The organism is Frankia casuarinae (assembly GCF_000013345.1).
Lineage (GTDB): Bacteria > Actinomycetota > Actinomycetes > Frankiales > Frankiaceae > Frankia > Frankia casuarinae.
The window spans coordinates 1,492,026-1,549,696 of the sequence record NC_007777.1; the positions used below are offsets into that span (position 1 = coordinate 1,492,026).

Annotated in this window: 50 protein-coding genes (2 of these 50 cut by a window edge); 33 read left to right on the forward strand and 17 right to left on the reverse strand. The window is 70.7% G+C overall.

The genetic code is table 11. From position 1 onward, the window contains the following. Positions 1–653: the 5' portion of a proteasome assembly chaperone family protein gene (locus FRANCCI3_RS06250; RefSeq protein WP_011435691.1), read on the reverse strand. It extends 286 nt beyond the left edge of the window; only the first 653 of its 939 coding nucleotides appear in the window; its start codon is at positions 651–653; its stop codon lies beyond the left edge, outside the window. 358 nt (positions 654–1,011) lie between these two features. Here FRANCCI3_RS06250 and FRANCCI3_RS06255 point away from each other — a divergent pair, with 358 nt between their 5' ends. Then, positions 1,012–1,836, forward strand: coding sequence for a hypothetical protein (locus FRANCCI3_RS06255; RefSeq protein WP_011435692.1), 825 nt, complete (start codon positions 1,012–1,014; stop codon positions 1,834–1,836). A gap of 71 nt (positions 1,837–1,907) precedes the next feature. Here FRANCCI3_RS06255 and FRANCCI3_RS06260 read toward each other — a convergent pair whose 3' ends face one another. Both FRANCCI3_RS06260 and FRANCCI3_RS06265 read right to left on the reverse strand, forming a co-directional pair. Further along, positions 1,908–2,810, reverse strand: a complete 903-nt coding sequence (locus FRANCCI3_RS06260; protein WP_011435693.1) for an AEC family transporter — start codon at positions 2,808–2,810, stop codon at positions 1,908–1,910. A 102-nt stretch (positions 2,811–2,912) separates the two neighbouring features. Then, positions 2,913–3,125: a hypothetical protein gene (locus FRANCCI3_RS06265; RefSeq protein ID WP_049760855.1), complete on the reverse strand. Its 213-nt coding sequence runs from the start codon at positions 3,123–3,125 to the stop codon at positions 2,913–2,915. A 204-nt stretch (positions 3,126–3,329) separates the two neighbouring features. Here FRANCCI3_RS06265 and FRANCCI3_RS06270 point away from each other — a divergent pair, with 204 nt between their 5' ends. Then, entirely contained in the window at positions 3,330–4,559 is a 1,230-nt protein-coding gene (locus FRANCCI3_RS06270; protein WP_011435695.1) for an alkane 1-monooxygenase, read from the forward strand. Between the two features lie 84 nt (positions 4,560–4,643). Here FRANCCI3_RS06270 and FRANCCI3_RS06275 read toward each other — a convergent pair whose 3' ends face one another. Further along, entirely contained in the window at positions 4,644–5,402 is a 759-nt protein-coding gene (locus tag FRANCCI3_RS06275) for a lysophospholipid acyltransferase family protein (RefSeq protein ID WP_023840554.1), read from the reverse strand. A 225-nt stretch (positions 5,403–5,627) separates the two neighbouring features. Between FRANCCI3_RS06275 and FRANCCI3_RS06280 the strand changes: the two genes are divergently transcribed. After that, positions 5,628–6,320: a M50 family metallopeptidase gene (locus FRANCCI3_RS06280; protein WP_011435697.1), complete on the forward strand. Its 693-nt coding sequence runs from the start codon at positions 5,628–5,630 to the stop codon at positions 6,318–6,320. Between the two features lie 66 nt (positions 6,321–6,386). Next, the gene (locus FRANCCI3_RS06285) at positions 6,387–7,403 is read left to right on the forward strand and encodes an SOS response-associated peptidase (protein WP_011435698.1); all 1,017 of its coding nucleotides are present in this window, start codon (positions 6,387–6,389) and stop codon (positions 7,401–7,403) included. Positions 7,404–7,472: 69 nt separating this feature from the next. Here FRANCCI3_RS06285 and FRANCCI3_RS06290 read toward each other — a convergent pair whose 3' ends face one another. The 3 genes from FRANCCI3_RS06290 to FRANCCI3_RS27865 all read right to left on the reverse strand — a co-directional run bounded on the left by FRANCCI3_RS06290 (position 7,473) and on the right by FRANCCI3_RS27865 (position 9,090). Further along, entirely contained in the window at positions 7,473–8,036 is a 564-nt protein-coding gene (locus FRANCCI3_RS06290; RefSeq protein ID WP_011435699.1) for an HdeD family acid-resistance protein, read from the reverse strand. 125 nt (positions 8,037–8,161) lie between these two features. Continuing rightward, positions 8,162–8,356: a ferredoxin gene (locus FRANCCI3_RS06295; RefSeq protein WP_011435700.1), complete on the reverse strand. Its 195-nt coding sequence runs from the start codon at positions 8,354–8,356 to the stop codon at positions 8,162–8,164. A 356-nt stretch (positions 8,357–8,712) separates the two neighbouring features. Further along, positions 8,713–9,090: a hypothetical protein gene (locus tag FRANCCI3_RS27865; RefSeq protein ID WP_035730063.1), complete on the reverse strand. Its 378-nt coding sequence runs from the start codon at positions 9,088–9,090 to the stop codon at positions 8,713–8,715. 6 nt (positions 9,091–9,096) lie between these two features. Here FRANCCI3_RS27865 and FRANCCI3_RS23235 point away from each other — a divergent pair, with 6 nt between their 5' ends. From FRANCCI3_RS23235 to FRANCCI3_RS23240, 4 genes are read left to right on the forward strand one after another with little or no spacing between them, the layout of a single operon-like run. Continuing rightward, positions 9,097–9,807, forward strand: a complete 711-nt coding sequence (locus FRANCCI3_RS23235) for a ComEA family DNA-binding protein (RefSeq protein WP_051569444.1) — start codon at positions 9,097–9,099, stop codon at positions 9,805–9,807. A 7-nt stretch (positions 9,808–9,814) separates the two neighbouring features. Then, a complete protein-coding gene (locus FRANCCI3_RS06305) occupies positions 9,815–12,448 on the forward strand; it encodes a ComEC/Rec2 family competence protein (RefSeq protein ID WP_201783439.1) in 2,634 nt (877 codons plus the stop codon). Position 12,449: 1 nt separating this feature from the next. Next, entirely contained in the window at positions 12,450–13,454 is a 1,005-nt protein-coding gene (holA, locus tag FRANCCI3_RS06310) for a DNA polymerase III subunit delta (RefSeq protein WP_011435703.1), read from the forward strand. Further along, on the forward strand, positions 13,451–13,822 hold the full coding sequence (locus tag FRANCCI3_RS23240) for a hypothetical protein (protein ID WP_011435704.1): 372 nt from the start codon (positions 13,451–13,453) through the stop codon (positions 13,820–13,822). The genes holA and FRANCCI3_RS23240 overlap by 4 nt, the downstream gene beginning before the upstream one ends. A 79-nt stretch (positions 13,823–13,901) precedes the next feature. Here the strand turns inward: FRANCCI3_RS23240 and rpsT are convergent, their stop codons facing one another. Beyond that, positions 13,902–14,171, reverse strand: a complete 270-nt coding sequence (gene rpsT, locus FRANCCI3_RS06320) for a 30S ribosomal protein S20 (protein ID WP_011435705.1) — start codon at positions 14,169–14,171, stop codon at positions 13,902–13,904. 372 nt (positions 14,172–14,543) lie between these two features. On the opposite strand from rpsT, the gene lepA reads away from it, so the two are divergent. Then, a complete protein-coding gene (gene lepA, locus FRANCCI3_RS06325; RefSeq protein WP_035730196.1) occupies positions 14,544–16,388 on the forward strand; it encodes a translation elongation factor 4 in 1,845 nt (614 codons plus the stop codon). A gap of 60 nt (positions 16,389–16,448) precedes the next feature. Here the strand turns inward: lepA and FRANCCI3_RS06330 are convergent, their stop codons facing one another. Further along, complete coding sequence (locus tag FRANCCI3_RS06330; RefSeq protein ID WP_232234895.1) at positions 16,449–16,613, reverse strand: hypothetical protein; 165 nt, start codon at positions 16,611–16,613, stop codon at positions 16,449–16,451. A 225-nt stretch (positions 16,614–16,838) separates the two neighbouring features. Here FRANCCI3_RS06330 and hemW point away from each other — a divergent pair, with 225 nt between their 5' ends. The 16 genes from hemW to FRANCCI3_RS06410 all read left to right on the forward strand — a co-directional run bounded on the left by hemW (position 16,839) and on the right by FRANCCI3_RS06410 (position 37,470). Further along, the gene (gene hemW, locus FRANCCI3_RS06335) at positions 16,839–18,074 is read left to right on the forward strand and encodes a radical SAM family heme chaperone HemW (protein WP_011435707.1); all 1,236 of its coding nucleotides are present in this window, start codon (positions 16,839–16,841) and stop codon (positions 18,072–18,074) included. A 254-nt stretch (positions 18,075–18,328) separates the two neighbouring features. Next, positions 18,329–19,348 (forward strand): heat-inducible transcriptional repressor HrcA, encoded by a 1,020-nt coding sequence (gene hrcA, locus FRANCCI3_RS06340; RefSeq protein ID WP_011435708.1) that lies wholly within the window; start codon positions 18,329–18,331, stop codon positions 19,346–19,348. Further along, the gene (gene dnaJ, locus FRANCCI3_RS06345; RefSeq protein WP_011435709.1) at positions 19,348–20,487 is read left to right on the forward strand and encodes a molecular chaperone DnaJ; all 1,140 of its coding nucleotides are present in this window, start codon (positions 19,348–19,350) and stop codon (positions 20,485–20,487) included. Before hrcA ends, dnaJ begins: the two co-directional genes overlap by 1 nt. Before the next feature lie 123 nt (positions 20,488–20,610). Continuing rightward, a complete protein-coding gene (locus tag FRANCCI3_RS06350) occupies positions 20,611–21,303 on the forward strand; it encodes a 16S rRNA (uracil(1498)-N(3))-methyltransferase (protein ID WP_011435710.1) in 693 nt (230 codons plus the stop codon). Positions 21,304–21,453: 150 nt separating this feature from the next. Next, entirely contained in the window at positions 21,454–22,491 is a 1,038-nt protein-coding gene (locus FRANCCI3_RS06355; protein WP_011435711.1) for a PhoH family protein, read from the forward strand. Positions 22,492–22,519: 28 nt separating this feature from the next. After that, positions 22,520–23,125 carry an rRNA maturation RNase YbeY gene (gene ybeY / locus FRANCCI3_RS06360; RefSeq protein WP_011435712.1) on the forward strand — a complete coding sequence of 202 codons (606 nt, stop codon included), beginning with the start codon at positions 22,520–22,522 and terminating at the stop codon, positions 23,123–23,125. A gap of 20 nt (positions 23,126–23,145) precedes the next feature. Beyond that, the gene (locus FRANCCI3_RS06365; protein ID WP_011435713.1) at positions 23,146–24,510 is read left to right on the forward strand and encodes a hemolysin family protein; all 1,365 of its coding nucleotides are present in this window, start codon (positions 23,146–23,148) and stop codon (positions 24,508–24,510) included. After that, entirely contained in the window at positions 24,507–24,932 is a 426-nt protein-coding gene (locus FRANCCI3_RS06370) for a hypothetical protein (protein ID WP_011435714.1), read from the forward strand. Before FRANCCI3_RS06365 ends, FRANCCI3_RS06370 begins: the two co-directional genes overlap by 4 nt. Position 24,933: 1 nt before the next feature. Continuing rightward, a complete protein-coding gene (era, locus tag FRANCCI3_RS06375) occupies positions 24,934–25,857 on the forward strand; it encodes a GTPase Era (protein ID WP_011435715.1) in 924 nt (307 codons plus the stop codon). A 203-nt stretch (positions 25,858–26,060) separates the two neighbouring features. Then, on the forward strand, positions 26,061–26,792 hold the full coding sequence (gene recO, locus FRANCCI3_RS06380; RefSeq protein WP_011435716.1) for a DNA repair protein RecO: 732 nt from the start codon (positions 26,061–26,063) through the stop codon (positions 26,790–26,792). A gap of 288 nt (positions 26,793–27,080) precedes the next feature. After that, positions 27,081–27,878: an isoprenyl transferase gene (locus FRANCCI3_RS06385; protein WP_011435717.1), complete on the forward strand. Its 798-nt coding sequence runs from the start codon at positions 27,081–27,083 to the stop codon at positions 27,876–27,878. Between the two features lie 23 nt (positions 27,879–27,901). Then, positions 27,902–28,450: an antibiotic biosynthesis monooxygenase gene (locus tag FRANCCI3_RS06390; protein WP_236701435.1), complete on the forward strand. Its 549-nt coding sequence runs from the start codon at positions 27,902–27,904 to the stop codon at positions 28,448–28,450. A gap of 273 nt (positions 28,451–28,723) precedes the next feature. Next, positions 28,724–31,777: a glycine--tRNA ligase gene (locus tag FRANCCI3_RS06395; RefSeq protein ID WP_011435719.1), complete on the forward strand. Its 3,054-nt coding sequence runs from the start codon at positions 28,724–28,726 to the stop codon at positions 31,775–31,777. A 76-nt stretch (positions 31,778–31,853) separates the two neighbouring features. Continuing rightward, the gene (ppdK, locus tag FRANCCI3_RS06400; RefSeq protein WP_011435720.1) at positions 31,854–34,547 is read left to right on the forward strand and encodes a pyruvate, phosphate dikinase; all 2,694 of its coding nucleotides are present in this window, start codon (positions 31,854–31,856) and stop codon (positions 34,545–34,547) included. A gap of 124 nt (positions 34,548–34,671) precedes the next feature. Next, positions 34,672–35,358 carry a YdcF family protein gene (locus FRANCCI3_RS06405; protein WP_035730080.1) on the forward strand — a complete coding sequence of 229 codons (687 nt, stop codon included), beginning with the start codon at positions 34,672–34,674 and terminating at the stop codon, positions 35,356–35,358. A gap of 237 nt (positions 35,359–35,595) precedes the next feature. Beyond that, positions 35,596–37,470: a transketolase gene (locus FRANCCI3_RS06410; protein WP_011435722.1), complete on the forward strand. Its 1,875-nt coding sequence runs from the start codon at positions 35,596–35,598 to the stop codon at positions 37,468–37,470. 95 nt (positions 37,471–37,565) lie between these two features. Here FRANCCI3_RS06410 and FRANCCI3_RS06415 read toward each other — a convergent pair whose 3' ends face one another. Further along, positions 37,566–38,105, reverse strand: a complete 540-nt coding sequence (locus tag FRANCCI3_RS06415; protein WP_011435723.1) for a PH domain-containing protein — start codon at positions 38,103–38,105, stop codon at positions 37,566–37,568. 40 nt (positions 38,106–38,145) lie between these two features. Continuing rightward, positions 38,146–38,301, reverse strand: a complete 156-nt coding sequence (locus FRANCCI3_RS26725; protein ID WP_011435724.1) for a hypothetical protein — start codon at positions 38,299–38,301, stop codon at positions 38,146–38,148. A gap of 95 nt (positions 38,302–38,396) precedes the next feature. Between FRANCCI3_RS26725 and FRANCCI3_RS06420 the strand changes: the two genes are divergently transcribed. The 3 genes from FRANCCI3_RS06420 to FRANCCI3_RS06430 all read left to right on the forward strand — a co-directional run bounded on the left by FRANCCI3_RS06420 (position 38,397) and on the right by FRANCCI3_RS06430 (position 43,264). Further along, positions 38,397–39,659, forward strand: a complete 1,263-nt coding sequence (locus FRANCCI3_RS06420; protein WP_011435725.1) for a deoxyguanosinetriphosphate triphosphohydrolase — start codon at positions 38,397–38,399, stop codon at positions 39,657–39,659. 496 nt (positions 39,660–40,155) lie between these two features. Next, positions 40,156–42,045, forward strand: a complete 1,890-nt coding sequence (gene dnaG / locus FRANCCI3_RS06425; protein WP_011435726.1) for a DNA primase — start codon at positions 40,156–40,158, stop codon at positions 42,043–42,045. A 40-nt stretch (positions 42,046–42,085) separates the two neighbouring features. After that, on the forward strand, positions 42,086–43,264 hold the full coding sequence (locus FRANCCI3_RS06430; protein WP_035730083.1) for an RNA polymerase sigma factor: 1,179 nt from the start codon (positions 42,086–42,088) through the stop codon (positions 43,262–43,264). Between the two features lie 92 nt (positions 43,265–43,356). On the opposite strand, the gene FRANCCI3_RS06435 is transcribed toward FRANCCI3_RS06430, so the two are convergent. Further along, entirely contained in the window at positions 43,357–44,565 is a 1,209-nt protein-coding gene (locus tag FRANCCI3_RS06435; protein WP_011435728.1) for a glycosyltransferase family 4 protein, read from the reverse strand. Between the two features lie 120 nt (positions 44,566–44,685). Between FRANCCI3_RS06435 and FRANCCI3_RS23245 the strand changes: the two genes are divergently transcribed. Continuing rightward, complete coding sequence (locus tag FRANCCI3_RS23245) at positions 44,686–45,435, forward strand: class I SAM-dependent methyltransferase (RefSeq protein WP_011435729.1); 750 nt, start codon at positions 44,686–44,688, stop codon at positions 45,433–45,435. Here FRANCCI3_RS23245 and FRANCCI3_RS06445 read toward each other — a convergent pair. Next, a complete protein-coding gene (locus FRANCCI3_RS06445) occupies positions 45,414–46,292 on the reverse strand; it encodes a glycosyltransferase family 2 protein (RefSeq protein WP_011435730.1) in 879 nt (292 codons plus the stop codon). The two genes, FRANCCI3_RS23245 and FRANCCI3_RS06445, sit on opposite strands and share 22 nt — an antisense overlap. Before the next feature lie 275 nt (positions 46,293–46,567). Here FRANCCI3_RS06445 and FRANCCI3_RS24245 point away from each other — a divergent pair, with 275 nt between their 5' ends. Continuing rightward, positions 46,568–46,957 carry a class E sortase gene (locus FRANCCI3_RS24245; protein WP_255361097.1) on the forward strand — a complete coding sequence of 130 codons (390 nt, stop codon included), beginning with the start codon at positions 46,568–46,570 and terminating at the stop codon, positions 46,955–46,957. Positions 46,958–47,390: 433 nt separating this feature from the next. Further along, positions 47,391–49,205, forward strand: coding sequence for a putative bifunctional diguanylate cyclase/phosphodiesterase (locus FRANCCI3_RS06450; RefSeq protein WP_011435731.1), 1,815 nt, complete (start codon positions 47,391–47,393; stop codon positions 49,203–49,205). Positions 49,206–49,318: 113 nt separating this feature from the next. Here the strand turns inward: FRANCCI3_RS06450 and FRANCCI3_RS06455 are convergent, their stop codons facing one another. From FRANCCI3_RS06455 to FRANCCI3_RS06475, 4 genes are all read right to left on the reverse strand, one after another. Further along, on the reverse strand, positions 49,319–50,941 hold the full coding sequence (locus FRANCCI3_RS06455; protein WP_011435732.1) for a Gfo/Idh/MocA family oxidoreductase: 1,623 nt from the start codon (positions 50,939–50,941) through the stop codon (positions 49,319–49,321). Beyond that, positions 50,938–51,729: a protein-tyrosine-phosphatase gene (locus tag FRANCCI3_RS06460; RefSeq protein ID WP_011435733.1), complete on the reverse strand. Its 792-nt coding sequence runs from the start codon at positions 51,727–51,729 to the stop codon at positions 50,938–50,940. Before FRANCCI3_RS06460 ends, FRANCCI3_RS06455 begins: the two co-directional genes overlap by 4 nt. 45 nt (positions 51,730–51,774) lie before the next feature. Then, positions 51,775–52,650 carry a TylF/MycF family methyltransferase gene (locus FRANCCI3_RS28980; protein ID WP_011435734.1) on the reverse strand — a complete coding sequence of 292 codons (876 nt, stop codon included), beginning with the start codon at positions 52,648–52,650 and terminating at the stop codon, positions 51,775–51,777. Positions 52,651–54,059: 1,409 nt separating this feature from the next. Further along, complete coding sequence (locus FRANCCI3_RS06475) at positions 54,060–55,292, reverse strand: glycosyltransferase family 4 protein (RefSeq protein WP_011435736.1); 1,233 nt, start codon at positions 55,290–55,292, stop codon at positions 54,060–54,062. Between the two features lie 470 nt (positions 55,293–55,762). On the opposite strand from FRANCCI3_RS06475, the gene FRANCCI3_RS06480 reads away from it, so the two are divergent. Further along, the gene (locus tag FRANCCI3_RS06480; protein ID WP_011435737.1) at positions 55,763–56,845 is read left to right on the forward strand and encodes a UDP-glucuronic acid decarboxylase family protein; all 1,083 of its coding nucleotides are present in this window, start codon (positions 55,763–55,765) and stop codon (positions 56,843–56,845) included. A gap of 44 nt (positions 56,846–56,889) precedes the next feature. Further along, positions 56,890–57,671 carry the 5' portion of a methyltransferase FkbM gene (locus FRANCCI3_RS06485; RefSeq protein WP_011435738.1) on the forward strand. The gene runs 109 nt beyond the window's last position, so the window shows 782 of its 891 coding nt (coding positions 1–782); the start codon lies at positions 56,890–56,892; the stop codon falls past the right edge of the window.

The following is a 57,671-nucleotide window of genomic DNA, read 5'->3' on the forward strand; positions in this document are numbered from 1 at the left end:
GAGGTCAGCAGGACCTCGGTGGCCGCCGGATAGGTCGTCTGCGCCAGGTAGTGCGGGACGTGAGCGGCGAAACCCATCGCATCCCGGCCTTCCCGCCCGAGCTCGAATTCCAGCAGGTGGCCGGCGCTGCCGGGGACCTGTAGCCGGCGCAGCCAGGGCTCGTACCCCACGATGAGGTCCTTACGGGTCGCGTGCGCGCTCACCACCAACGGGCGGGTGTGCGGCACCGCCATCGGAATCGCGTTCAGCCCGACCGTCAGACGGACGCCGAGCCGGGCCACGAGGCCTCGCAGCGCCACCGTGAACCGCTTCCACTGCAGATCTGGCTCAGGCCCGGCCAACAGCAGGAACGGAGTGCCTGCCTCGTCCCGCAACAGGTACAGCGCGAGGACGGGATCCTCGTAGCTCTCCCAGCGATCCTCGGAGAAGACCATGGTCGGCCGGCGGGACCGGTAGTCGAGCAACTGGTCGATGTCGAAGGTGGCGAGTAGCCGGTGGTCGAGCGCGGTCATCAGGTGCTCGCCGGCCAGGCTGACCGCGCTGCCAGCGTCAACCACCCCGGTCATCGCCTCCAGCATGACGGGACGGCCGAGATCGATCGAACCGCCGGCCAGGTCCTCGGCAAGATCGTAAAGTGCATCGGGATCAAGCACGGGTTGAGGTCCTCCTTACGCCACGGGTCGCGTCCGTCGTCAGGAAGAAGCGTGGCGCGCGCCTCCTCATTCCACCGGCTTATTCCACGGGCCTGTCGCGGCCCGGGGATGCCAGCGAGCCTCGTCACACAGGTGATGCGACAATTTTACCGGTAAGGAGCGATTCGCCGGTGGGTGGTGACGGGCTGTTATCTCAACCCCGCTAGGCTGCCAGGAACGCTCCAGGGCCGGATCTGCCGTGGTGGCCAGGCCCAGCGGCCTAAGGTGGCCTGACCCGACTGAGCAGGAACCCGACTGGACGAATCGGCGTGGTGTGTCCGGTCGTCATGCACATCCGCGCGGCGGAAGGTGGCACGGGATGATCGAAGCGCAGGGATTCACGGCCTCACCGGGGCATCCCGACCTCGGACGGCCTGGTAGCGGTCTGGACGTCGTCGACGTGCGCCGGATTGAGGCCGTGTGCGCGCCGCTGCGCGCGTTGCGCACCGAGGGTCTCCTCGCCGGCCTGTTCGACGGCCTTGACGAGGCGGCGGCCCTCGTCGATCTGGTGGCACGGTACTGCGTCTTGGACCACGCGGCGCTGCTGATCGCCGTGGACGACTTCGAGGCCGCGCTCGCGGCGTTGCCCGCTCTCGGCGTGCGGCCGAGCGCGCTGGTGCCCAGCGTCATCGTGAAGGCCCGGCTGGCCGAGCGCTACGCGGTGCGCGCGGAGCTGCTCGACGTGCGTCTCACCCACGCCGCGCTGCGGTCCGATGCGGGCGCGGACCGCACGTTGGAGATCTTCATGCTCCGGCGGACACCTGGACTACCGGCCGGGCTCATCGAGCAGGAACGCGTGTTCGAGCTCGAGCGGCACTTCGCGATGCGGTTGCCGGACCCAAATCCGATCATCATCGAGGGACTGCGCTGGGTGTTGCGGACCCGGGCCGAGTTCCACTGGGACGGTGGCGGCTACAACCCGCATGACCGGCCGGCTGCCGGAGGTACGAGCGTGCTGTACTTTCTGCGTCTCGCGCCGGACGGCAAGGGAGGTGTCTGTCGCGAGCGGCTGGAAATCAAGTTCTTCGGCGATTTCTCCGCCATCGCGGACACACATCTCGCCCCGTGCGCCGACGGCGCGCGCTCGTGGGAGGTGCCGCCCGGTGCGCCGCACGCATGGTCAACCCGCCCACGTGGGGTGTGATCAGCACGCCGGGCGCCCGCTACAGCGGTGACCCCACTGGAGGACGAGCACGACTCAGGCCCCCCACCTCCTCAGGCCCCGAGGAGCAGCGCCCAGACCACCAGGCTCACGAACGACAGCGGAACCCCGACTCCCACCAGCAGGCTCGGCAACGGTGTCGCGAGTTCGTGACGGGCGGCGATGAGTGCGCCGGCGACCATCGGGGGCATCGCCACCTCGAAGAGGGCCACCCGCACGTCGTGATCTCCGACGCTCCCCGTCAGCGCGTAGATCCCCACCACGAGCGCGGGCGCGGCGACCAGCTTGACGCCGAGGCCGAGGGCCAGCTCCCGCCACCACACCCGGACCGCACGCACCTGGAGTTGCAGACCGATGGAGAACAGGGCGAGCGGGGTGAGGGTGCCACCGAGCGACCCCAGCGCGGCGTTCAGCCAGCCCGGGAAGGTCACCGGCCGCAGGACGAGCGCAGCCACCAAGGCGATCAGCGCCGGAGCGGTGAGGACTCGACGGGCGAGCTCGGCGCGGGAAAGCGATGCGCCGGCACTGATCGTGACCGTCCCGAGGACCACCGTGTTTAGCAGTAGGAAGGAACCGAGCTGATCCACGAGCACGGCAACCGGGACCGACGACGCGCCGAAGAAGGCGGTCACCATCGGGATGCCGACGAAGCTCGTGTTCGCCACCGCGGTCGTGGCGATCAGGGCGACGACGACCTCCCGCGGCATCCGCAACGCTCGTCCGGCCAGCACGTAGCCGGCCGTCGTCAGGACGAAGAGCAGGTAGGGCGCGGCGATGACGAGCGCGAGGTTCGGCGGGAAGACGATGCCGTGCATGGCGCGCAGCGTCAGAGCGGGCAGGGCCACGTCCAGCAGCCAGAGGTTGATCACGTGGGCGGTGTCCGCAGGCAGTCGTCCGCGGTGCCGGACCCCGATGCCCGCCACCAGGCCGACCAAGAGCACGATCAGTGCGGACATTCGGCCATCGTGGCAGCCGGAGTTCCCGGAAGGCGCCGGGATGCGCCGGGCGTGGGACAGGCCACGTGGCCGGCCTGGGGCGGGGACCGGCGCGCGGATGGATCATGGCCGGTGGTTCCGGCGGCGCCGGTGCCATCGCAGGAGCCGGGGCAGCAGGATGTTGGCGGCGAACAGCACGGCGGCGAGGACGTAGTTGCCCGCACCCAGACGTTCCTGGCCGGGCAGGGGAAGCAGCGTATACGTGATCAGAACAACGGTGGACAGCAACAGAGTGCCGACCATCACCCCGCCGATCCAGGGGGGCGAGTCGGTCATCGAACGGGACCGCCGGCCCGCGGGCGACGGCGTCACGCCACCTGTTTGCACGGGTCCTGCTCCTCGATGTGACCGGCGTTCTGTTGTCACCGTATATGACACGTGGCAGGCTCACTGTCCAGTTATCGTGCGCCGTCAGGGGTTTTCGCCCCGCGGTGGCGGTCGGCGCCGGTCGGCGGTCCGGCCGGCAAATCGGAGGTACCGATGGCGGCACCTGTCCTCACCGCGCCCGGCGGCCTCGCCTGGCGGGACGGCAAGCGGTACATGTGGCTCACCGCGATCATCGTTCCGTTGCTGGCCATCGTGGGATACGGCCTGTGGCATCGGACGGGTGTCGAGCTGCACTGGTGGATCACCCCGCTCTTCGTCTTCGTCCTGGTTCCGCTGCTCGACATGACCACACCGCCGGATCCGGTCAATCCACCGGAGGAGATCCGGGCCGCGCTGGAGGCCGACCGTTACTACCGCCGGTGCACGTATCTCTACCCGCCGCTGGCGGGCGTCGGCCTGCTGCTGGGCGCCTCGGCCTGGACGAACGGCGACCTGTCGTGGTCCGCCCGGATCGGCGTGGTGGTGTCGGTCGGCACCGTGACCGGGGTGGGCATCACCACCGCGCACGAGCTCGGCCACAAGCGGGGGATTTTCGAGCGCTGGTTGGCGAGGTTGATGCTGGCGCCGGCCGCGTACGGTCACTTCTCCGTAGAGCACAACCGGGGCCATCACGTGCGGGTAGCGACGGCGGCGGACCCGGCGAGCGCCCGGTTGGGGGAGAGCTTCTGGCGGTTCTGGCCGCGGACCGTCGTCGGCAGCCTGCGTTCCGCCTGGTCGCTGGAGGCCGCCCGGCTACGGTTGCGCGGCCGACGGGTCTGGTCGGTGCGCAACGAGGTCGTGCTTGGCTGGTTGCTCACCGCGGTGTTGTTCCTGGCGCTGGCCGTCGAGTTCGGGCCGGCTGTACTCGTCTTCCTCGTCGCCCAGGCGGCCTTCGGGTTCACCTTGTTGGAGGGGGTCAACTACATCGAGCACTACGGCCTGGCCCGGGAGCTGACTCCGAGCGGGCGTTATGAGAAGGTCGACCCCCGGCACAGCTGGAACAGCGACGCCGTGATCAGCAATCTGGCGCTTTACCAGTTGCAGCGACACAGCGACCACCACGCCAACCCGACCCGGCGCTACCAGGCACTGCGGTCCTTCGAGGCCTCTCCCCAGCTACCGGCGGGGTACGCCACGCTCCTGCTCGCGGCGTATCTCCCGCCGGTGTGGTTTCGGGTGATGGACGACCGCGTCGTCGAGCATTACGGCGGGGACGTCAGCCGGGCGAACCTGCACCCCGCGCGCCGGGCCGCTTTGCTGACCCGGTACCGGTCGCCGTCCGGGCCGCCGCCGTCCGGTACCGAGGTCGACGGGTCTCCGTCCCGGGGCGGTGTTCGTGGGTGAGCACTTCCTTGAATAACGCACGGTAACAGCGCAGAGCCGTCCGCGAGATCGTCGGTCGGCAAGGATTCCGGCGGGGATGATCTGTCAGCTCTGGCCGGATTCCTCGGAGGTGCTCTGCTCGGCGGCGTCCTGATCGGCCGGCCGATCAGGAGCCGAGCCACCGAGATGCGCGGGCAGCCACCAGTCCGGCTCGCCCGGCGCGGGTCGCGGGTAGCGGCGCTGCGCGTCGTCGAGCAGCTCGTTCATCACCTTCTCCAGCAGCGCCGTGCCGTCGCGGCCCTTACCCAGTTCCGTGGGCTGGACGGGCCTGCCCACCGTGATCGAGACGCGGACACCGATCGCGTCCCGCAGTCTGAAGGGCCGCCCCTTGGTGAAAATGCGCTGGCTGCCCCAGAGGATCACCGGGATCACCGGCACCTTCGTGTGAGCGGCCATCCGGGCCGCCCCGGTCTTGAATGTCGCCAGACAGTAACTCGGACTGATTGTCGCCTCGGGGAAGACGCCCACGAGTTCCCCGGCGCGCAGTGCGTCGAGGGCGTGGCGCAGAGACGCTGCGCCGGCCTCCCGGTCGACCGGGATGTGGTGCATGCCGCGCATGAGCGGCCCGCTGATCCGGTGGTCGAAGACGGCCTTCTTGGCCATGAACCGGACCAGCCGACGCTCCGCGATCCAGAACGGCAGACCCGCGAGCGCGAAGTCCAGGTACGAGACGTGATTGATCAGGACGATGCCGCCACCCGATGCCGGGATGTTCTCCGTGCCCTGGATGTCGAGACGCAGGCGCAGTGCGCCGAAAAGTCCCCGCACCATGCTGACCACCGGCCGGTAGACGTACTCCGCCACGACGGGCCACTCCTCGATGTTCCTCGCGGTCTCCCCGGTGTGCCGAATGCGACACGACCTTACCCCCACCCCCTGACACCGGTCGTCGTGGATGTCCGGCGATACCGCGGTCCGGTTTCACCGGAAGGCAACGTCGCGTGGGGTGAGGGCAGGATCGATGATGTTCGTATCAGGCGTCTGTGGAGGAGCGGGACCAACCGCGCGGATGAGGGAGAGACGACGGAAATGGAGATTCTGCGCCGGAGCATTGCGGCGCAGCCGGCGGCGCCGCAGTGGGTGCTCGTCGTTGCCGCGATTCTGGCGGCCCTGACGGTACTCAGCGACCGCCTATGGCCGATATCCAGACATGTGATAACAATTGCACACGAAGGCGGCCATGCCCTGGCCGCGGTCGCGACGGGGCGCCGCCTGGCCGGCGTTCGGCTGCATTCGGACACCTCCGGAGTAACCGTGTCCTCCGGACGGCCGACCGGTGCGGGTGTCGTCGTGACCGTCGCCGCCGGCTACACGACACCGTCTCTGCTCGGTCTCGGAGCCGCGGGCCTGCTGGCCACCGGCCGGACGAGTCTGCTGCTGCAGCTGTGCGTGGCGCTGCTGCTGGCGATGCTGGTCGTGATCCGCAACGGTTTCGGGGCCCTGTCCGTGCTGGGGAGTACCGCGGGAATCCTGGCGGTCTCCTGGTTCGCGCCGCAGACCGTGCGCGCCGGATTCGCCGCGTACATCGCGTGCTTCCTGCTGCTGGGCGCGATCCGCCCGGTGATCGAGGTGCAGCGGGGGCGCCGTCGGCGCCGGGCCGGGGATTCCGACCCGGATCAGCTCGCGCGGTTGACCGGACTGCCCCCGACGCTCTGGGTCGGGTTCTTCGGCCTGGTCAACCTCGGTGCATTGGCCGGTGGCCTCGCCACGCTGTTCGGGTGACCTTCGCGTTCGGGTGACCTCCGCGCGGAACCTGGAACTGTCGGACCCGGGTGCCACACTGGCGCCATGTGCGGTCGGTACACCCAGAAGCTGAAGACCGACGACCTCGCCGCGGCGATGTCCGCTCGCGACGAGACTGCCGGCGGGGTGGCGGAGAACTACAACGTGGCGCCCACCTCGGCGATGCCGATCGTCATCGCCGAGCCGCGTGAGCTCCCGGACGGCGCTCTTCGGGGTGAGGCGCACCTCCCTCCGGCCGGCCGGCACCCGGCCGGGAAGCCGCCGGCTGCCGCCCGGACCGAGCGGGTCCTTCGCCTCGCGACCTGGGGGTTGGTGCCGTCCTGGGCCAAGGAGCGGACGATCGGGGCAAAGATGATCAATGCGCGGTCGGAGACGGCGGCGACCAAGCCGGCGTTCCGATCGGCCTTCGCCGCACGGCGCTGCCTCGTCCCGGCGACCGGTTTCTACGAGTGGTTTCATCCGGGTGGTGGCTCGCGGCGGGGGCAACCCTTCTACATCCGTCCCGCGGGCCATCCCGCGACCGGCGGGATCTTCGCGTTCGCGGGTCTCTACGAGGTCTGGCGCCGGGGTGAGGCCCCGCTGGTGACCTTCACGATCCTCACGACCGGGGCCGCCGCGGGGCTGGAGTTCCTGCACGACCGCTCGCCGGTGATCCTGCCCGAGGCCGCCTGGGATCGCTGGATGGATCCCTCGGTCCGCGATCCCGCCGCGTTCGCCTCGCTGCTGCGGCCGGCTCCGGCCGGGGTGGTCGCGGCGCATCCGGTCGCGGCCGAGGTGGGCAGTGTCCGGAACAAGGGTCGTCATCTCATCGATCCCGTCGAGATCGATCCGGTGGTCGCCGCGGCCGTCGCGCAGGCGGGCGGGCGGACGGCTCTCGCGGTGGACCCGGAGCGGTCCGGTGGTTCCGTCGGCGGTGGTACCGGTCCGTCCACGCGGGCGGGCGGCACCGTCGATCTGTCGTCGTTCGGCATCGACCCGGTCCATGACCCCGTCCATGACCCGGTCGATACCCCCGTCAATGCCCCGGGCAAAGGCACCGCCGCGGGGCCGGGAGGCGGGTGACTCGGCGGGCGCGCTCGGCAATCGCGGGTTGATCCGCCGGAAATCCGGAGAACGGATGGTCGCCGGAGGTCAGGAGTGACCGTGCGGGCGAAGCGCGAGCCCGAGCGCGATCTCGGTGACACCGGTGACGATCAGTTGGATTCCGAAGATCACCGCTAGTACCATGATCGTCGTTCCCGGCCAGGTCAGCGCCAGCACGCCGAGGACGACACTGAGCGCGGCCAAGGCGAGCGGACCGGCGATGCCGCGGCCGGTCCCGCGCGAGGATCTGCTCGCCCAGGTCACCAGGGCCCGGACGACCCCGGTGATGATCAGTATCGCGCCGACGAGCAGTGCGACGACTCGGAGGGTGACTCCCGGCCACAGCAGCACGATGACGCCGCCGAGCGCAAGCATGATCCCGAACAGGGCGGTCCCCGCAGTGTTCTCCGACCGGACCGCGGCGATCGTCTCGCTGATACCGGAGAGCACGAGTGCCACCCCGGCGAGGACCGCCAGCGTGCGGGCTGTCGCGAAGGGGTTCGTGATCAGCAGAAGTCCCAGCACGGTGACCGCCGCACCGAGCAGGAGCAACGCCGGCCACAGCGCGCTGGGGGCTTGCTGACGTCGGTGCTGCCGGTAGATCGTGGCCATCGAGGCACCTCCCCGGGTCGGGGCTCCGCCCGGATACGCGCGGGCCGCTCTCGCCAGAAGGTCTCTACCCGGTTCCGGCGAGTCGCTACCGCGACTCACTCTCCCGGCCGACCGCCACGTCGTGATCAGCTGTCGGAGATGCTGATCGCCTCGGTCGGGCAGGAGTCAACAGCCTCTTGGATGTCGTCCCACCTGGCGTCGTCGGGTTCCTCGTCGAGGAGGTAGAGGAAGCCGTCGTCGCGGATCTCGAACACGTTCGGGACGAGACGGACACAGGTTCCGCTGCTCGCGCAGCGGTCGTAGTCGACAGTCACGCGCATCGGCGCACCTCCCAGTGGTGCTCCCACAATCAGTGTCGAGCGGACCTTACCGCCGAGCCCGTGGCTGCGACAGAACCGGGACCCCGGCAGGCCACTGGGCGGGGGCTGTGGACGACGGGCGGCTGTCCACAGGACGGCGGCGAGCGGAGCGGGAGCCGCCGTGATCGATCTACGGTCCAGCCATGGTCGAATCCACCCCTGGTCCCGGGTACCCGCTGTCGGCCCCGTCGCCGCGTTTCCCCGTCCACGCATTTCCGCCTGAAACGTCCGTTTCGTCGCGATGGCCATCGCTGGACCTGCTGCCGTCGGACGACGCCACCGTGCCGCTGCGTCCGCCGGACCCCCCAGCGGACGGCTCAGCTGGTGGATCCCGCCGCGTTCGTGACGCCACGTTCACCGAGGACGAGCAGGAGATCGGTGGCGACGAGTCCGACCTGTTCGGGATTCGCGAGGGCGTGTTCCTTGATGAGGACCGGGCCGCCGGCGGATGGGTCGCGGACGAGCTCGCGGCGGAAGGGGCCGATCTTGGCCGGCTGGTCGCCGGCCGAACGGATCGGCGCCGTCCGGTCCACTCCCGTCTGGTCCACCCCCGTGCGGGGCGCGAGATGGACGATGGCGAGGACGAGGGCGGCCGGGGACCTGATCGCGGGCCATCGGCCGGCCGGCCGGCGCCGGGAGTTCCACGGGGCGATCTGGTCGGCGTCATCCGCAGGCGGCTTCCGGCTACGCTGCATGGCATCGTGGTGGCGCCGGCCGCCCGGGCCGCCCTCGTTCTCGCGTTGGTCGCCCTCGCCGCCGCGCTCATGACCGCCTGGTTCTCCTGGCAGCACCGCCCGGTGCCGCTCGCCTCCTCCGAGGTCGATACCCCCCGGACGGGGGAGTCGGCGGCGGCTGGCAACGCCCGGTCGGACCACTCGGACCACGGGGCCACCTCCGCCACGGATACGAGCGTGACTTCGGCACCGACGGCCAGGGCCGCCCGCACCGGGGCGAGCGGCGAGGTGGTGGTCGACGTCGCCGGCCGGGTGGCCCGGCCGGGGGTCGTCCGGCTCCCGGCGGGCGCGCGCGTGGTGGATGCGATCGAACGCGCCGGGGGAGTGCTCCCGGGCACCGACACGACCGGCCTCGCCCTGGCCCGGTTGCTGGTCGACGGAGAACAGGTCCTCGTCGACGGCAAGCCCGGCCCGGCGCGGCCCGGAACGGCGGCCGGGCAACCTGCGGGTACTGGCCTCGGGTCCGCCGGTTCCACCGCGGCGACCGGTCCGATCGACCTGAATGCCGCGACCGCCGAGGAGCTTGACGGTCTGCCCGGGGTGGGGCCTGTGCTGGCTCGCCGCATCGTCGAGTGGCGCACGGCGCACGGGCCCTTCCGGTCGCCCGAGCAGCTGGCGGAGGTGACCGGAGTCGGCGACAAGCGGCTGGCCGATCTGCTGCCATTGCTGAAGGTTTGACGTTCCAGTGGTCGACGTCGGGATGGAGACCGGACTCGCGCTGCCGGAACGGCCGTCCGGGGCTTCCCGTCCCATGGACGCCCGGCTGGTGGGCCCGGCGGTCATGGCCTGGGCTGGCGCGGCGGGTGCCGGCACCTGGCCGCCGTCCGTTCCGTTGCTGGGCGCCGCCGGTGCGGTGCTCGTCGCGGCTCCGATGTTCCTGCTGCTCCAGGTCCGTCCGCGGGGTGGTCGGCCGACTCGCCCGGGACCGGGCGGCGCTCGGGCCGAGGCGGCTACGGGCGCGTCTCGTCCGTCGCAGTCGCAGTCGCAGCCGCGCAGCGCGCCGCTCACCCGGGGCGTTGGGCGGTGCTCCGGCGGCACTGTCGTCGTGCTCACGGCCCTCGTCTTCCTGGCCGCCGGGTTTCTCGCGGGTGGACTGGCGGCTCGTCCGCGTGACAGCGGCCCGCTCGCCGATCTGGTCCGGCATGGCCGTCCGGTCACCGCCGAGGTCGTCGTCACCGACGATCCCCGCGCCACCTCCTCGTCCACCGCGGTCCGGACGGGAACCGGGCCCGGAGCCGGAGAGGGAAGAGGAGAGGGCGGCGGCGCCGATCGCGTGACCTTCGTGATCTCCGTCCGGGCGGAACGCCTTACCGCGTCACCGGCGGATCTGCGGGTCCGGGCCCCGATGGTCCTGCTCGCGCGGGGTGGCGGCTGGGGTGCTCTGCTGCCCAGCCAGCACCTGGTCGTCTCCGGCAGGCTCGCCGAACCCCGGGTCGGTGACACCGTGGCCGCCGTCCTGTTCGCCGACGGCCCACCGCGGACCCGCGGCGGACCCGCAATGATCCAACGAATCGCCGGGGGGCTGCGGGCCGGGCTGCGTCGAGCCGCTGGGGGACTGCCTGAACCGCGTCGCGGGCTGCTGCCCGGCCTCGTGGTCGGCGACGTCTCCGGGCTCGACGATGCGGTGCGCGCGGACTTCCGCGCCGCCGGAATGTCCCATCTAACGGCCGTGTCCGGTAGCAACGTCGCCATCGTGACGGCCTCGGCGCTCTACCTCATGGGATGGACCGGGCGTGGGTCACGGTCGCGCGCCGCGGTGGGAGCCCTCGCTCTCGTCGGGTTCGTCGTGCTCGCCCGGCCCTCGGCCAGCGTGCTGCGTGCCGGGGCGATGGGTCTGGTCGGCCTGCTCGGGCTCGCCGTTGGCCGTCCCAGGGCGGTGCTGCCCTCCCTGGCGGCGAGCGTGATCATCCTGATCCTGGCGGATCCCGCGCTCGCCCTCTCGGTCGGCTTCGCGCTGTCCGTCCTCGCCACGGCCGGAATGATCGTTCTCGCGCCGGGCTGGCGGGACGCGCTCGCTCGCCGGCTGCCGGCGCGAATCGCCGAGGTGCTCTCCGTCGCGGCCGCCGCCCAGCTGGCGTGCACCCCGGTGTTGGCCTGGACCGGCGGGGGGCTGAGCCTCGTGGCGGTGCCCGCGAACGTCCTGGCCGTGCCCGCCGTCGCACCGGCGACCGTGCTGGGAGTACTGACGCTGGTCGTGGCGGCGGTGTCGCCGTCAGCAGCCGGGCTGCTCGCGCACCTCGCCGATCTGCCGTGCTGGTGGCTGGTGACGGTCGCCGGCCGGTGCGCCGATCTTCCTGCCGCGACGCTGCCGTGGCCCACGGGGGTGATGGGAGCGGGCGTGGCCGCCGGTGTCGCCTGGCTCGTGGTGGCGACGCTGCGGCGGCGGGTGCCGCGGCGACTGGTCGCTGCGGCCCTGGTCGGCCTGCTCCTGGCGCGATGCGCCGTCGCCGGGCGGCTGGCGCCGTGGCCGCCGCCCGGCTGGCGCCTGGTCGCCTGCGACGTCGGTCAGGGCGACGCCCTCGTGCTGTCGGCGGGACCGGGCACCGCGGTGCTGGTCGACGCCGGCCCCGATCCGGCCCTGCTGACCCGCTGCCTCTCCGACCTCGGCGTGCGACGGATACCGGTGGTCATTCTCAGCCACTTCCACGCCGATCACGTCGAGGGGCTGCCGGCCGTGCTCGGCCGGCTTCCGGTGGGGGAGGTACTCGGCAGTCCGCTGGGGGAACCCGTTCTCCAGTGGCACCGGGTCCAACAGTGGACCCGGCGGGCCGGTGTGCCGCTGCGGACGGCCGTCATCGGCTCCCGGGCACAGGTGGGGGCGGTCTCTTGGACGGTCCTGGCTCCGCGCACCGTGTTGCACGGCACCGAGAGCGATCCCAACAACGCGAGCCTGGTGCTCTCCGCACGGGTGGGGGAGGTGACCATCCTGCTCACCGGGGATGTGGAGCCGCCGGCCCAGCGGGTGTTGACCGGCAGCCCGGAGGATCGGACGGCGCTACGAGCCGACGTGCTCAAGGTGCCCCATCACGGCGCCGCTGATCAGGACGCCACCTTCCTCGCGGCGACCGGGGCCCGATTCGCCCTGATCAGCGTCGGCACCGGGAACAGCTATGGTCATCCCGCGCCGTCCACCTTGCGGACGCTGCGCCGGTCCGGCATGGCCGTCGCCCGGACCGACCGCGACGGCGCGGTGGCGGTGGTCGCCACGGCGGCACCCGCCGGGTCCGCCGAGTCCGGGTCGCTGGCGGGAGCCGCCTCCGGGTCGGGGGCGGGAGTCCGCGTCTCGGTGGTGCTCCGCCGGCCCGGGGGCGGATCGTGACATGCTCACCTGCGTGTCCTCCTCCGCACTGCCGCCGCTCGTGCTCGTCACCGGCGACGAGGATCTACTCGTCGGTCGAGCGGTGCGCGGGGTTCTCGACGCGGCTCGGGCCCGTGATCCCGATGTCGAGATCGTCGACCGGCCGGCCGGTGAGCTCAGCGAGGCCGATCTGATCGACCTCGGCGCCACCTCGATGTTCGGAGGTGGCCGGGTGATGGTCGTCCGCGGCGCGCAGGACCTCGCCGAGGATCTGCGTGACGCGTTGTTGGAGTACATCGCTCGTCCGCTCGACGACGTCGTGCTCGTCGTCGTCCACAGCGGCGTGGTGAAGAACCGCAAACTCGCGGACGTGCTGAAGACCGCGGGCGCGCGGGTCGTGCCGGCAGCGAAGATCACCAAGCCGCGGGAGCGTCACGATTTCGTCGTCGCCGAGGTGCGGCATCTCGGCGGCCGGGTCAGCGACGGCGCGGTGCGCGCCCTGCTCGACGCGGTCGGTGGTGATCTGCGTGAGCTCGCCGCCGTTTGCGATCAACTCGTGGCCGACACCGACGGGCTGATCGACGAGGCCGCGGTGGCCCGTTTCCACCGGGGCCGGGCCGAGGCCAGCGGGTTCGCCGTCGCGGACGCGATCATCGGCGGCGACCTGCCGCAGGCGTTGACGCTGCTGCGTCAGTCCCTGGAGGGGGGTACCGCGGCCGTACTGGTCTCCAGCGCCGTTGCCGGTGGTCTGCGTGACCTCGCCCGGGTGGCGTCCGCGGGTCCCGGCTCGAAGTGGGATCTCGCCCGAGCCCTGGGTATGCCGGACTGGAAGGTCGAGAAGGCGCAGCGCTCCGCCCGAGCATGGTCGGACCGGGGTCTCGGCCAGGCCCTGCGGGCGGCCGCCGAGGCCGACGCCGGCGTCAAGGGCGCTGCGGTTGACGCCGGTTACGCCTTGGAGAAACTGTTGCGCGAGGTCGCCGTGGCCAGGTTGGTCGGGCGGGCCCGGGCGGCCGGGAGCCGTGGATGACCGACGGTCCGGGGACGGCTGACGGTCCGGGGACGGCTGACGGTCCGGGAGCCGGTGCCGGCATCGTCGTGGCTCCTCAGCCGGCAGCCGACCCCGAGGCCCCGCCGCCGGGCGGCTGGTTCGGCCTGCGGGTGCTACCGGCGGGCTGGATGCGGGGGCTGCTCATGATCGTGACTGGGCTGGTCACGGTGGTGATCGCACTCGGTGATCTCGCGAGCGCCTGGGTGGTCGGTGTCCTCCCGCTGACCGTCGGCGCGATGGTTGCCTATCACGAAGTGCTTGAGCGGCTGATCCGGCCGGACGAGGTCTCGGCGGAACCGGCTCCACAGCAGCCCGGAGCCCGTTCCACGCCGTGCGGCGGGCTCTGACCGGGCGAGAGGCCCGACCGACGGGTGGGCACGCGGAAAAGCCGGGACGCCTGCGGCGCCCCGGCTGGAGGAAGACGACTCAGCTGGCGGCCAGGTTGGCGTGCGTGCGAGCCAGTGCCGACTTCTTATTGGCGGCCTGGTTGGCGTGAATGACACCCTTGCTGACGGCCTTGTCCAGCTTGCGGGACGCGATCCGCAGCGTCTCGCCGGCGCGCTCGACGTCACCGGCATCCACGGCGTCGCGGAAGCGACGCACGTGCGTCTTGAGTTCCGACTTCACAGCCTTGTTGCGCAGCCGCCGCTTCTCGTTGGTGAGGTTGCGCTTGATCTGCGACTTGATGTTGGCCACGCGGGAGAACCTCTGATTTGTCGAGTCGGGGTGGTGCGGACACGTCATAGTACGGGTACCGGCCGTGCCCGGTGATCCGGCATATCTCGCTGGCTCCTGGGAGCAGCAGGTACCGCGGAGAACCGGCTGCCTCCGGCGACCGGCGCCGCACGGAATGGCGACCAGATCATGACCGGACAGGTCATGATCGACCAGATCATGACCGGACGACGACGCGGCCCGTCACGGTGGCACTCAGATTATCAAACCCCCGCGCGGCGGCGCACCGGCGCAACGTTGCGCGCGGCTCCTGGCACGATGAAGGTGGTCGACCCAGATATCGGCACGGGCGGCTCCACCGTGATCACCGCGAGCGAAACGAGAACTCTCCGCGTGTCCACAGCCCCGCACCTGGCGCCCGGCGCCGACCCGACGATGATCCGCAACTTCTGCATCATCGCCCACATCGACCATGGCAAGTCGACTCTTGCCGATCGGATGCTTGGTGTGACCGGTGTCGTGGAGGCGCGCAACATGCGCGCGCAGTACCTCGACCGCATGGACATCGAGCGCGAGCGCGGGATCACCATCAAGGCCCAGAACGTGCGCCTGCCGTGGCGGGCCGACGATGGTCGGGACTACATCCTGCATCTCATCGACACACCGGGCCACGTTGACTTCAGTTACGAGGTGAGCCGTTCGCTCGCGGCCTGCGAGGGCGCGGTGCTGCTGGTCGACGCGGCCCAGGGCATCGAAGCGCAGACCCTGGCGAACCTGTACCTGGCGATCGAGAACGACCTGACCATCGTTCCCGTACTCAACAAGATCGATCTTCCGGCGGCCCAGCCGGAGAAGTACGCCGAGGAGATCGCGGCGATCATCGGCTGCGAGCCGGGCGAGGTGCTCCGCGTGTCCGGCAAGACCGGCCAGGGAGTGCCGGAGCTGCTCAACGAGATCGTGCGCCGGGTGCCCGCCCCGGTCGGCGATCCGGACGGTCCGGCTCGTGCGATGATCTTCGACAGCGTCTACGACATCTACCGCGGCGTCATCACCTATGTGCGGGTGGTCGATGGCACGCTGACCACCCGCGACCGGTGTCTGATGATGTCGACCAGCGCGAGCCACGAGACCCTCGAGGTAGGTGTCATCTCGCCGGACCCCCATCCGACCGGGTCGCTGTCGGTCGGCGAGGTCGGCTACGTCATCCCCGGGGTCAAGGACGTCCGGCAGGCCCGGGTCGGCGACACCATCACCACTACCCGGCGGCCGGCGACGGAGATGCTCGGTGGCTATCGGGATCCGTTGCCGATGGTGTACTCCGGGTTGTACCCGATCGACGGCAGCGAGTATCCAGCGTTGCGCGAGGCTCTCGACAAGCTTCAGCTCAACGACGCCGCCCTGACCTACGAACCGGAAACCTCCGCGGCATTGGGGTTCGGATTCCGGTGCGGCTTCCTGGGCCTGCTGCATCTGGAGATCGTCCGGGAGCGGCTGGAGCGCGAGTTCAACCTCACTCTCATCTCCACGGCCCCGAACGTCGTCTACCGGGTGGTCATGGAGGACCATTCCGAGATCATAGTGACCAACCCCAGTGACTGGCCGGGCGGGAAGATCGCCGAGGTGTACGAGCCCGTCGTCGAGGCGATGCTGCTGCTGCCGACCGACTTCGTCGGGGCGGTGATGGAACTGTGCCAGGGCCGGCGCGGTGTCCTGAAGGGGATGGACTATCTGTCGACCGACCGGGTGGAACTCAAGTACACGCTGCCTCTCGGTGAGATCATCTTCGACTTCTTCGACGCCCTGAAGTCCAGGACCCGGGGCTATGCCAGCCTCGACTACGAGCCGGCCGGGGAGCAGTTGGCCGATCTGGTGAAGGTCGACATCCTGTTGCAGGGGGAGACTGTCGATGCCTTCTCGGCGATCGTGCACCGTGAGAAGGCCTACGCCTACGGCGTGTCCATGACGACCAAGCTGCGCGAGCTGATTCCGCGCCAGCAGTTCGAGGTGCCGATCCAGGCTGCGATCGGCAGCCGGATCATCGCGCGGGAGAACATCCGCGCCATCCGCAAGGACGTGCTCGCCAAGTGCTACGGCGGCGACATCACCCGCAAGCGCAAGCTGCTCGAGAAGCAGAAGGAGGGCAAGAAGCGGATGAAGACGATCGGTCGGGTCGAGGTGCCGCAGGAGGCCTTCATCGCGGCGCTGTCCACGGACACCGGCAAACCGGCGGTGAAGTGAGTCCGGTGCGGGGCCGACGCGGGACCGTGGTGCCATCCGCCTGTTCAGTGAGTCGGCCGTTCAGCGGGTCGGCAGGGGGCTGGCCGGGAGGCGGATCGGTTCGGTGGCCGGTTCGGGGAACGACAGGTCCGCGACAGGGGCGGCGGCGCTGGAACGGTACACGGTGGTTCGGGGCGGGAGCAGTTCGAAGATCTCGTCGAGAACGGCCCTGGCGTCGTCGTCCATGACCGGATCTTTTCGCACCGACGTCGATCGGTCCATGGTGAACCACCCATATTTTCCCTTCTGTGCCCAACGATGACAAAATGTCATTACACCCGGCCAACATCGCCGAAGTGGGTATTCCGGCCTTATCCCTAGGTGGTCCTCGTGTGGCCACCCCTGGCCCGCCCGCGTGGTTGGCAAACGTAGCGTTGCCGCGAGAGCACACGTTGGGGGCACACTGGGGGCATGCCACAAAAGCCTCCCGACGGCTCGCTTCCGCCGGACGACGGTGCCCTCCCGGCGGCCGCGCTGGCCGAGGTGACCCGGCGGCCGTTCGGGGTCTACGTGCATGTGCCCTATTGCGCGGCGCGCTGCGGCTACTGCGACTTCAACACCTACACGGCGGCCGACCTAGGCGGCGCCCTGGTGTCGTCGGTGGGCCTCACGACGTTCGTCGACATCGCGACCGGCGAGGTCCGGCTCGCGCGTACCGTGCTTGGTGAGCAGGAGCTGGTGGTCTCCACGGTCTTCGTCGGTGGCGGCACGCCGACCCTGTTGACCGCGGACGATCTCGGGCGGCTGTTGCGGATCCTGGACGACGGGTTCGGGCTGGCGTCCGACGCGGAGATCACCACCGAGGCGAATCCGGAGTCGGTGGATCCGGCGCAACTGGAGCAGCTGCGCGCCGCCGGTTACACCCGGATCTCCTTCGGGATGCAGAGTAGCCGTCCGCACGTCCTCGCCGCCCTGGACCGGCGGCACACCCCTGGCCGCGTGCCCGAGGTGATGCGCTGGGCCCGCAAGGCGGGCTTTGACCAGGTCAGCCTGGACCTCATCTACGGGGCTCCGGGCGAGTCGGAGGCGGACTGGGCGGCGAGCCTGGACGCGGCGATCCAGCTCGGCCCGGACCACGTCAGTGCCTACGCGCTGACGGTTGAGGAGGGCACGAAACTGTCCCGCCGGGTCCGCCGGGGCGAGCTGCTCGAACCCGACGACGACCTGCTTGCCGACCGCTACCTGCAGGCCGATGACGCTCTGTGCGCGGCCGGCCTGACCAGCTACGAGGTCAGCAACTGGTCGCGGGGGACCGATACCCGGTGTCGGCACAATCTGGGGTACTGGCGCGGAGATCACTGGTGGGGGATCGGTCCGGGCGCGCACAGCCACGTCGGCGGGGTGCGATGGTGGAACGTGCGTCATCCGGCGGAGTACGCGGCCCGGCTGGGGGCCGGGCGCAGTCCCGCGGCCGCCCGGGAGGAGCTCGACGCGCAGGCCCGCCGGGTCGAGCGGGTCATGCTGGGCGTCCGGTTGGCCGAGGGACTGGCCGTCGGTGAGCTGGACGGGCCCGGCCGGGAGGCCACCGCCGGGCTCGCGAAGTCCGGCCTGGTGGAACCCGGTGCCCTGGAGTTCGGCCGGGTGCGTCTCACTCGTCGCGGTCGTCTGCTCACCGACACGGTCGTGCGAGCCCTGCTGCCCGACTGACGCCGCTGCCCGACCGGCGGCCGTCCGGTGGCCCGATCGGGCGGGACCGGAACCTGGGTACCGGCATGCTCGTTTCGTTACGAGGACGTCGCCGGGCCCTTACCGGTCATTCGCGGGGTGGCTCATGTTCTGTGCTTCGACCTGAGCAGGCGGCTACACTTGGCACTCACTGCGGCCGAGTGCCAAGCTGGGTGTCCGCCGCTGCACACACCGTGGCCCGGCCACGTCCCGCCTGGTGAAGGGGGTGCGACCGCGTGCTGGAGGATCGGCGGCTCGAAGTCCTTCGGGCGATTGTTGAGGACTTTGTGCTGAGCAACGAGCCGGTGGGTTCCAAGGCGCTGGCGGAGCGGCATAATCTCGGTGTATCGCCAGCTACTGTCCGTAATGACATGTCCGCCCTGGAGGAAGAGGGGTATATCACACAGCCTCATACCAGCGCAGGACGGATACCGACGGACAAGGGCTACCGGTTGTTCGTGGACCGGTTGTCGGGGGTGAAGCCGCTGTCCCGGGCCGAACGTCGGGCGATCCAGAGCTTCCTGGAGGGCGCCGTCGACCTGGACGACGTGGTGCGCCGCTCCGTGCGGCTACTCGCCCAGCTCACCCGGCAGGTGGCCGTCGTGCAGTACCCCTCCTTGTCGAGCAGCAGCATCCGGCACATCGAGGTTGTCACGCTCGGCCCGTACCGCCTGCTGATGGTCCTCATCACCGACACCGGCCGGGTCGAGCAGCGTATCGTCGACAGCCTCGTACCCGTTGACGACGAGGTCGCCGGCGAGCTGCGTTCCGTGCTCAACTGCGCGCTGGCCGGCCGGCGCTTGGTCGACGCCCCCGACATCGTCGCGGCCCTGCCCGACAGCACCCGCTCCGAGCTGCGCCCCTACCTGACCACGGTGGCCGGTGCCGTGCTGGAGTCGCTGGTCGAGCGGCAGGAGGAGCGCATCGCGATGGCTGGGACGGCGAATCTCACGCGGTCCCCGGTCGACTTCGCCGACTCGTTGCGGTCGATACTTGAGGCGTTAGAAGAACAGGTCGTGCTGATGAAACTCATCGGCTCGGCGCGGGAGACCGGTACTGTAACGGTACGGATCGGTCGCGAAACGGATGTGGACGCCCTCCGGTCCACCGCGGTGGTGGCCACGGGATACGGTCGTGGTCCCTTCGCGCTGGGTGGGATGGGGGTGCTCGGCCCGATGCGCATGGACTATCCGGGGACGATGGCGGCCGTCCGGGCCGTCGCCAAATACGTGGGTGAACTCTTGGGTGCCGACTGATGGCAGTGGATTATTACGCCGTTCTGGGCGTACGCCGGGAAGCGTCGAACGACGAGATCAAGCGGGCCTACCGCAAACTGGCCCGTGAGCTGCATCCGGATGTCAATCCAGATCCGGATGCACAGCAGCGCTTCCGGGGCGTCACGGCCGCGTACGAGGTGCTCTCCGACCCGGAGAAGCGCCAGATCGTCGACCTGGGCGGCGATCCGCTCGCGCCCGGTGGCAGCGGCGGTGGCGGTTCGCCGTTCGGCGCCGGTTTCGGCGGCCTCGGTGACATCATGGACGCCTTCTTCGGCGGCGGGTCGAGCCGTGGGCCCCGGTCCCGGGTCCGGCGCGGCAACGACGCGCTGCTGCGCATCGAGCTCGACCTGTCCGAGACCGCGTTCGGCGCCACGCGCGAGATCACCGTGGACACGGCGGCGGTGTGCTCGACGTGTACCGGTGCCGGTGCGGCTCCCGGCACGCACCCGTCGACCTGCGGCACCTGCGGCGGGCGGGGCGAGGTCCAGCAGGTCACCCGTTCCTTCCTCGGCCAGATGGTGACCTCCCGGCCCTGTCCGCGGTGTTCGGGTACCGGCACCGTGATCGAGCATCCCTGCCGGGACTGCGGCGGCGACGGCAGGGTGCGCAAGCGCCGGACGCTCACTGTGAAGATCCCCTCCGGGGTCGAGGACGGCATGCGCATCCGGCTGTCGGGCGAGGGCGAGGTCGGGCCCGGCGGTGGGCCGCCCGGTGACCTTTACGTCGAGGTCTCCGAGAAGCAGCACCCGGTTTTCACCCGGGAGGGCGACGATCTGCACTGTGAGCTGCCGCTGCCGATGACCTCGGCGGCGCTCGGCACCTCCGCCACGCTGGAGACCCTCGACGGCACCGAGACCATCGCCGTGAAGCCCGGCACCCAGCCCGGTGAGGTCATCAAGCTCGCCGGCCGCGGGGTTCCGCATCTGCGGGCCGCCGGGCGCGGTCATCTGCACATCCACATCAACGTCGAGACTCCGACGAAGCTGGACGGCGAGCAGGAGCGGCTGCTACGAGAGCTGGCGAAGCTGCGCGACGAGGAGGCACCGGCCGTCGTGGGCGGATCCGCCGGCGGCGCGGCGGGGCTATTCCGGCGGCGGGGCACGCGCCGCGGCCGTTAGCCCGGTCATCGGCCGTGACCGCTGCGGAGAGGATGCATCCTGACCAGCGCCCTGTTCCGGCTGTCGCCGCTGCCGATCGCGGACTCGTTCACCCTCGCCGGTCCGGAGGGTCGCCATGCGGCCATGGTGCGCCGGCTGCGGCCGGGGGAGCCGGTCGACGTGACCGACGGTCTCGGCCGTGCGGTGGAGTGCGAGGTCGTTGCCGCCCGGCGGGATGAGATCGACTGCGCGGTCCGGCGCCGGGTCGCCGCCGCGGCCCCGAGCCCCCGACTGGTTGTCGTGCAGGCCCTTGCCAAGGGGGATCGGGGCGAGCGGGCGGTGGAGATGCTGACCGAGGTCGGTGTCGACGAGATCGTCCCGTGGTCGGCGGCCCGGTCCGTGGCCCGCTGGGAGGGTGTCCGTGGCGTGCGGGCCCGGGAACGCTGGGTCAGAGCCGCGGAGGAGGCGTCGAAGCAGTCCCACCGACTGCACTGGCCGGTGGTGGGCGAGTTGGCCGGCCTGAAGGAGGTTGTCGAGCGGGTGCGGGCGGCGGCGCTTGCCGTCCTCCTGCACGAGGAGGCGACCATCCCGTTGGTTGGCCTGGCCCGCTCGGTTGAGGTGTCGGAGCGAGTGGCTCCGGCCGCCTCGGCGGCGGAGCTGGTGCTCGTCGTGGGCCCCGAGGGAGGGGTGTCCGAGTTGGAACTGGCCACGCTGGGCGAGGCCGGAGCGATCGTGTCGCGGCTCGGTTCGACGGTGCTGCGCACATCCACCGCCGGCGTCGTGGCCGCGGCGGTCGTGTTCGCGGACCTCGGTCGTTGGGACGGCCCGGCGCGATGATGGATAGACTGGTCAGGTAGCGTCCGTGGTCCGCCTCGCTGGGCGGTCCCTCCGGCTGGAGGGGTTCTGTCCGGTGTCGGCCGTCCGCGCCGCGCCACCCACCGCGATCATCAATCCTGAGAGGTGCCCCGGCCTCGCTGGCCGCTCTTTATGCCCGAATCCGTTACGCCACCCGTCGCGCCCGACACCAGGGTCCAGACGCGCATTGTCGTACCCGGTCCGCACAGCATGGTGAGTCTGCTCGGTCACCAGGATCAGCTGCTCCGTACCATCGAGAAGGCTTTCTCCTCGGATATCCACGTGCGTGGCAACGAGATCACCATTACCGGCGCTCCGGCTGAGAACGAGCTCGCCGCCAGGTTGTTCGCTGAGCTCATCGCGCTGCTCGACGCCGGGACGGAGCTCAGCCCGCAGCATGTCGACCATTCGCTGGCGATGCTGCGCAGCGGCGCCGAGGAGCGGCCGGCCGAGGTTCTCACCCTCAACATCCTCTCCAGCCGGGGCCGGACGATACGGCCGAAGACGCTGAACCAGAAGCGGTACGTCGACGCGATCGACCAGCACACCATCGTTTTCGGGATCGGGCCGGCCGGCACCGGCAAGACCTACCTCGCCATGGCGAAGGCCGTTCAGGCGTTGCAGGCCAAGAAGGTGAACCGGATCATTCTGACCCGCCCCGCGGTCGAGGCGGGGGAACGCCTCGGGTTCCTGCCGGGGACCCTGTACGAGAAGATCGATCCCTACCTGCGGCCGCTCTACGACGCGCTGCATGACATGATCGATCCGGACTCGATCCCGCGGCTGATGCAGAGCGGCACGATCGAGGTGGCCCCACTGGCCTACATGCGCGGCCGGACGCTGAACGACGCCTTCATCATCCTCGACGAGGCCCAGAACACCTCGCCGGAACAGATGAAGATGTTCCTTACCCGGCTCGGCTTCGGCGCGAAGATCGTCGTTACCGGGGACGTGACCCAGGTCGACCTCCCCAGCGGCACCCGCAGCGGGCTGCGGGTGGTCCGGGAGATCCTCGACGGCCTCGGCGACGTCCATTTTGCATCCCTGACCAGCTCCGATGTGGTTCGGCACCGGCTCGTGAGCGAGATCGTCGACGCCTACGCCCGCTGGGACGCGGCCAGTGCGCCGCCACCCGCTCCGGCCCGGTCTGCTCGTCGGGACCGACGGTGACCGTCGCCGCGGTCGGAGAGGACCGCTGATGGCCGTATTCGTTGCCAACGAGTCGGGCGCGAGTGACGTCGACGAGGTGAGGCTGGCCGCGCTCGCCCGGTTCGTGCTCGACGCCATGAAGGTGAACCCGCTCGCCGAGCTCTCGGTGATGCTGGTAGAGCCGAAGGCGATGACCGATCTGCACGTCCGGTACATGGGCGAGGAGGGTCCGACCGACGTCCTGTCCTTCCCGCAGGACGATGCCTTTGACGCCTCGTGGTCGGAGTCGGTCGACGACGATCCGACTACCCTGCTCGGCGACGTCGTGCTGTGCCCGGACGTCGCGCGGCGGCAGGCGGAGCAGGCCGGTCACTCCTTCGATCGCGAGCTGTCCCTGCTGTGCACCCACGGCATCCTGCACCTGCTCGGCTACGACCACGCCGAGCCGGACGAGGAACGCGAGATGTGGAAGGTACAGAGCCAGCTGCTCGCGTCGTGGGACGGCGCGGACGGCGCGGACGGCGCGGACGGCGCCCGCGGTGCCGCGGACGGTGCCGCGGACGGCGGCGAGGGCCGCCGTGGTGACCAGGGCCGCCGTGGTGACCAGGGCCGTGGCGGTGGCGCCGGAGAGCCCCCTGCCGCGCCCGCACGCTGACCCGGCACAAGGGGGTCCGCATGAGTTCCGGTGATCTTTTTCTCGTCTTCATCGCCGTGATGGGCTCGCTTGCCGCGGCGGGTCTCGGCGGCATCGACGCGGCCCTGACCCGGGTCTCCCGGGTGACGGTCGAGGGTTTCTCCCGCCAGGGCCGGGCCGGCGCCCGGAACCTGGCGACCGTCGTGGCCGATCCGGGCCGCTACCTCGCGCTGCTGCTGCTCCTGCGCATCGTCGCGGAGATGCTCGCCGCGGCCTGTATCACGGTGCTGTTCGTGCACGCCTACGGGGCCGGGTTCGCCGCGATCGGCCTCGGGACGCTGGCCTCGACCCTGGTCGCGTACATCCTCGTCGGGGTGATGTTCCGCACCCTGGGCCGCCAGCACGCCCCTGCGGTGGCGTTGGCCAGCGCCGGTCTCACGGTCCGGCTGGCGCGGATCTTCGGGCCGTTGCCCCGGCTGCTGATCGCGTTCGGCAACGCGGTCACCCCCGGTCCTGGTTTCCGGGATGGTCCCTTCGCATCCGAGGCCGAGCTGCGCGATCTCGTCGACCTCGCCGAGGAGAACGAGGTCATCGAGCGTGAGGAACGCGACATGATCGCGTCGGTGTTCGAGCTCGGGGACACCCTGGTGCGCGAGGTGATGGTGCCGCGTCCGGACATGGTCTTCATCGAGTCGACGAAGACCGTCCGGCAGGCTCTCGCGCTGGCCCTGCGCAGCGGCTTCTCGCGGATCCCCGTCATCGGGGAGAGCGTCGACGACGTGGTGGGGATCGCCTTCCTCAAGGACATGGTCCGCCGGGAACGGGAGGGGGGCGAGGATGGTGCGATCGCCGAGATCATGCGTTCACCCGCACTCGTGCCCGAGAGCAAGCCCGCGGACGACCTGCTCCGTGAGATGCAGGCGTCGCGTACCCACATGGCGATCGTCATCGACGAGTACGGTGGAACCGCCGGACTCGTCACCATCGAGGACATCCTTGAGGAGATCGTCGGTGAGATCACCGACGAGTACGACAACGAGGTTCCGCCGGTGGAGTGGATCGACGCCAACACCGCGCGGGTGACCGCCCGGCTCGACGTCGACGATCTGGCGAAGCTGTTTGACTTCGACGTGGACGACCTGCCCGGTGCGGATGACAGCCTCACCGTCGGTGGCCTGCTGGCCACGGCCCTGGGACGGGTGCCCATCCCGGGTGCGACGGTCACGGTCGGTGGGTTGCGGCTGTCGGCGGAACGGGCCGCCGGCCGGCGTAACCAGATTGGCACCGTGGTCGTCCAGCGGTTGCCGCATCCGTCGAACGGCGACGACGGCTCGCCGCCTCCCCGATCCGACGACGGCGGCGAACCCGTGCGCAGCTCGTCGTCGGACAGAAAGGTGAATTCGTGACCGCCGACGCGACCCGGTCGGGAACCGTGCCTGCCGATGGCAACTCGGCCGACGGCGCCCCGGCTCTCGACCTCGCCGCAGAGGACGCGAAGCTCGTGGTGCTGGCCAGGGCGGCGCGGCTGCGTGCCTACGCCCCCTCGGGCGACCCTGCGGAGGGTGCGGCGCTGCGCGACACCGACGGTCGCACCTACGCGGCGGCGACTCTCGGCCTGGGCCGGGCCGAGCTAGCGATCTCGGCGCTGCGCGCGGCGGTGGCCGCCGCGGTCTCCAGCGGCGCCCGCCGGTTCGAAGCCGCCGCGGTGGTCACGCAGAAGGACGAGCTCGACCGCGCCGACCTGGCGACGTTGGCCGAGTTCGGCGCCGGGATCCCGGTGTTCCTCGCCGGCTCGGACGGCGTCGCCCGGACCAGGGTGACCACCTAGCGTGTCGACAACGACCTCGGTGCCGTTCCGGGCCGGCTTCGCCTGCCTCGTCGGACGACCCAACGCCGGCAAGTCGACGCTGACGAACGCGCTGGTAGGGACGAAGGTCGCCATCACCAGCGGGCGACCACAGACCACTCGGCACGCCATCCGCGGCATCGTCCACCGCGACGACGCCCAGCTCGTCCTGGTCGACACCCCGGGGTTGCACCGGCCGCGCACGCTGCTCGGGCAGCGGCTCAATGACGTGGTGCGGGCCACGCTGTCCGAGGTCGACGTCGTCGGTTTCTGCATGCCCGCGGACGAGCCGGTCGGCCGGGGGGACCGCTTCATCGCCGAGGAGCTGTCCCGGCTGCCCAAGCGCACCCCGGTGGTCGCCATCCTCACCAAGACAGACCGGGTCGCCGATCCCGATCGGATCGGCGCCCGCCTGCTCGAGATCGCCGGGCTCGGCGAGTTCAGTGACATCGTTCCAGTCAGCGCGGTGCGCTCCTACCAGGTCGCCGTGCTTGCCGACGTGCTTGTCGCCCGGCTGCCCGCCGGGCCCGCGCTGTACCCCGGTGGGGAGCTGACCGACGAACCGGAACAGGTGATGGTCGCCGAACTCGTCCGTGAGGCCGCGTTGGAGGGGGTCCGCGACGAGTTGCCGCACTCGCTCGCCGTCGTGGTGGAGGAGATGGTCTCCCGGGAGGGCAGGCCGGCGCAGCGTCCTCTCCTCGACGTCCGGGTGAACGTCTTCGTCGAGCGGCCCAGCCAGAAGGCGATCGTCATCGGGACCGGCGGATCCCGCCTCAAGGAGGTCGGTTCCCGCGCCCGCACGCAGATCGAGGCGCTGCTCGGTACCCCGGTCTTCCTCGATCTACATGTCAAGGTCGCCAAGGACTGGCAGCGCGATCCGCGCCAGCTGCGTCGCCTGGGGTTCTGAGCCGGCTCGCCGCCGGCCCCACCGAGGCGCCGTCAGCACCGCATCCATGCCGCATCCATGCCGCAATGTACTGCCATACCTACCCCCCGGCTATGGACCGGGATGTCCTGCGGGTTCCTCAGGAGAACATCCGGCCGGTACCGGCCATCTGCCGGGCGACCTCGCTTCACCGCATGAACTCGGGACCGTGCAACCATGGGCGGGTGCCGGTGTATCGCGACGAAGGTGTCGTCCTACGCACGGCCCCCCTCGCCGAGGCCGACCGCATCATCACCGTGCTCACCCGTCGGACCGGTCGGGTGCGGGCCGTCGCCAAGGGTGTCCGCAAGACGTCCTCGCGGTTCGGGTCGCGGCTGGAGCCGGGCACGTACGTCGATCTGCTGCTGCATTCCGGCCGGGCGCTGGACACGGTCACCCAGGCGGACATCATCTCTCCCTACGGCGCCACGATCGCCGTTGACTACCCGAGGTACACTGCGGCCGCGGTGATGCTCGAGACCGCCGAGCGGTTGACCAGCGAGGAACGCCAGCCCGCCCTGCGGCTGTTCCTCCTGCTCGTGGGTGGTCTGCGTACGCTCGCCGGCGACGAGCGCCCACCCGCGCTCGTCCTCGACGCGTTCCTGTTGCGGGCGCTCGCGGTGTCCGGGTATGGGATGGCCCTGGACCACTGCGCGCGTTGCGGTGGGCCCGGGCTGCACCTGTCGTTGTCCGTGCCGGGCGGCGGCGTAGTGTGCCCGCAATGTCGCCCGCACGGTGCGGCGTCGGTGTCCGCGGGTGCGGTGCGGCTGCTCGCGGATCTGTTGCGCGGTGACTGGGACGGTGCACTGGTCAGTGACGCCCGCGCCCGGCGGGAGGCCGGTGGCATCGCCGCCGCCTATCTCCAGTGGCATCTCGAACGCGGGCTTCGCGCACTGCCTTATCTGGAGAGGGCGTGACGCGGCCGGGCGCCGTGGTGGAGGTCTTGCGTGTGGGCCGGGACGGTCATCCCGGCGAGGCGGGCCGGGCGGCCTGGGTGCGACCGCCGGGGAACGGGACCATGAGAGCGGGACGGCGGTGGGACGGGCCGTGGCGGAAGGACGAGGACGGACATGGTGAGGCGGAAAGCGGCGGTGGGTGCGTCCGGCGCGACCCGGCGCCGACGGGGGGACGATGTGGTGATGGCTGGGACCGGCAGGACGGATTGCGGCGTGAAGCCGCCCCGGACGGGTGCGGGGAGGTAGGCGGTGGCGCTGCGTAATGGTGTGAAGACGCGGTTTCGCGATCCGCATCCCCATCCCTCCGGCGCGCGACCTCCGGTCCTGCCGTCGCGTCTCGTCCCGCGGCATGTGGGCATCGTCATGGACGGCAACGGACGGTGGGCGAAGATGCGCGGGCTGGCGCGAACAAAAGGACACGAGGCCGGCGAGGACGCCCTGTTCGACTGCGTCGAGGGCGCGATCGAGCTCGGGGTCCGATGGTTGTCGGTGTTCGCTTTCTCCACGGAGAACTGGAAACGGTCACCGGACGAGGTGGCGTTCCTGATGCGCTTCACCGACGGGGTGTTCGGCCGGCGCATCGAGGACATGCACGCGCTCGGTGTGCGGGTTCGCTGGGCGGGTCGTCGTCCCCGGCTGTGGGGGAACGTGATCAGGCGGCTGGAGTCGTCCGAGGAACGTACCCGTGACAACGACCGGCTCACCTTGGTGATGTGCGTGAACTACGGCGGCCGGGCCGAGATCGCCGATGCCGCGGCGGCGATCGCCCGGGACGTGCGGGAGGGCCGGCTGCGCGTCGATCGGATCGATGAGGCGACCATCGGCCGTTACCTGGACGAGCCCGACATGCCCGATCTGGACCTCGTCATTCGGACTTCCGGGGAGCAGAGGCTCAGCAACTTCCTGCTCTGGCAGGCCGCCTATGCCGAGTTCTCGTTCGTCGAGACGCTCTGGCCGGACTTCGACCGGCGCGATCTGTGGTCCGCCTGTGAGGACTTCGCCCGACGGGACCGGCGCTACGGCGGAACCGTCGCCCATCACGTCTGATGCCCGTGCCCGACGTTCCGACCGTGCCCGACGTTCCGACCGTGCCCGACGTTCCGACCGTGCCCGACGTTCCGACCGGACCCGACGTTCCGACCGGACCCGACGCTTCCACCGTGCCCGACTGGGCGGCGCCGACGGCCGGTGCTCCGGTCGTCGCCCAGATCGCCTTCGCCGTGCCCGGGGACGCCGTACCGGGGGACGCCGTGCCGGGCGGGGCGGGGTTCGCCGCGGCGGCACGTCCGGCGCTTGACGCGCTCGCCCGGGCCCCGGGATTTCGTGGTGGGCGGATCGCCCAGGCGCTCGACGAACCCGGCTCGTGGCTGATGACCACCGAGTGGGACGGGCCGGGCGCGTGGCGTCGCGCGTTGTCCGCCTTCGAGGTGCGATACGCGCTGACGCCGCTGCTCGTCTTCGCGGTTGACGGGCCTGGCACCTTCGAGGTGCTGGTGTCGGTGGACGGGCCGGGCGGCTCGGCGCGGACCCATCGGTCCGACCGTACGCCGGACGCCGACACCGCGGCCCCCGGCGAGCCGCCGCGCTCCGTCGGTGCGCCGGGCGCCGGCCGGCCGTGACCAACCGCGGGATTGTCGGTGGGTACCGGTAGCCTCGACTCAGCATCATGGAATCTACGATCTATGGATTGTGGATCTATGATTTGCAGATCTATTGATCATGAATCTATGGATCATGGATTCGGAGTGTCGATGTCCCGTGGACAGTCCCCTCCCTGATCGCCTGACCGCTCTCTTCGGACACCGGTCGCCGGCGGACCGGTGTCCGGTCCCCGGAGCCGGGGTGTCCCGCACCACTCGTGACCGCGACAGCGAAATGCCGAGGCTCGCTCGATGTTGACCATGCAGGACGCGCTGCTGGCGCTGACCCGTTACTGGACCGACCGCGGCTGCATGATCGTACAGCCGTTCAACACCGAGGTCGGCGCCGGTACGCTCAACCCAGCCACGGTGCTGCGGGTGCTCGGACCGGAGCCGTGGCGGGTCGCGTACGTCGAACCTTCGGTCCGTCCCGACGACTCCCGCTACGGCCACAACCCGAACCGGCTGCAGACCCACACCCAGTTCCAGGTCATCCTCAAACCGGATCCGGGTAACCCCCAGGAGCTCTACCTGGGTAGCCTCGCGGCGCTCGGCATCGACACCGCCGCCCACGATGTCCGGTTCGTCGAGGACAACTGGGCCTCGCCCGCGTTCGGTGCCTGGGGGCTGGGCTGGGAGGTCTGGCTCGACGGCCTGGAGATCACCCAGTTCACCTACTTCCAGCAGGCCGGTGGCCAGACGCTCGACACCGTCAGCGTCGAGATCACCTATGGCGTGGAACGCATCCTCATGGCCCTGCAGGGCGTCCGCCACTTCAGCGAGATCGCTTACGCCCCCGGCATCTCCTACGGCGAGGTGTTCGGCCAGGCCGAGTACGAGATGTCCCGGTACTACCTCGACGACGCCGACATCGACACCGTGCGCCGGCTCTACGCCGACTACGCCGCCGAGGCCCGCCGGCTCATCGACGCCCGGCTGCCCGTCCCCGCGCACTCCTACGTGCTGAAGTGCTCGCACGCCTTCAACATCCTCGACTCCCGGGGCGCGGTCTCTACCACCGAGCGGGCCACCTCCTTCGCGCAGATGCGTGGACTGTCGCGGGAGGTCGCGACGCTGTGGCGGGACCGTCGCGAGGAGCTCGGCCATCCCCTCGGGGCGGCTTCCCCGCCACCGGCCGCGGTGCCCGCCGCGGTGACCACCCGGGCCGAGGAGCCGGCCACCCTGCTGTTCGAGATCGGGACGGAGGAGCTCCCGGCGGCCGAGGTGACCCGGACCGTCGAGGCGGTGCGCGCCGGCCTCGTTGAGCGGCTGGCGGCCACCCGCCTCACGCACGGTGCGGTCCGGGTGCTGGGCACTCCCCGGCGCATCGTGGCGATCGTTGACGAGGTGGCGCCCCGGGAGCCGGACGTCGAGCGGGTCGTCCGCGGCCCGCGCGTCTCGGCCGCCTACGACGCCGCCGGCGCGCCGACGAAGGCCGCCGTCGGGTTCGCGCGTGGTCAGGGTGCGGATCCCGCCGGCCTCCAGGTCGTCACCCACCGCGGTGTCGAGCATGTCGCGCTCGTGCGCACCGAGGCCGGCCGGGACGCCGCCCGGGTGCTGGCCGGGGTGCTCGGTGAGCTGGTGGTGGGGCTGCGCGCGGAGCGCAACATGCGCTGGAACGATCCGACCTTGTCGTTCAGCCGGCCGGTGCGCTGGCTGCTCGCCCTGCTCGGCGAGACCGTGGTGCCGGTGACGGTGTCGACGCTCGCGGCCGGTCGGACCACCCGCGGCCACCGGCGGGCCGGCTCCCCGCCGCTGGACGTGCCGAGCGCGTCCGGCTACCCAGAACTGCTCGCTGCCCGGTCGATCCTGCTCGACCCGGTGGTTCGCCGCGAGCTCGTCGTCGAGGAGGCGGCCAAGCTCACCGCGGACTCCGGCGGTCACATCGACCTCGTCGCCGAGGCGGACGTGCTCACCGAGGTGGCGAACCTCGTCGAGTTCCCGTGCCCGATCCTCGGGTCCTTCGAGGAACGCTTTCTGGACCTGCCGGCGGAGATCCTCACCACCGTCATGCGCAAGCACCAGCGCTACCTGCCGGTGCGTGACGCCGCCGGGCGGCTGCTGCCGTCGTTCGTAGCCGTCGCCGATGGTAAGGTCGACCAAGCGCTGGTCCGCGCCGGCAACGAGGACGTCATCCGGGCCCGGTTCACCGACGCCGCGTTCTTCTACGACGCCGACATCACGGTGCCACTCGAGACGTTCCGGGCGGAGCTCGCGAAGCTGACGTTCGAGCAGCGGCTCGGCTCCGTCGCGGACCGGGCCGACCGCATCGCGGCGCTGGCGCGTGACCTCGCCGAGGAGATCGACCTCGGTGAGGACGACCGGGCCACCCTGGACCGGGCGGCCGCGCTCGCCAAGTTCGATCTGGCCACCCAGATGGTCATCGAGCTGTCGAGCCTCGCCGGCACGATGGCGCGGGAGTATGCCCGCCGGGCCGGTGAGCCCGAGGCGGTCGCCGTCGCCCTCTTTGAGATGGAGCTGCCCCGCCGGGCCGGTGACCAGCTGCCCGATACCGCCCCCGGTGGCCTGCTGGCCCTCGCCGACCGGCTCGATCTGCTTGTCGGGCTGTTCGCGCTCGACGCGGCCCCCACGGGGAGTTCGGATCCGTTCGGGTTGCGCCGGGCCGCGCTCGGGGTCGCCGCGATCCTGGGCAGCCGGCCTGAGCTCGCCGGCCTCACCGTCACCGGCGCGCTGGCCCGCGCCGCCCGGCTCACCCCGGTGCCGGTGTCCGCCGAGGCGCTCGAGGCCGCCGAGACGTTTGTCCGTGGCCGCTACGTCCAGCAACTACTCGATACCGGAGTGGACCACCGCCTGGTCGGCGCGGTCGGGCCGCTCACCGGCACGCCGGCCCGCGCGGCCGCCACCTTGGTGACACTGCGGCAGCTCGTCCAGGGGGAGTCCGCACCCGCCGCCGGCTTCGCCGCCCTGGCCGCCGCGTTGCAGCGGGTCCGCCGGATCGTGCCGGCCGGGACCCCGGCGGTGCTCGACGCGCAGCGCCTCACCGAACCCGCCGAGATCGACCTGCTGGAGGTCGTGACGGCGCTCGTCCGGCGGCTCGCGTCCTCCGGCGCCGATTCGGCTGTCACCGCGGAGACGGCGGCCGGAGCGATCTCCCTTGATGAGCTGGTCGTCGCAGCCGGAGACCTGCCGGCCGCCGTCGACGCGTTCTTCGACGCGGTGATGGTGATGGCCGACGACCCGGCGGTGCGGGCGGCGCGGCTCGGTCTGCTGGCCTGGATCCGGGACCTGACGACCGGAGCTCTCGACTGGGAGGCTCTCGGCTCGCTGTCCGCCTCCGGTCGCTGATCATGGGCATTCTGGCTGCGCATACCGTTACCGCGGGTTAGCGTCTGGGTATCACTCCGGGGCGGAAGGGACGACCATGGCGCGCTACGTGTATGGCTTCCACCAGGGCAACAAGGACATGAAGGATCTTCTCGGTGGTAAGGGTGCGAACCTCGCCGAGATGACGAATCTCGGCCTGCCTGTCCCGCCCGGGTTCACTATCAGCACCCAGGCATGCCGGGAGTACCTTGCCGGCGGCGAACCGGTCGGGCTACGGGCGGAGATCGATCATCATCTTGCCACCCTGGAGACCGCCCGGGGACGGCGGCTCGGCCAGGCCGACGATCCGCTGCTGGTGTCGGTGCGTTCCGGCGCGAAGTTCTCCATGCCCGGGATGATGGACACCATTCTGAACATCGGCCTGACCGATCAGGCCGTCTTGGGCCTGGCCGAGCAGTCAGGTTCGCCGCGGTTCGCCTGGGACTCCTACCGCCGGCTGCTGGCCATGTTCGGCCGGACCGTCCTCGGCGTCGGCGAGCCGTCGTTCGACGCGGCCCTCGAGGCGGCGAAGCGGGCCAAGGGCACCAGTAGCGACCTCGACCTCGACGAGAACGACCTGCGGGCGCTCGTCGCGACCTACCAGCGGATCGTGCTCGAGCGCACCGGCCGCCCCTTCCCCCAGGATCCCCGCGAGCAGCTGGATCTCGCGATCCGAGCGGTGTTCGACTCCTGGAACGGGCCGCGGGCCCGGCTGTACCGCCGTACCGAGCGCATTCCGGACGATCTCGGGACGGCAGTGAGCGTCGTCGCGATGGTGTTCGGCAACCTTGGAACGGATTCGGGCACCGGGGTGGCCTTCACCCGGGATCCGGGCAGCGGCGAACCCGGCGTGTACGGAGACTATTTGCCCAATGCCCAGGGCGAGGATGTGGTGGCCGGGATCCGTAACCCGGTTCCCCTCGCCGAGCTGGAGCGGATCGACCCGGCATCCTTCACCGAACTGCGCGAGATCATGACGCGCCTGGAGAAGCACTACCGGGACCTGTGCGACATCGAGTTCACGATCGAACATGGCAGGTTGTGGATCCTGCAGACCCGCGTCGGCAAACGCACTGCCGCGGCGGCTTTCCGGATCGCCGCCATGCTCGCCGAAGGCGGTGTCATCGACGACGACGAGGCGCTGTGCCGGGTGAGCGGCGACCAGCTCGCCACCCTGATGTTCCCGCGCTTCGACGACACGGCCCGGCCCGCCCCGATCGCGACGGGAGTGAACGCCGCGCCCGGGGCGGCGGTGGGGGAGGCCGTCTTCGACGCCGCCGAGGCGGTGCGGGTGGCGGCCGAGGGCCGACCGGTCATCCTCGTCCGCCGCGAGACGAATCCCGATGACCTCGCGGGCATGCTCGCGGCGCGCGGAATCCTGACCTCCCGAGGCGGCCGGACGTCGCATGCCGCCGTCGTCGCCAGAGGATTGGGCCGGACCTGCGTGTGCGGGGCCGAGGAGATCGAGGTCGATCCCGCCGGTCGCCGCCTCACCACCGGGCGGGGCGTGGTCGTGCGGGAGGGGGACATCCTCTCCATCGACGGGACCATCGGCGCGGTATACCCCGGTTCCGTACCACTCGTCCCGTCACCAGTCGTCGAGTACTTCGAGGCCGGCCGTCCCGACCATCCCCGGCCGGGCGGGGACCTGGTCGCCGCCGTGGATCGGCTGATGCGGCACGCCGACCGGTCCCGCCGGCTGCGGGTCCGCGCGAATGCCGACACCGGGCCGGACGCCGCGCGGGCCCGCCGGTTCGGCGCCGCGGGCATCGGGCTGTGCCGCACCGAGCACATGTTCCTCGGGGATCGTCGTACCCTGGTCGAGCAGATGATCCTCGCGGGAACGCCGGCTGAGCGGACCGAGGCGCTCAGCCGGCTGCTTCCCCCGCAACGGGAGGATTTCGTCGAGATCTTCACCGCGATGGACGGTCTGCCCGTCACGGTCCGGCTGCTCGATCCGCCGTTGCACGAGTTCCTCCCGGACCTCACCGAGCTGTCCGTGTCGATCGCCGCCGCGGACGCCGCCGGAAGGCCGGTCGACGACGCCGACCGGGAGAGGCTGGCGGTCCTGCGCAGCATGCACGAGACCAACCCGATGCTGGGTCGCCGCGGCGTCCGACTCGCTCTCACCGTCCCGGGGCTGGTGGAACTGCAGGCGCGGGCGATCGCCGAGGCGCTGGTGCGCTGCCGCCGCGTAGGCGGTGATCCCCGTCCCGAGATCATGGTTCCGTTCATCTCCACCGCGACGGAGCTGGATGCCATCCGGGACCGGGTGCGCGGGGTGCTGGCCGAGGTCGGCACCGAGAGCGGCCTGGAGATCGACCTGCCGATCGGCACGATGATCGAGGTTCCGCGGGCGGCGCTCACCGCGGACCAGATCGCCCGCCGCGCCGAGTTCTTCTCGTTCGGCACCAACGACCTCACCCAGCTGCTCTGGGGTTTCTCCCGGGATGACGTCGAGGCATCGTTGCTGCCGCGCTACCTCGACCTCGGCATCCTCGCCGGGTCGCCGTTCGCGTCGGTGGACCGCGACGGGGTGGGCGCCCTGATGAGGACGGCGGTCCGGGCTGGGCGGGGCGCTCGGCCCGATCTCGGCCTCGGCGTCTGTGGCGAGCACGGCGGCGATCCCGATTCCGTGCACTTCTTCGCCGAACTCGGGCTCGACTACGTCTCCTGTTCGCCGTTCCGGGTGCCGGTGGCCCGGCTGGAGGCCGGGCGTGCCGCGGTTCTCGGCCGGTCGACGGTCGGGTGAGTTTCCGCCTGGCCCGTTTCCTGCCCTTTCCGGGCCGGGATCCCGATCGGGGCTGGGCGGATGAAGGGGGCAGTTGCCCTGTGATGTCGGTCGTGTGCCCATAGGGACGCTACTGTTCGTTCGTGTGGGCCTGTCCCGTCCTCGTCTCATCGTCAACCCGTTTCGCGTGACCTGGTACCGCGTGCCATGGTGGCGTTGGATGATGCGGGCGGTGGCGGCTGTCCTCCTCGGCATCATGGTTCTCGCCGTGGTGACGTTTCTGCAGGTCTGGTGGGTGGGCAGGGAGGATCACCGGCCCCGGTCCGACGTCCTCGTGGTGCTCGGTGCTTCGCAGTACGACGGGCGTCCCTCGGCGGTCCTCGCCGCCCGTCTCGACCACGTGCTGGAGCTCTACCGGGAGGGAATCGCCCCTCAGGTGATCACAGTCGGTGGGAAGCAGCCGGGCGACCGTTACACCGAGGGCGAGGCCAGTGCGACCTATCTGCGGCAGCGGGGTATCCCCCCGGATCGGGTGCTCGTCCTACCCGAGGGTTCGAACACGCTCGGGTCGCTGACCGCCGTAGCCGGGTTGATGAACTCGCGGCACTGGCACACCGCCGTGCTGGTCACCGATCCCTGGCACAGCCTGCGTTCTCGGACGATGGCCCGTGACCTCGGTGTTGACGCCGTCACCTCCCCGGCCGACCGGGGGCCGGCCGTCCACGGCTTCGGCACGCAGGTCCGGTACATCATCCGCGAGGGGATCGGTTACCGGTGGTACCAGCTCTTCCGCCAGGCATCACCACCTTCGGCGACCACCCGGGCCGTCTGACACCGGGTCGACGTTCGTCGGCAGCAGCGGATACGAACCCGTGACGCCTCTGACATATCAAGGCCCGCTTCGGCCCTCTTTGCCGTCGGCCGCCGCTGATACGGTTCGGATCGCCGGGTGAGGGGGTAGTGCGACACGTGGTAGTGAGGCAAAGCGGCGGAGTCGGCTGCCCGCGGCGCGAGAGAACCCTCCGGAGATTACCTTCCGGGTGTGGAACGACACTGTAAGGAGACTGGTGTGGCAACTCCCGTATCCGAGAGCACGGTCGGGACGGCCGACCTGGAGACGGTTCGGGAACTCGCGCAGCAACTGCGGGTCGACTCGGTGCGCAGCAGCACCTCGGCGGGTTCCGGGCATCCCACCTCGTCGATGTCGGCCGCGGACGTGCTGGCGGTTCTCGTCGCGCGCCACCTTCGGTACGACTGGGACAACCCGGCGGACCCGGCGAACGATCATCTGATCTTTTCGAAGGGGCACGCATCCCCGCTGATCTACTCCATCTTCAAGGCGGTCGGGGTCGTCGGTGACGACGAGTTGATCAATGGTTACCGCCGTTTCGGTGAGCGGCTTCAGGGCCACCCGACGCCTGTCCTGCCGTGGGTCGACGTCGCGACCGGGTCGCTCGGGCAGGGCCTGCCCGACGGCGTGGGCGTCGCGCTCGCCGGTAAGTACCTGGACAAGGTGCCCTACCGGGTCTGGGTGATCTGCGGTGACAGCGAGATGGCGGAGGGCTCGGTCTGGGAGGCACTGGACAAGGCCTCCTACTACAACCTCTCCAACCTCATCGCGATCGTCGACGTCAACCGGCTCGGCCAGCGCGGCCCGACCGAGCTCGGCTGGGACCTCGACACCTACGCCAGGCGGGTGGAGTCCTTCGGCGCCCGCGCGGTCGTCGTTGACGGCCACGACATCGCCGCGATCGACGCGGTGCTCGCCGACGCCGAGGACGTCACCCGGCCGACCGTCATCCTCGCCCGCACCCGCAAGGGCGAGGGCTTCTCCGAGACCGCGGACGTCGAGGGCTGGCACGGCAAGCCGTTCCCCGCCGACATGGCCGACCGCGCCATCGCCGAGCTCGGCGGCCTGCGCGACCTGCGGGTTCGCGGTCCGGTGCCGCCCGCGGACCTCCCCCGACCGGCGCCGGTCGAGCGGCCCGTCATCACACTGCCCACCTACGATCTCGGCGCCAAGGTGGCGACTCGGCGCGCCTACGGCCAGGCGCTCGCCGCGCTCGGAGCCCGCACCGACGTGGTGGCGCTCGACGCGGAGGTCAGCAACTCGACCTACTCCGAGGACTTCGCCAAGATCTACCCGGACCGCTTCTTCGAGATCTTCATCGCCGAGCAGCAGCTCGTCGCGGCGGCGGTCGGGCTGTCGGTGCGTGGCTACGTGCCCTTCGCCTCCACGTTCGCGGCGTTCTTCTCCCGGGCCTACGACTTCATCCGGATGGCGGCGATCTCCCAGGCCGACATCCGGCTGTCCGGCAGCCACGCGGGAGTCGAGATCGGCGCCGACGGGCCGTCGCAGATGGCGCTCGAGGACATCGCCATGATGCGGGCGGTCGGCGGCTCGACGGTGCTCTACCCGAGCGATGCGACGTCCGCCGCGAAGCTCGTCGAGGCGATGGCGGATCTGCCCGGGGTCAGCTACCTGCGCACCACCCGTGGAGCCTACCCCGTGCTCTATGGCCCGGACGAGCCGTTTGCCCCCGGTGGTTCCAAGGTGCTCCGCCGATCGAATGCCGACACCGTCACGCTCATCGGTGCCGGTGTCACCCTGCACGAGTCGCTGGCCGCGGCGGACACCCTCGTGGCCGAGGGGATCGCGGCCCGCGTGATCGACCTGTATTCCGTGAAGCCGGTCGACGCGGCGACGCTCGCCGACGCCGCCCAGGCCACCGGCGGGCGCATCGTCGTCACCGAGGATCACTACCCGGAGGGTGGACTGGCCAGCGCGGTGCTGGAAGCGCTCAGCGACGGCGGCGTGCCGCTGTCGGTCCGTCATCTCGCGGTGCGGTCGCTGCCGGGTTCCGGGACGTCTCAGGAGCTCCTGGACGCGGCCGGCATCTCCGCGAGGCACATCGTCGAGGCCGCCCGCGACCTGCTGCGCTGACCCGTCCAGGGCCGGCGGCCGGCGGTCGAGAAGGCACGAGGCTGGGACATCCGGTGGGACCGGGGGAGATCCCCCCGGTCCCACCAGGCCGTCCCTCAGTCGTCTCCGGCTGGGGCGGGTGCTCCACCGAAGGTCATGTCGACCAGGGTGAGGTAGAGCCGGTCTGGACGCGGCAGGAACTGGATCTTGGAAAGCGCCTGGTCCTGGCCGGCGGACTCCACGACGAACTCGCCGTACCCGAGCAACCGGCCAAGCGGATCCCGGTTGTACGTGAGATCCGTGATCTTGGAAAGTGGCATCGTCTGGACCTTGCGGAAAAAGATCCCGGACACCTTCAGGAGCCGTTTGTCGGTGATCATAAGGTGCTCGAACTGCCAGTCGGCGACCCTCCACAGCATCCTCAAGATCATGAAGAGGGCGAAGTACCACAGCAGCGTGGTGATGATGCCGGCGTCGACGTCCTGCGAGGCGAACAGGATGTTCGCCACGAGCGCGAGCAGTACGGCCCCGACGGTCTGCAGGAAGATGGGCAGCAGGACCGCCCAGTGCAACCGCACCATCATCACCAGGCGTTCCTGGGATGCGAGGTACTTGGTGTCGCGCTGAGCCAGGTCCGGAAGCTGGAGTCTCACCACGCCGGCAGTGTCCCAGACATCAAGAGTGGCCGGGTAGCCATTACAGAGCGGTATCGGTTACGAACTGGGACACCCCGTTACCGACGGACTGCAGCCAGTCGAAGGCGCGGCCGACGATACTGGCCGCGCTGTTGGGCGCGGTCACCACGAAGAAGATGAGGAACGCGATCGCCCCATACCTAATGATCTTGTCCACGGCAGGCCTCCGGGCCGATTCGGGGAAGGGTGCGCACAAAGTATCGCCGCTGAGCTCGATGGAGGTCGCGGAATCGCGCCGATACTCTCAAACTCGTGGTCAGTGAGTGGTATGACACCTCGGACACGGCCCGTCGGATCGTGGAACGCCCGAAGGCCACACCGGCTCAGCGTCGTCCCTTCGCCCGGGACCGAGCCCGGGTGCTGCACTCCAGCGCGCTGCGCAGGCTGGCGGGAAAAACCCAGGTCGTGGGCCCGCTCGACGACGACTTCCCGCGTACCCGGCTGACCCACTCCCTGGAGACCGCCCAGGTGGGCCGGGAGCTCGCCGAGGAACTGGGAGCGGACCCCGACCTGGTCGAGGCGGCGTGCCTCGCGCATGATCTGGGTCATCCCCCTTTCGGGCATAACGGCGAGCTGGCGCTTGACGAGGCCGCAGCCGCCTGCGGTGGCTTCGAGGGCAACGCCCAGAGTCTGCGCGAGCTGACCAGGCTCGAAGTCAAGATCGTCGACTGTGACGGTCGCAGCGCGGGCCTGAACCTTACCCGGGCGACCCTGGACGCGGCGACGAAGTACCCGTGGCCGCGCCGCCCTGGGCCCCGGGCGGACAGCACGAAGTTCGGCGCCTACGCCGACGACCTGTCCGTGCTCCGCTGGGTCCGGGAGGGCGCACCGGCCGCCCGGCGCTGTATCGAGACGCAGATCATGGACTGGGCGGACGACGTGGCCTATTCGGTGCACGACCTCGAGGACGGGGTCGTTGCCGGACACATCGATCTGGCCGCCCTCGACGATTCCGGCCGCCGGGCGGAGCTCGCCGCCGCGACCGCCGTCCGCTACCCGGGGCCGTCCGCCGAGGCGGTGGCGGCCGCCCTGGGCACCCTGCGGTCCCAGCCCTGGTGGGTCCGCTCCGAGATCACCTCGGCCCGGGGCCAGGCCGCTCTGCGGGCGATGACCAGCGAGCTCATCGCCCGGTTCGCGCACAGCGCGGTCCGTGCCACCCGGGCGTGCCATCCCGACGGTCCGCTGTGGCGCTATGGCGCGGATCTGGTGGTGGATCCGGACACCGTGGCCGAGTGCGCGGCGCTCAAGGGGGTCACCGCCTGGTATGTGATGGAGCGGCCGGGTGCCCGCGCCCGGCAGTCCCGGCAGCGGGAGGTGGTCGCGGAGCTCGTGGCGATGCTCTCCCGGGGCGCGCCGGACGTGCTCGAGCCGTCGTTGCGCGCGGCCTACCGCATGGCCGCTGACGATGCGGCACGGCTACGGGTCGTCATCGACCAGGTGGCGCGTCTGACCGACGCCAGCGCCGAGCGGCGGTATGCGTTGCTGTGTGGACGACCGGCGCCGCGGGTCCTGTGAGCCACGAGCCCGGTGTGCGGGGGACCCGGTGCGAGAGGGGTTCGGTGCGTGCCGGATCCGTACGTGGTGGGTCCGTGTCCGCCGGATCCGTGCGTGGTGGGTTCGGTGGGTGTCCTCTGCTGGCCCGATGGCCCGACGGTGTTTCGGGTGTTCCCCCGTTCGGGGGGACACCCGCTCCCTCGGCTGGGGGAGCGAGCCGGCGCGCGGTCCGCGGCCCGACATCGCAGCTCGGCATGCACGTCACGGCCCCTGTCCCCAACATTCACGTGGCATGATCGGTACTGTCGTGCTTACGACACGTACCATCGCAGCGGTAGGACCGATGTGAGGGGCGCCGCGTCACTCGTCGACAGGCCGGGCAGGCCGGCGGGTGGTGGTCCTAGCATCGATCCGGCGGGAATGGACGTGGCAAACATATTGACGGGCACTCTGCCCCGGGCGAGCTACCTCTCGTTCGGGTACCCGCAGAGTCTCGACGCGGACTTGGGAGGGGCGGGTGGGGGGACGAATCCGTGACGCCGACGTCGCCCTGGTCCGGGAGCGCTCGCCGATTGCGGACGTCGTGGCCGAGCACGTACAACTGCGTCCGGCGGGGCGTAACGAGCTCGTCGGGCTGTGCCCGTTCCATGACGAGAAGTCACCCTCCTTCTACGTCAATGCGGCAACCGGCCTGTTCCACTGTTTCGGATGCCAGCAGGGTGGTGACGTCTACTCCTTCGTGCGGGAGATCGACGGGCTGACCTTCCGGGAGGCGGCGGAGCGCCTGGCGCGCCGGGCCGGGGTGGCGCTGACCTACGAGGGCGGTGGGACCACCGACCGTACGGTGTCCAGCCAGCGGCAGCGGCTGCTGGAGACGCACCGGGCGGCCGCCGAATTCTACGCCGAGCAGCTAGAGTCGCAGGCCTCCGCGCGCGCCGGCTGGGACTTCCTCGCTGCGCGGGGATTCGATCTCACCACGGCGGCGCGCTTCGAGGTCGGCTACGCCCCGACCGGCTGGGACACCCTCACTCGGCATCTGCTCGCCCGGCGCTTCACCGGCGAGGAGCTGGTGCTCGGGGGGCTGGCCAAACAGGGCGCCCGCGGGGGTCTGATCGACCGTTTCCATCATCGGCTGATGTGGCCGATCAGGGATCTCGCCGGTGAGGTGGTCGGCTTCGGTGGGAGGCGCCTCGCCGAGGACGACGCCCCGAACGCCGGGCCGAAGTACCTCAACACGCCGGACACGCCGTTGTTCAAGAAGGCGAACCTGCTCTACGGCGCCGATCTCGCCCGCCGTGACATCGCCCGCCGCTACCAGGTCGTGGTGGTCGAAGGCTATACCGACGTCATGGCCTGCCATCTCGCCGGGGTCACCACGGCCGTGGCGACCTGTGGCACCGCCTTCGGCTCCGAGCACGTCGCGGTGGTCCGCCGGCTGCTCATGGACTCCGACGAGCGTCGCGGTGAAGTGATTTTCACGTTCGACGGCGACGCGGCCGGGCAGAAGGCGGCGCTACGCGCCTTCGAGCACGAGGAGCGCTTCGCCACCCAGACCTTCGTGGCGGTGGAGCCCTCCGGCCGCGACCCCTGCGAGCTGTGGATGAGCGGTGGCGACGGCGCCGTGCGGGATCTGGTGGCCAGCCGGGTGCCGCTGGTCGAGTTCGCGATCCGCGGGGTGCTCGACCGCTACGACCTCAACACCACCGAGGGCCGGCTCGCAGCCTTGGACGCCGCCGCGCCGCTGGTCAACCGGCTCAAGGACGCCGCGTTGCGGCACCGGTACGCGGTGAACCTGGACCGCTGGCTGGGTTTCCTCGACGAGCGGTTCGTGGTGGGCCGGGTGGCCGAGCACCGGTCGAGGCAGGGGGGCGAGCGGGCTGGTGCCCGTTCCGCGCCGATGCGCCGGCGCGGGGCGGGGGCCGATGACGCGGCGGTCATCGTGGAGCGTGAGGCGCTCAAGCTGGCCGTTCAGTATCCCGGGCTGGCGGGCCCGATGTTCGACACGCTGGGTCCGGAGATGTTCACTGTTCCCGCGCACCGTGCCGTCCGTGACCTCATCGCCGAGGCCGGTGGGGTGTGCGCGGGGCTGGCGAGGTCCGGTGAGGTCACCACCTGGGTGACCGAGCTGGCCGCGGCGGCTTCGGAGGAGGAGCTGCGACGCTTCGTCACTGCCCTTGCAGTGGAGAGGGTGCTGTGCGACCACGATGTGGATGATCGTTATGTCGACGAACAGATGTCGCGGGTACAGGAGTTGCATGTGACCCGTCGGATCACGGACCTGAAGTCGCGTGTGCAGCGGCTCAACGGGGTGACCGACGCCGAGGCCCTTCGCCGTGCGTTCGGCGAGCTGATCGCTTTGGAGCAGCACAAGCATCAACTCCGGGAGCGGGGCGTAGGTGCCGCGTAACCTGGGTCGATCCCGAGAAGGAAGTGACGAGATTCCGCCCATGAGTCCTACCGTCCTACCCCGCGAAGCCCAGGTGGACGAGGTCAAGGACCTCATCACCCGGGGCAAGGAGATCGGGTTCCTCACCACCGAGGATGTCACGGTCGCCATCCAGGCCGCGGAGCTGCCCCCGGAGCAGGCCGAGACGGTGCTGCAGGTGCTGAACGACGAGGGCATCGAGGTACTCGAGGCGGGAGGTGAGAGCCCCGACGAGGCGGATCTGCTGGCCCGCCGTCGCCGCGAGGAGGAGGAGCTCGCCCTCAAGGCGCCGACCTCCGACCCGGTGCGCATGTACCTCAAGGAGATCGGCAAGGTCCCCCTGCTCACCGCCGAGGAGGAGGTTGATCTTGCCAAGCGGATCGAGGCGGGGCTGTTCGCCTCCGAGAAGCTGGCGGTGGCCACCAAGAAAACTTCCCCGCAGATGCGGCGGGACCTCGAGGCCATCGAACGCGACGGGCAGATCGCCAAGCGCAAGCTGGTCGAGGCGAACCTGCGTCTCGTCGTCTCGATCGCCAAGCGGTACGTCGGGCGCGGCATGCTGTTCCTGGACCTCATCCAGGAGGGCAACCTCGGCCTGATCCGGGCGGTCGAGAAGTTCGACTACACCAAGGGCTACAAGTTCTCGACCTACGCCACCTGGTGGATCCGGCAGGCGATCACGCGGGCCATCGCCGACCAGGCACGCACCATCCGCATCCCGGTGCACATGGTCGAGACCATCAACAAGCTGATCCGCATCCAGCGGCAGCTCCTGCAGGACCTCGGCCGGGAGCCGAGTCCGGAGGAGATCGCCAAGGAGATGGATCTCACCCCGGACAAGGTGCGTGAGATCCTCAAGGTCTCACAGGAGCCGGTGTCGCTGGAGACCCCCATCGGTGAGGAGGAGGACTCCCACCTTGGCGACTTCATCGAGGACTGCGACGCCGTCGTCCCGGTCGACGCGGCCAGCTTCATCCTGCTTCAGGAGCAGCTCGACTCGGTCCTGCACACCCTGTCCGACCGGGAGAAGAAGGTCATCCAGCTGCGCTTCGGGCTCACTGACGGGCACCCGCGTACGTTGGAGGAGGTCGGGCGCGAGTTCGGGGTCACCCGGGAGCGCATCCGCCAGATCGAGTCGAAGACGCTGTCCAAGCTTCGGCATCCCTCCCGGTCGCAGAAGCTGCGCGACTACCTGGAGTAGGAGCGACCGGCAACCATTTCCGGCTGTTGGCCGCCGATAGCGTTATGGTTACCTCTGGTCGATATTTGATATTCGTAATCCGGATCCGGGAGTCACGCCGATCCGGTGGGAGCATCGGCCCGTGGCGCCCCCCGCCGGGTTCCGGTGCCCGTGGGCTGGACCGGGATGTCCCGGCCCTCGCTGGTCGGTAGCCGTCCGGTCAGGGCGGTGAAAACCGTGCGGAGGTAGTCGTCGGGCCGAGTGGCGGCCTCGGCCCACTCCGCGGCGCGCCGGCCGACGCGGGCCAGTCGCGCTCGGTCGGCGAGCATGCCGTGCAGGACGTCCGCCAGCGCCTGCGCCGACTCGTCCATCGGCGTCTGCCCGGTCACGCCGTCCTGGTAGGCGTCGTGGCTACCGCCTGAGGCGGGTCCGACCACCGCGCACCCGGCGAGCTGCGCCTCGAGCAGCACGATGCCGTAGCCCTCACCGCTGATCCGTGGCCCGCGCGAGCGGGTGCGGGTGCACAGCGCGAACAGGTCGGCGGTGGCGTAGAGGCGTGCCAACGCGTCGTCGGTCGGGGACTCGTGCAGCTCGGTGTCGGGGTGCGCGGACACCAGCTCATGCAGGGCCCCGGGTGCCGGGCCCTGCCCGGCGAACACCAGCCGGACCGGGCCGAGGGTGGCCCGGACGGACTCCACGGCCTCCAGCAGGACCCCCGCACCCTTGCCCACCCAGTCACTGAGCCGGAACACGCTCAGCATGGTCGGTACGGGGGACAACGGCCGGCGGCGGTTCGCCTCGGCCAGCAGGGTCGCCCGCCACGTCGGTGAGATGCCCGGCCGGAGGATGGGGGCCAGACCCAGCGTCGACAGCGCGCCGGCGCTGTAGGAACTGATCGTGACCGGGCGCAGGAGCGGGTCGGCGCGCAGGATCGCGCGGTCGGTGCGGCGCATGCCCCAGATGTCGGTGCCGTAGAGCAGCACCGGGCCGAGACGGGCCCGGGACAGTCGGAGGGCCGCCGCCGCGACAGGGATGAGGTTGGCGTGCCCGGCGACCACGCTGTCGGCCTGGCCGAAGCGGCGCGCCGCGGCGAGCGCGCGCGATGTGAAGCGCGCCCTGATCGCCGGGGTCAGCTCGACGCCTGGCTCCAGCATGTCGACCCGCAGGAGATCGGCCCCACCGGCCCGCAGTGTCTCCTCGATCGTCGAGAGATAACGCTCGATCCCGCCACCGAGGCCGCGGGAACTGCTCAGCAGTAGAACCCGGGCGGGTCGATCGGTGAGGGAGGCGGTCGGGGCGGTGGATCGACGCGAGATCTGCACGGAGAGTGATTTTAATGTCTCTCCAGGTGCTAGTCCTGTGCTGCGGAGCGTGTCATAGTAACGTTTCGAGTTCTCTTGACTGCCTGTAGCTTCTCCGATGATGGCGACAAGGGGTCGTGTATGGAAGCCGATCTGCGGTACCGCAACGGTGGTAACCCGCCTCTCCTCGATCTGATCGACATACCGGCGGGTAAGGCGCTGGATTGTGGGTGCGGAGCCGGGGACAACGCGCGGCTGCTGCGGGCCCGGGGCTGGCGGGTGACGGGGGTGACGATTGATCCGTCCGAGCGGGCCGCCGCCACGGCCGAGTGCGACCACGTCGAACTCGCTGATCTGAACGCCGGGCTGCCCTTCGTCCCCGACGGAAGTCACCAGCTCGTGCTGCTTTCCCACATCCTCGAGCACCTGGCGGATCCGGTGCCGTTGCTCGTAGAGGCCCGGCGGGCGCTGGCACCCGGCGGCCGGGTCCTGGTGGCGCTGCCGAACGTGCTGCACTACCGGCAGCGCGCACTGTTCCTGCGGGGTCGGTTTGAGTACACCGAGACCGGTCTCATGGACGCTACCCACCTGCGGTTCTACACTGTCAACTCGGCCCGGCGGCTGTTGGAGGACAACGGACTGCGCATCGTCGCCACCGCCACCACCGGTGGTCTGCCGTGGTGGCGCACCCGTGAGCTGCTCCCCGGGGAGCTGGTGCGGCGGTGGGATCGTCGCGTTCTGGACCGGTGGCCGAACATGTTCGGCTGGCAGGCGCTGTTCCTCGCGGCGCCACAGGTGACGCGCCGGACCGGCGCATCCGGCGTTGCCGTGGTGCGGCAACGGTCCGCGCCGTCTGGTGACCAGCCCGACTACGGCCAGCTTGTCCAGTGAGCGGCGCGCGGCTCGTCGTCACGTGCCTCTCCCGGCGGGGGAAGCATCGAGAGACCGTCCAGCAGGCCGTGGAGGACGAGGGCCGAGGTCCGGGTGCCGTGCCCGAGGAGCATGTCCAGCGCGACGGCGCGGGGTAGCACGACGACCGCCGTCGCCAGAGCGATCAAGGCGGCCCGGGCTCGCCATCCGCGGACCCGGGCGAACCAGAGCCGGTTGCGCACCCCGTAGTAGGCGTCGCCATGCCGGGGGACGGTCGTGCTCCCGATGCGCTGTGCACGGTGCGGACTGACCACGACGCTCCATCCGGCGTCCCGGACGCGGTAACAGAAGTCGACATCCTCGAACCCGAGGTAGTAACGGCCGTCCAGGGGGATCCGCCGCAGGCAGTCCGCCTTGACGAACATGATCGTGCCTGCGACCCAGTCGGCCTCCAGGGGGCGGTCGCCGGGGGGACGCCGGGCCTTCGGCGCAGCCAGGACCGGGCTTAGCCGCGCCGGGCCCGAGCGCCGACCGTCGTTGTCGACCAGTGTGGGCGCGACCACGCCGATGTTCGTCCCGGCCAGCAGATCCAGGCAGGCGCGCAGCGCCAGGTCCGGGATCCTGACGTGGTTGCCTATCAGGAGATAGGCCTGCGCGGCGGGGTAGCCGTGGCTGGCGAGCCGGAAGCCTCCGCCGAGACCGAGGTCGCGGGGCGGCAGGATCCAGGCGACCGAGGCCGGCAGGTGGTCGGGTCGGTCCGACCGGTCGTTCGCGACCACCGCCACCTGGGCGATGACGGGGCTGCCGTCGAGCCATCTCGCAAGCTCCACGGTCGGCCGGTGCGGACCCCAGTGGACAATCACCGCCACGGTCTTCATCGGACCCCCTGCGTCGCTCGGGTAGAGCATCCGGTCCGGCGGGCGACGAGCCTCCACGGCTCGGAATGAGTATCGAGGGTAACAGAAGTGCCTCTGCATGTAACGGTGAGTGAGGTTCGGGGTGCTGGTGTGACCCGCCGGCGTGGTCCCCGCGCCCATCCGGCCTGCCGGTCCGGTGGACTCCCGGCGGCACGCGCCGGCGAGGGGCCGGCGATACTGAGTGCTCCACGATTCGGTGTGCTCCACGATTCGGTCCAAACCATTCGCCGGCCATTGTGAAAGGTGTCCCCGCCACCGTCCTGCGCCGGGGTCCCGGACATATGCCGGGGACCACCATGCCCGATGAGCTGGGGAATGTCGTGGTTTCCGGACATCGGACCGCATATAGAAAACCGTTTAGTCGTCTCGATGAGCTGAAGGTTGGGGATCCCTTCCCCGTCGAGGTGCGAGACCGTTACCACGCGTATCGCGTCACCGAATCTGAGGTGGTAGCGCCGACTCGGTTCGACGCCACCTGTCCGATGCCCGGAGAACCCGCTGAGGTGCCGGGCAAGGAGCTGATTACTGTACGATCTCCGCCCCTGGCGGGGATTTCCCGGAACGGACACGGTGTGGTCCCGGGCGGCAACGGTTTGGATTTCGCCGGTGCCCTTCACGGTGATTAGTGTTACCCGGCGGTTGGCCAACGACGGTGTCGGCGGCCACGGACCGAGCCGATGCCGGTGGAAAGTCGGGCATCGGATACCCTGCGAACTGGCGAACGTTACGCTCGGATAGCGCGGGGATAAACCAGGCGCGTGATGCCGGCGGCGGTGACGTCGTGGGCGGCCATCCTCGACCGGCTGCGGCGGCTCACCCAAGGACGCAGCTCACTCAAGGACATTGCGGGATCGGCTTCGGGGGAATTCGATGAATGGGCGGGATCGGATACGGCGTGGCTCGACGATCCGGCACGGCGGTGCGGGCCGCCCGTCGGGTAGCCGCCGATGGTTGCGCCACGAGGTCGAGGCGGGGATGGCTGTCCCCGGGAGCACGCGGACCGGCGATGTCGGTCCGCGTGCTCGTCCAGGTCATGGATGCGCTGCGGGCGGAGCGACGATGGTCCAGTCAGTTTTGTTCCGGTCGGTGTTGCCCCGGTCGATGCTGGTCCGGCCGGTCTCGGGGGTCGCCGCCCTGATGGGGGGTGCGCTGGGTCTGCTTCTGGGACTGCTCTGTCTCATCGGCGGATGGGGCGGGCCCGCGCCGTCGCCGGTCGCGTTGTCGTGCGTGGTGCTCGCGGCCGCGGCGTTGTCGATCGCGGTGGCGATCCTCGCCGCGGCGGTCTGGCCGGGTCCGAACGGTCCGGCCGACGCGAACGGTCTGGCCGGTTCGGCCGGACCGGACATCCAGCCGTGGGATCCCCGGGGAGGCGTGGGCCGTGCGTGGCCGCGGCGCGGCGTGGTGGATGAGCTGACCGGGCTGCCGGGCCGACGGTACTTCCTCGACGTCGCCAGCCGTTGTCTCACGGGTGGTGAGCACCGGGCGCGTGGCGCGACGTCCGTGTCGGTGCTGCTCATCGATCTCGATCGGATGCGTGATGTCAACGGGGCGCTCGGGCATGAGCATGGGGACCGCCTGCTTGCCACGGTGGGTTGCCGGCTACGCGGAGCGCTGCCCGGATCGGATCTGCTCGCCCGGGTGGACGGCAACGCGTTCGCCGTGCTGTTGCGCGGCGCCGATGTGGCCCGGGCCGAACAGGTCGCTCGGCGGTTGCGGGAGGTGCTGGAACTGCCCGTTCCACTCGCGGGAACTCCGGTGCGGCCCGAGGCGAGCGTGGGGATCGCCCATGCCCCCGAGCACGGCCGTGGCGCGCTGGAGCTCTTTCGTCACGCGGAGGAGGCGATGTACCTGGCGAAGGGGGGCCGTCACGGGCAGACCGTCTACGCCCGCGACCATCCACCGATCAACCGTGCCCGCCTGCTGCTGCGGGCCGAGGTGCGCCATGCGCTGGACTCCGGCCAGATCGAACTGAGTTACCAGCCCAAGGCGGATCTGCGCAGCGGTCGGATCAGCGGTGTGGAGGCCCTCGTCCGCTGGCGCCATCCGGTCGACGGCGTGCGGCAGCCCGACGCCTTCCTGGCGGAGATCGAACGTGCCGGGTTGATGCCGAAGCTCACCGTGCAGGTCCTCGACCAGGCCTTGGCCGACTGCGCGCGCTGGCACGGCCGGGGTGCCCCGCTCGCGGTGTCGGTGAACGTCCCCGCGTCGGTCATCGTCGACCGCGCCTTCGTCGGCGTGGTGCGGGCCGCGCTCGCCCGGCACCGGCTCCCGCCCTCGGCGCTTGTCATCGAGGTCACCGAGGACTCCCTCATCGTGGCGCGGGAGCTGGCGCAGGGAACCCTGGCGGGGCTGCGCCGGTTCGGTGTGCGGGTCAGCCTGGACGACTACGGCACCGGCTTCTGTTCGCTGTCGTACCTGCGCGAACTGCCGGCCGACGAGGTGAAGCTGGACCGGACCTTCCTGCGTGACCTCGACCGCGATCCGGCCGCGGCCGAGATCGTGCGGTCCACGGTCTCCCTGGCACATGCGCTGCGGTTACGGATTGTCGCCGAGGGGGTCGAAACGCAGCGTTCCTGGACCTCTCTCGCCGCCTGGCAGTGTGACGAGGTCCAGGGGTACTTTGTGTCACGTCCGATGGCGGGGGAACGAGTCGTCGGCTGGTTGCGGGAATGGGGCAGCAGGCTTGCCGTCCATCCCGGGACCGCGCCGCGCGCCGTGGCGGGACCGGTCGACACCTGCGCGGCACAGTCCCCGATCTCCCCAATCGTGGCACCGGCGGTCGAGGCCGTCGCGCCCACGCGGCCGTCAGCGGCGGGACCGGCAACCCGGCGGGCGGTCGGGCGCCGGGTGCCGGCCGACCTTGCGGCGTCCTGATGGCGGGCGATGGCGTGGCGGTCGCACCGGGCCCGTGAGGGCGGTCCGATTCGGGGGTCCGGGCGCCGTCGGCACCAGGACCCCGATGTCCCCGATGTCCGTGATTCCGGTGATCAGGGTTCGGGCCCATCCCGGCCGGCTGCGGCGTCCAGCCGTAGCGTGAGCGCGGCGACGGCGGCGATCTGCCGTGCGTCCTCGCCCGGGGCGCCGGCCACGATGCCCGCGCAGATGTCGCGGTACATGGCCGGGTAGCTGTCGAGCCGGTTGACTCGCCGCCGCCGCAGGATGTGGGACCCGGCCTCCGCGGTGTACTGCGAACCGTCGACGATGGTGGCCGTCACGCCGTTCGCGCGCAGCTGGGACTGTTCCCGCAGACCGTGCCGGCTGCCCCCGGCACTGGTCAGCACGAGCGAGAGGACCGCGTCGTTCTCCAGCTCGACGTACACCGTGAAGGTGTCCGTGCGGGAGCGGGCCACCGTGCTCCGGCGGACCGGCGCGAAGTCGTTGAGCCAGAGGAAGTGGTCGATCCAGTGGCAGCCGTTACTGACCAGCCGGGTGCGTGAGGACGGCCAGCGGTACCAGTGCCGGCGGGGAAGCGGTTCCTCGTACACCACGGCACTGTAGATCAGCGGCTCGTTGCCGTCGGCCAGGCGCAGGTCGGAGCGCAGCCAGGCGTTCATCGGGCTGTGGCGTCGCTGGAAGCAGGCGAACAGGCGCCCGCCGGCGTGAAGGAGTTTCACCAGCCGGCCGAGATCCTCCTCTGTGGTGACAACGGGCTTCTCGACGACGGCCACCGAGCCGAGCCGCAGCGCATCCCGGGCCAGCGGCGCGTGCGTGTGGTGGTAGCCCGCGATGAGGACGACGTCGGCCCGCTCCCCGTCCCGGAGCAGCGCCGCGGTGTCCCAGGAACATCGGTCCGGTCGCCGGGTGCCCAGCTGGACGGGGTCGATCTCATGCACACCGACGAGGTCGAGGTGATCACGGACGTGCGGGACGATCTGCGTCTTGGCATAGTGTCCCAACCCGAACAGGACAGCGGTGGGTCGTCCGGACGCGGATGGCGGGCCATAGCGCCGGGTGCTCTCCGTGATCGGACTGACCCCGGCGAGTGGACGATCCCCGGGGCGGGCCCCGGTCCACTCGGTTGCAAGCCAGGCGACGAGACGGTCGACGGCGCCGGGGTCCACCGGTGCTCCCGACATCGGGGACCAGCCGATGAGCGTGTCGTCCACGGCCGGGAACGCGGTCGCCGGCCGGGCCCGGTAGACGACCGCGGATCGCGGTGGCGGCGGATCGGGGCTGACGAAGCCGAGTGGGTCGGCGGGAGCGCCGGTGGGGCCGCCCGGCCCCACCGGGCGGACGAGGTCCTGATGCAGGACGACGCGTTCCATGCACGCCGGGTGGCAGGGGGCGACGAAAGCGACGGTCGTTCCCGTCGGCGAAGCCGCCCCGCTGACGGGTGGGACCGCCTCGATCAGGGTGCCCAGGCCCATGCCGAAGTAACGCTGGTTGCGGTCGCGTTCCCGCAGCCGGCTGGCCGTTTTGCGGGCGACCGCGCGGATGCCGAACTCGCGGGTGTAGGCGGCGAGGGCCCGGCTGCTGCCCGCCCTGACGAAGAACTGACCGTCCACGGGGAACAGCGTCACCCAGATGTCCGGGCGGATCCGGCAGTGGCCGGGCAGGGGGGTCTCGTCGAGGAAGCCGGCCAGCCACCGGTTCCCGATCAGGATGTTCATCCCGGTGCCGGGGTCCGGTCGACCGGGACATCCGCGAGGCCTGCCGGGCCTGCCGGGTCTGCGGGGTCCGTAGGCGTGACCGCCAGTCGTTCGTGACACGCCTCCGCCAGCAGGGCCATCGGCCGTGACAGCGTCTCTTCGATCATTCGCGCGCAGTTCTCGAACGCATCCCGACCGCCGTCGAGGGGGTCGGCCAGGTCGTCGAGGGCAGCCGGTAGCGCGTGGCCGGCGGCCCGGATCCGCCGGGCCGTGGCGGCGAGATACTCCCCGGCCGCCCGTGTCCCGCCCGGGGGGATGTCGGCGGGGCGGACTCCGGAGGTCACCCGTCCGAACTCGCGCAGGGTGAAGGTACGGCGCATGGCCCGTGGCACAAGGCCCACCACCGTCGAGCGGTGTGCGCGGGTCGCGCACAGCACCAGATCGCTGGCCTGGACCAGATCCGGTGTCAGCAACCTTGCCCGGAAGCCGGACGGGTCGAGCCCCCGCGATGTCAGGATCGCCGCGGCCTGGGGGTACATCGCCTCACCTGCCCGGGCGCATACTCCCGCGCTGCTCACCAGAAGGTCCCCGGCGGGGCTGGGTGGATGCCATCCCTCGGATGAGGACTCGTTACCCCCGGTCCCACCGGATGCCTGCGCGCCGGCCGCGCCGAGGCTGATCTGGTCCAGCGCGGCGCTGAACCGGGCGGCGGCGAGATGCTCGGCCAGGGGCGAGCGGCAGACGTTTCCGGTACACACCATCAGTACTGCCCACGGTCGTTGCCGCACTGCCACCCCTTCCTCCGTCATCCCTTTCCTCCTCTCTCCGCCGGGGTCGGCGGGGCGCGGACCAGCTCAGCGCGACCGCGAGGGCTCGCTCCGGCGCCAGTAGACGCAGGTCCAGTCGACTTCGATGATCGGCTCGGTCACCCCGTGGGCGGCCCGGTAGTCCTCGACTGCCGCCCGGCAGCCAGGAACGGCTCCATAGTCGTCAACGATGCAGAAGCCGCCGTCGGAGAGCTTCGGGTAGAGCGCCGTCAGCGCGTCGGTGGTGCTCTCGTACATGTCGCCGTCGAGGCGCAGGACCGCGAGGCGCTCGATGGGCGCGGTGGGCAGGGTGTCCCGGAACCAGCCGCGCAGGAAACGGACCTGATCGTCGAGCAGGCCGTAGCGGCGGAAGTTGTCCCGCACCTGCTCGAGGGACACCGACAGCTCCGCGTACTCGTGGTGGCGGTCGCCGGTGTCGGCGGCGTAGCGCCCCGGATTGGGCGCGGGCAGGCCGGCGAACGAGTCGGCGACCCAGACCGTGCGGTCGGGGACGCCGTAGGCGGCGAGCACCCCGCGCATGAGGATGCACGCGCCGCCCCGCCATACCCCGGTCTCGATGAAGTCGCCTGGGACGCCGTCGACGATGACTCGTTCGGCGCACTCCTGGAGGTTGCGCATCCGGCGGTCGCCGGTCATCGTGAGCGCCAGCCGTGGCCAGTCCCGGCCGTCGGTCCGGGCGCCCGGTGCGCTCCTCTTGACGATTTCCATTCCCTGGCTGCGGAAGGCTCGTACCAGCATCCTCTTCGCGCCGGTGCGCGGCTCCCACGCACCGCCGTCCCGACCATCCCAGAGAGAGCAGGTCAGCGTCGCGCGAAGCAGATCGAGGTACCGCACCGAGGTATCGGAAAGATCGTGACGGGCGACGGTCGGGTCGTGCGGGGCGACGGTCGGCGTCGTGGTCATCGTGGCTCCTGATGAGAGGGGTGAGCGCGGAAAGGGGATGGGACCGTGGGCCGTCAGGCTCCGTTCGCTGTCGGGTGAGGCGCCGTCCAGGGGGACGCTGTCGGGTGAGGCGCCTGCCGCGCGGGCGAGCAGGCGGGTACTGGCCAGGTGCAGCGACACGGCCGAGGCGGTGTAGGTGATCCCCGACACCGCGGCCACGATCGGCAGGCGGCCGTCGTGCAGCGCCGCCGCGAGGCCGAGCACGGTCGACAGCGCGACCGGGACCTGGATGGCAAGCACCGTGCGGGCGGCACGGAACCCGAGCAGCACATGGGTGAGCAGGTAGTCGACGGACTGCGGGATGGTCGCCAGCACGAGGACCTGGGCGGCCGGGGCGGCGGGGGCGAACCGCGTGCCGTAGACGATGCGGATGGCCGTCGGCGTGACGAGGGCGATCGTGCCCGCCACCGCGGCGGCGAGGGCGACGGTGGCGATGACCGCGCGGCGCACCACCCGGGCCCGCTGCCGGGGATCGACCAGGGTGCGGAGCCGGCTGAACATCACCATGCCGGTCGCCTGGCAGACGGTCGTGCAGGCGCCGGCGACAGCGACGGCGACGGCGTAGAAGGCCACCTGCTCGGCGGCCAGGAAGGTGGCGACGAGCAGCATGTCCAGCTTGTAGATGAGCTGGGCCCCGACGACGGTGCCGTAGGCCCCCAGGGCGGACCGCATGAAACGGCGCCGGGGCAGCAGGCGTCCCGGCCGCGCGAGGGCGGGAAGGCCGCCGAGCACCGCCACGTGGTACCCGAGTGGGGGTAGCAGGGCCGTCACGCCGAGGGTCAGCATCCACAAGCCTGGATCGCGGACTCCCCTGCCGGCGAGCGCGGCGAACGCGGCCAGTGTCGCCGCCGCCGGTAGCAACCGGACGAGCTGGAACTCGCCGGTCATCCGACCGCGGCGCTGCGCGAGCCCGGCGGCGTTGGAGGCGGCCACGGCCGCGGCGGTGAAGCAGGTCGCGCCCAGCACGGCGACGGCGTCCCAGGCGGCTCCCCGCCCGGCTCCCGTGCCGCCCGAACGGCCCGGGCCCACAGTGATCAGCATCGGCACCACGGTGAACAGCACCGCGGCGAGCAGCGCCGACGCGACGGTCTGGGTGAGCAGCGGGCCGAGCAGCGCGCGGTCCTCACCGTCATCGGTGACCAGCGTCTGGGAAACACCCAGGGCGAACACCATCGCGAGCATGCCCGCCCAGGTCTGCAGCGCGACGAACTCGCCGCGGGCCACCGGCCCCAGAGCGCGGGCGGCCAGGACGCCGGTCGCGGTCCCGACGACCAGCGTGCCCGCGTTGCCGGCGAGTACGGCGACGGTGGAGCGGGGAAGCCGGCTCGCGAGCGGGCCGGTCATGACGGCCCGGCGGCTGACGGCTCTGGTCATCCGCGCCGAGCGGTGTCGCGCACATGGGCAACGGCGCGCAGGAAGCCGTCCACGGACGCGGCGAGCTCGATGTCGCCGATCACCTTCTCCGACTCCTGGGCCATCCTGGCCAGGACGTCGGGGCGCGCGCGCAGCTCCCCGAGGATCCGTGCGAGCGCGTCCACATCGCCGACCGGGTGAACCCGGCCGTTGCGGCCGGGACGGACGTCGTCGGTCGGGCCGGTGGAGCCCACCCGGTCGCTGACCACCACCGGCAGGCCGCAGAGCACCGCCTCCTTGACCGCCAGCGGATGCGGATCCCGCTCGGCGGGGTGCAGGTAGAGGTCGCTGGCCGCGTACAGGCGGGGGAGCCGTTCCTGGTCGGCGAATCCGACCATCCGCAACGCGCCGCCGAGCTCGGCGGCCACCGCATCGAGAGTGGCGCGCAGCACTCCGTCCCCAGCCATGATCACGATGATTTCCCGGTCGACCGGACCCCGGGGCGTGCGGGTGAGGATGCGCAGTGCGTCCGCGATGTCGAGGGGGCGCTTCCGAGAGATCATCTTTCCGGCGAACAAGGCGACAAGGGCGTCCGGGGCGATGCCCAGCTCGGCGCGGATCGCCGTTCGATGCTTGTCCCGATGCGCCAGTACGGCCCGCAGCGCCGTCTCATCGGTGGGATACGGCGTGCGGAACATGCGGGTGGCGGGGACTCCATAGTTGGCCAGGTACGCCTCGTTGTTGTCGCCGATCGTGAGGAATGCGCTCACTGAACGCATCAGGTGGGGCAGCGTGAGCCGTTTGACGGCGCGGACGGCTGGGGTTCGCTGGCCGAGGAGCTCGCTGTCACTGATCATGAGGGCGGGTACGCCTCGTCGCCGGCACCAGGCGAGCGCCGCGAGGGAATGGGCGTACCGGTATCCGTAGACGAGCACGCATGCGGGGCGCAGTCGGTCCAGGGCCGCCCAGGTCCGGGTAACCATCTGCCGGGTGACGTCGGGCTGCCGCCAGCCAGGGCGCAGCGGCAGGTCCGCGATGAACTCGTGGTGATAACCGGTTACGACGTCCGATTTCCACTGCACGTCGAGGCCGAAATCCGCGTCGAAGTAGCGTTCCAGGCCCGATCGGGACAGGAAGAGCACCCGAAGATCCACCTCGTGTTCGGTCAACGCCCGGTACAGCGGCGCGAAATGCTGGATCGCGTGCGATACGACGACTGCCACCGTCGTCGACCTGGGGACGGAGGTCATGAGCCGGCTGTTCCTCCTCGCAATGACCGCTGATCGGACCGGGTGGGCCGTGCGCCAGTACGAATCGATCCGACTCTGTCACTCAAAGTATTAATCGAGCAACTGTCTGTAGATGCGTGTCGTGGGTCGCGGATCGCGGGTGCCGAGTGGCGGTGGGGCCTGAGTGGCGGTGGGGCCTGAGTGGCGGTGGGGCCTGAGTGGCGGTGGGGCCTGAGTGGCGGTGGGGCCTGAGTGGCGGTGGGGCCTGAGTGGCGGTGGGGCCTGAGTGGCGGTGGGGCCTGAGTGGCGGTGGGTGGCGGTTGCGGCGTCATCGGGTGGAGACACGCGGGTTCCCCGCCGTGGTCGTCCTCCTTCTATCACTGTCAGTGATAGAAGGGGGGCTGTCCGAGGGGCGCGCAGTGTCGTTGTCGACCGATGGCGGTACGTGACGCCCATGGCCCGGCTTTCCTTACTCACGGGTGGTGGTTGGAGTGACCAGGCGGGTCGTCGTCGCCGGCGGGGCCGGCTTCCTCGGAAGCCATCTCTGTGACCGCCTGCTGGCTCGGGGTGCCGAGGTGATCTGCGTCGACAACTTCCTCACCGGCCGGCCGGGCAACATCGACCATCTTCGGAGGCATGGCGGGTTCCGCCTGCTGCGGCGGGACGTGACCGAGCCGATCGACGTCACTGGCCCGGTCGACGCCGTGCTGAACTTCGCCTCCCCCGCGTCCCCGGTGGACTATCGGGCCCTGCCCCTGGAGACTCTGTCGGTCGGTGCGTCGGGTACCGCGAACCTGCTGGATCTGGCATATCGCAAGAACGCCCGGTTCCTTCTGGCCTCCACCTCGGAGGTCTATGGCGACCCCCGGGTCCACCCCCAGCCGGAGGAGTACTGGGGCCACGTCAATCCGATCGGTCCGAGGAGCATGTACGACGAGGCCAAGCGCTTCGCCGAGGCGTTGACCACCGCCCACCGCGCCACCCACGGCACGTCCACCGGGATCATCCGGATCTTCAACACCTATGGGCCGAGGATGCGCGCCGACGACGGGCGTGCCATCCCGACCTTCATTGCGCAGGCCCTGCGTGGCCAAGCCGTCACCGTTGCGGGCGAGGGTCGCCAGACCCGGTCGCTGTGCTACGTCGACGATCTGGTGGAGGGGGTCGTGCGCATGCTGGACAGCGACCTTCCCGGTCCGGTGAATCTCGGCAGTCCCCAGGAGATGACGATCATTGATGCGGCGCGGCTCGTCGTGGAGGTATGCGGGGCTGACGTCCCGATCACCTTCGTTCCGCGACCGCAGGACGATCCCACCGTGCGCTGCCCCGACATCACGCTGGCGCGGGAGGCGCTTGGATGGCGACCCCTGGTGGACGTACGGGACGGGCTTGCCCGCACCGTGGCCTGGTTCCACGGACGTGTCGAGCGGCCGCGGTCCCCGTGGCTGGTGCCCCGTCAGGAGCCGCCGGCAGGCTCGGACGTGCTGGGCGGTGACCGCGACGGGTTCACCGTGCGGACTGGTGAACCGGGGCTGGCGGTCAAGGTGGGTGAGGACGACGCGACGGATTCGTGACCTCAATCCATTGCTCTTTGTAAGACGTCGACTACTTTAAGTATGTGACCCAGGATGGCTCTGGAAACCTCGCGGCGATCTCCGGGCATCGTGCCGGTCCGCTGCGCTGGCGGCTGGCGGGACGTCTGGCCGCGGGCCTTCCCAGCCTGCGCGGTCGTGGCTGGCCGACCCGATGGATGCAGGACCCTGCGAACACCTACAGCGGTCCCCGCTATCGGCCACCAGCGCTCGCGCCGGTGTTCGACGCGGTTCTGCGCCCCGGTGACTGTTGCTATGACGTCGCTGCTGGCCTCGGGATCTACACCCTGTGGGCGGCCGGGGTAGTGGGAGCGGCCGGCGAGGTGCATGCCTTCGAGGAAGCACCGCGCACCGGGGCGACGCTCGCGGCACTGGTCGAGCGCAACCGGCTCTCGAGTGTCCACCTGTCCAGTGCCGCGGTGGGTGCCAGTGCCGCGGTGGGTGCCAGTGCCGCGGTGGGTGCCAGTGCCGCGGTGGGCGTCGCGCCCATCCCGGGCGCGACGCCCATCACCCTCGATGCCCACGCCGCGCGGCACCGACCGCCCGCCCTGGTCAGGATCGGTGGTGAGGCCGAGAGCCTCGACGTGCTGCGCGGCGCCGGTGAGCTCCTACGGGCGCATCGGCCGGCCCTCCTGCTGGCGATGCCGCCCCGCCCCGCCCGCCGCGGCGGAGACCGTTCCGGCGAGAACAGCCACCGCGGCGAAGGGGATCGGCGGGCTGCCGGGGAGAATCCCGGTGAGCTGGTCTCGCTGCTGGCCGCCGCCGGCTACCGGATCCTCAATCTGAGCCGGCGCGGGCTGACCGGGCA

Coding starts and splice junctions, on each gene's coding strand:
- FRANCCI3_RS06460 (WP_011435733.1), bottom strand. CDS start 51,729: ATGACGGAGGAAGGGGTGGCAGTGCGGCAACGACCGTGGGCAGTACTG.
- FRANCCI3_RS06295 (WP_011435700.1), bottom strand. CDS start 8,356: ATGCGCGTGACTGTCGACTACGACCGCTGCGCGAGCAGCGGAACCTGT.
- FRANCCI3_RS06290 (WP_011435699.1), bottom strand. CDS start 8,036: ATGGCCACGATCTACCGGCAGCACCGACGTCAGCAAGCCCCCAGCGCG.
- FRANCCI3_RS06270 (WP_011435695.1), top strand. CDS start 3,330: ATGGCGGCACCTGTCCTCACCGCGCCCGGCGGCCTCGCCTGGCGGGAC.
- FRANCCI3_RS06260 (WP_011435693.1), bottom strand. CDS start 2,810: ATGTCCGCACTGATCGTGCTCTTGGTCGGCCTGGTGGCGGGCATCGGG.
- FRANCCI3_RS06430 (WP_035730083.1), top strand. CDS start 42,086: ATGAGTCCTACCGTCCTACCCCGCGAAGCCCAGGTGGACGAGGTCAAG.
- hemW (WP_011435707.1), top strand. CDS start 16,839: ATGCCACAAAAGCCTCCCGACGGCTCGCTTCCGCCGGACGACGGTGCC.
- FRANCCI3_RS06350 (WP_011435710.1), top strand. CDS start 20,611: ATGGTGCGCCGGCTGCGGCCGGGGGAGCCGGTCGACGTGACCGACGGT.
- FRANCCI3_RS06285 (WP_011435698.1), top strand. CDS start 6,387: ATGTGCGGTCGGTACACCCAGAAGCTGAAGACCGACGACCTCGCCGCG.
- FRANCCI3_RS06475 (WP_011435736.1), bottom strand. CDS start 55,292: ATGACCTCCGTCCCCAGGTCGACGACGGTGGCAGTCGTCGTATCGCAC.
- FRANCCI3_RS06445 (WP_011435730.1), bottom strand. CDS start 46,292: ATGAAGACCGTGGCGGTGATTGTCCACTGGGGTCCGCACCGGCCGACC.
- FRANCCI3_RS23245 (WP_011435729.1), top strand. CDS start 44,686: ATGGAAGCCGATCTGCGGTACCGCAACGGTGGTAACCCGCCTCTCCTC.
- FRANCCI3_RS28980 (WP_011435734.1), bottom strand. CDS start 52,650: ATGACCACGACGCCGACCGTCGCCCCGCACGACCCGACCGTCGCCCGT.
- FRANCCI3_RS06255 (WP_011435692.1), top strand. CDS start 1,012: ATGATCGAAGCGCAGGGATTCACGGCCTCACCGGGGCATCCCGACCTC.
- holA (WP_011435703.1), top strand. CDS start 12,450: ATGCTCACCTGCGTGTCCTCCTCCGCACTGCCGCCGCTCGTGCTCGTC.
- ppdK (WP_011435720.1), top strand. CDS start 31,854: ATGGCGCGCTACGTGTATGGCTTCCACCAGGGCAACAAGGACATGAAG.
- FRANCCI3_RS06395 (WP_011435719.1), top strand. CDS start 28,724: ATGTTGACCATGCAGGACGCGCTGCTGGCGCTGACCCGTTACTGGACC.
- FRANCCI3_RS06280 (WP_011435697.1), top strand. CDS start 5,628: ATGGAGATTCTGCGCCGGAGCATTGCGGCGCAGCCGGCGGCGCCGCAG.
- FRANCCI3_RS23240 (WP_011435704.1), top strand. CDS start 13,451: ATGACCGACGGTCCGGGGACGGCTGACGGTCCGGGGACGGCTGACGGT.
- FRANCCI3_RS06265 (WP_049760855.1), bottom strand. CDS start 3,125: ATGACCGACTCGCCCCCCTGGATCGGCGGGGTGATGGTCGGCACTCTG.
- ybeY (WP_011435712.1), top strand. CDS start 22,520: ATGGCCGTATTCGTTGCCAACGAGTCGGGCGCGAGTGACGTCGACGAG.
- FRANCCI3_RS06455 (WP_011435732.1), bottom strand. CDS start 50,941: ATGAACATCCTGATCGGGAACCGGTGGCTGGCCGGCTTCCTCGACGAG.
- dnaJ (WP_011435709.1), top strand. CDS start 19,348: ATGGCAGTGGATTATTACGCCGTTCTGGGCGTACGCCGGGAAGCGTCG.
- FRANCCI3_RS06355 (WP_011435711.1), top strand. CDS start 21,454: ATGCCCGAATCCGTTACGCCACCCGTCGCGCCCGACACCAGGGTCCAG.
- FRANCCI3_RS27865 (WP_035730063.1), bottom strand. CDS start 9,090: ATGCAGCGTAGCCGGAAGCCGCCTGCGGATGACGCCGACCAGATCGCC.
- FRANCCI3_RS06450 (WP_011435731.1), top strand. CDS start 47,391: ATGGTCCAGTCAGTTTTGTTCCGGTCGGTGTTGCCCCGGTCGATGCTG.
- FRANCCI3_RS06365 (WP_011435713.1), top strand. CDS start 23,146: ATGAGTTCCGGTGATCTTTTTCTCGTCTTCATCGCCGTGATGGGCTCG.
- FRANCCI3_RS06330 (WP_232234895.1), bottom strand. CDS start 16,613: ATGGACGACGACGCCAGGGCCGTTCTCGACGAGATCTTCGAACTGCTC.